This window comes from Kitasatospora sp. SUK 42, assembly GCF_015776785.2.
GTDB lineage: Bacteria > Actinomycetota > Actinomycetes > Streptomycetales > Streptomycetaceae > Kitasatospora.
Genome location: NZ_LFMD02000003.1, coordinates 680,423 through 738,093, shown reverse-complemented (window position 1 = coordinate 738,093; position 57,671 = coordinate 680,423). Strand labels below are relative to the sequence as shown.

The window sequence follows — 57,671 nt, the reverse complement described above, 5'->3', positions numbered from 1 at the left end:
AGGAGGTCGTGGTCGCCGCCGATGCCGTGATCAAGGTGCCGGCCGACCTTCCGTACGAGGCCGCCGCGCTGATCGGCTGCGGGGTGACCACCGGTGTCGGCGCCGCCGTCAACACCGCCCGGGTCGAGCCCGGCTCCTCGGTCGCGGTGATCGGCGCGGGCGGGGTCGGGATCGCCACCGTGCAGGGCGCCCGGGTCTGCGGCGCCGCCCGGATCACCGTCGTCGACCCGGTGGCCTCGCGACGCGAGCGCGCCCTGGCCTTCGGCGCCACCGAGGCGATCGCCCCCGAGGAGCTGAAGGCGGTCGCCAAGGGCCTGCCGGGCGGGGGCTTCGACTACGTCTTCGAGGCGGTCGGCCGCGCGGCCACCGTCCGGGCCGGGTACGACGCGGCCCGGCGCGGCGGAGCGGTGGTGGTCATCGGCGCGGGCGCCCGGGACGACCTCGCGCAGTTCACCATGGGCGAGCTGTTCTTCAACGAGAAGCGGCTGCTGCCCTCGCTCTACGGCGGGGCGCCGGTGGCGCGCACGATCGGGCTGGTCGTCGACCTGTGGCGGGCCGGGCGGATCGACCTCGACGGGATGGTCACGCACCGGGTCGGGCTGGAGGACGTGAACGAGGCGATCGCGCAGATGCGCAGCGGCGAGGCGCTGCGGACGGTGATCTCGCTGGACCGGTGAGGCCTCGGCGGTCTCCGGCGGTCTCCGACGGTCTCCGACGGGCAAGGGCCCGCCGGGGTGTGCTCCCGGCGGGCCCTCGCGGAGTGTCGGTTGTTGCCGGGGTCAGCCCCGGGCGCCGGCCGCGCGGTGGCGGCCGTGCGCGTCGGTCCCGGAGGTGTCGTCGGCGGCGGACGGGCCGCGGTGGCGGCCGTGCGACGCGGTGGCCTCGGCCGTCTTCTCGTCGGCGTCGGTCCCGTTGGCGGCGGGTCCGGTGGTGTCGGTGAGGGTGTCGGACATGAGAATCGTCTTTTCCGTGCGAGGGTGCAGGTCATCATCGGCGCCCGCCCGGCGCCGGGGGCGCACGGTCGGGTCCCCGATCGGGCGCTCGGTATGCGCCCACAGCCGGTGATCGCGGCCCGTGCCCCGGCCACCATAACGGCCGGGACGGACGAGATCCTATCGAGATCATGACGCGAGTCCTGTCGTGCCCGGGGGTGTTGGGCCGTGGGGTTTCGGGCCGTTCGACGTCGTGTTGTTCGGCTTGTTCGGCGGCGCGCTGTTCGGTGCCGGGTTGCGCGGCGTCGAGCCGAGCCAGCGGCCGACGAGCTCGCGGTAGAGCGGGGACAGCACCTGGAGGTCGCCGTGCCGGGCCAGCATGCCCCGGCCGCCGTCCAGCAGCAGCACCCGCTCCGCCCGCAGCGCCGAACTGATCCGGTGCGCGATGACCACCAGCGTCCCCGGCCGGGCGGCGAAGGCCCGCTCGACCCGCTCCTCGGCGGCGGCGTCCAGGTGGCAGGTCGCCTCGTCCAGCACCACCACCGGCGCGGCCGACACGTACGTCCGGACCAGCGCGAGCAACTGGCGCTCACCGGCCGACAGTTCACCCGGATCGCGCAACGCGCCGCCCAGTCCGCCCAGGCGCGCCACCAGTTCGTCGGCGCCCAGGTGTTCGACCGCCTCGGCGAGCCGGCGGTCGGTGGCCTCCGGGGCGAGCCAGGCCAGGTTCTCCCGCACCGGCCCGGGGAACACGTACGCCTCCTGCGGCAGCAGGGCGACATGCGCGCCCCCGCCCACCACCACCGCTCCGGCGGTCGGCGCCGCGACCCCCGCCAACAGCCCGGCCAGGGTCGACTTCCCGGCCCCGCTGACGCCCACGACCGCCACGTGCTCCCCGGCGCGGAACACCGCGTCCAGCCCGTCCAGTACGGGAGTGGCGCCCGCGCCGTGTGCGTACCGGACGCCGGCCAGCCGCACCTCCCCGGCGGGGGCGTCGGACGGCTCGGCCGCCGACGGCCGTCGCGGCTCGGGCGCGGTGACCGCCGCCAGACGGTCCAGCACCACGGCGAGGTTGAGCAGCCAGCCGCCGACCGTACCGGCCAACGTCCTTACCGCTGGGTCGAGTTGCTGGAGGAGGTAGGTGGCGACGCCGAGCAGCTCGCCGGCGGTCAGGGCGTCGTGCGCGAGCAGCCACGGCGCCGCCGCCAGGACGGCAAGCACCGGCAGCCGCCCGCCGAGCGCCACCACCAGCGCGCGCAGCGCCGAGGCCCGGCCCAGCGCCCGGGAGGCGGCGGCGCTCTCCCGCGCGGCCTCGGCCAGCGCCAGGGCGACCTCCTGCCCGGTGCCCGAGGCCTGCACGTCGCGCAGCCCCCGCAACGCCCGCCCGGCCTCGGCGGCGAGCCGCTCCTCGGCCAGCACCACCGCCCGGCGGCGCGCGACCATCGGGCGCAGCAGCCGGACGAAGAGCACCCCGGCCGCCAGCAGCGGCAGCAGCACCAGCGGCAGGACGGCGGGCGCCAGCAGCGCCAGCCCGACCAGCGCGGCGATCAGCGTGACCCCCACCCCGCGCAGGGTGCGGAGCAGCGTCGCGGTCAACTGCCGTGCGGACTCGACCTGTTCGGTGAGCCGGGCGACCTCGGCCGGATCCGCCGACGGGCGCGCGAGGGCGCTGCGCACCACCCGTTCCACCAGCGAGTCCCGCAGCGGCTCCACCACCCCCGCGAGGTGCGGGAACCCGGCCCGCGCCGCGTACGCCCGCAGCGCCATGGCCACCCCGAAGCCGCCCAGCCACGCCAGGCCGACTCCCGGCCGCCCGGCCAGGAACCCCTGGTCCACGGCGGCCGACACGAACAGCCCCGACACCAGCGGCGGCAACGCCTCCACCCCGGACCACGCGAGCAGCCGCACCAGGGACCGGCGGGTGGTCGCCAACTCCTGGAACAGCAGCCCCCAGCCCGGTGCGGTGCGGAACACGGACCGTCGCCGGTGCGCCGCCCGGCGCGGTGGCCGCGGTGGCCGCGGTGGGTTCGGGGGAGTGGGACGCCGGGCGGGCCGGTGCCCTGTGCGGTGCGCTGTGGTCGGAGGCGCGGGTTGCGCGAGAAGTCGACTCCGCCGACTTCCTGTGCGGGCGCGAGCTCTGTTCGACGTGGATGGCATGGGAAGTCGGCTGCGTCGACCTTCTGTGTGGGTGTCAGACCGTGGTGGCCTGGAGCGTGGTGTCGGACAGGGCGGCGCGGTAGTCGGGGTGGGCCAGCAGGGCGGTGTGCGGGGCCAGGGCGCGGAGGCGGCCGGCGTCGAGCCAGGCGACGAGGTCGGCGCGGGCGGCGACGGTGGCGCGGTGCGCGACCACCAGGCGGGTGCGGCCGCGGGTGGCGCCGTCGAGGGCCCTGGTGACCAGGTGCTCGGTGGCGAGGTCCAGCCCCGAGGTGGCGTCGTCGAGGACGACGAGCCGGGTGGGCCGGGCCAACAGCCGGGCGAGGCCGAGGCGTTGCAGTTCACCGCCGGAGAGGCGGAGTTCGTCCAGCGGGGTGTCCCACCCCCGGGGCAGCCGCTGGAGGAAGCCGTCCGCCCGGGCGGACGCCGCCTCCGCCGGCCCCGCGCCGGCCAGCGCCTCGCGGACCGTACGGCCGACCAGCGCGGGCCGGGCGAAGGCGTAGCCGACCGCGTGCCGCAGCTCGGACGGGGCGAGCGCGCCCACCGGGACGCCGTCGATCAGCACGGTGCCCTCGTCGGGGTCGCGCAGCCGCCCGGGCAGTGCGGCCAGCAGCGACTTGCCGGAGCCGGACCGTCCGACGAGCGCGACCGTACGGCCGCCGGGGACGGTGAGGTCCAGCGGTCCGAGCAGCACCCGCTCGCCGTCGCGCACCACCACGCCCCGCAGCTCGACCTCCCCGCGCCCGCCCGCCGGGAGCGCCGCCGTACCGGAGGGCGCGGGGGCGAGCGCCAGCAGTTCGTCCACCCGGGCCCGCCCGGCGCGCGCGTGCGCGACCCCGACCAGCGACTCGACCTGCTCGAACAGTCCCGCGCCGAGCGCCGCCCAGCCCGCCGCCGCGGTGAGCGCGCCGGGGGCGAGGGCGCCGCCCGCGAGCAGCGCCCCGGCGGTGGTCAGCACCGCCACCTCGACCAGCGCGATCAGCAGGGTCGCCTGCCAGGCGGTGCGCCGCTGCGCCGCCCAGAGCGCGTGTCCGGCGGCGGAGAGCTCCGGCAGCGGCGCCAGCACCCGGGCGGCCTCGCGCTGTTCGGCGCGCGCCGCGTGGATGCTGCGCAGCCCGGTGAGGGCGCCGGTGAGCCGGGCGGCGAGCTCGGCCTGGACCTCCTGGTAGCGGGCGAACACCGGCCCGGCCTGGCGCAGGAAGAGCCGGATCAGCAGCACGCCGGGCACCAGGCCGCCGAAGAAGGCGAGCGCCAGCCACGGTGACAGCAGCCCGAGCCCGAGGATCGCGCCCACCGAGGTGAGCAGAGCGGTGGCGGCGCCGAGCACGGCGGGCCGCCGACCGCCCGCGTCGCCGGCCGAGCCCAGCAGCCGGGCGGCGAGGTCGCCGGGCGGCGGTCCGCCGTGCAGCCGGCCGCCCGGGCCGAGGGCGAGCAGATGGCGGACGAGGCGTCCGCGCAGGTCGGCGGTGGCCTCGGCGGAGCAGGCAGGTCCGGCGGCCGCGGCGACGGCGTTGGCGGCGGCCGCCGCGCCCAGGACGAGGGCGAGCGGCAGGAACGCGCCGGGCCCGGAACGGTGGTCGAGGACGGCGTCGACGGCCCCGGCGAGCACGGCGGGCAGCGTGAGGGTGGTGGCGGCGTCGACCGGCAGGGCGATGCCGAGCGCGAGGGTCCAGCCGGTGGGGCGTCGGGGCACGTCTGGTCTCCCGTCGGGGAATGCGGAGATCCGGGGAAAAGGGGGGAAAGAAGGCGGGTGCCGTCCTCGCCTGTCCGGACAGGCGAGGACGGCACCCATGGGCTACCGCCCGATCGGCTGGATCAGGCCGGGCCGATGCCTCAGCTGATGGTGAAGATCAGGCAGGTCAGGATGAGACAGGTGTACTGGCAGCCGCTGCCGTGGCCGGTCAGCTCGACGGACTCGGTCTCCGGCAGGCTCTGCAGCGCCGCGAGGTCGGTCTCGAAGTCCATCATGTTCTCCATGATCGGTTCCTCCCCTTGAGGTTGCGCCCGCCGCGATCTGCCTGCGGGCGTCGGGTGTTGCTCCCCGGGCGGCCTCCATCCGCCGCACCGGGGTGGTGACCCGGGCCGTCGTGGGCCCGGGAGTCTTGAAAGGGCCGGGTGCCCGAGAGGGGCGAGCGCCTCAGGCCCGGGAGTCTGCGCGGCCAGGCTCAGCCCGGCCGGCCGGTCCGCAGGAACCCGGCCAGCAGCTCGTGCAGCACGGCCGCGCCCTCCTCGGCGAGCACCTCGTGCCCGGAGCCGGCCGCCTCGACGTACCGGAAGTCCGCGCCCTCGACCCGGCCGATCCGCAGCAACTCGTGCCGCAGCGCCCGGGATTGGCTGACCGGTACGGCCTCGTCCCGGCTGCCGTGCACGATCAGCAGCGGTGCGCTCAGCCGGTGCGCCACCTGCAGCACGTCGCGCGGGCCGCGGGCGTCCATGACCGGCTCGCCGCCGCCCAGCCGGGTGGTCAACGCCCTGACGGGAGGTGCCGCTTCGGCCAGCAGCCGGGCGCCGGACAGGAACGGCGCGACCACCGCGCAGCGGGCGACCTGCTCGGCGGGCGCGTGCGCGGCCGCCAGCAGTGCCAGGAACGCGCCGTAGCTGACCCCGAACAGCGCGGGCGGCTCCAGGCCGAGTGCCGCGCGCTGGCCCGCGACGCCCTCCAGCAGGTACAGCACGTCGTCCAGATCGGGCCCGCCCCAGGCGCCCCGGATGGCCATCGCGTGCGCCACCCCGTAGCCGGTGGAGCCGCGCTGGTTGGGCGCGACCACCGCCAGGCCGTCGGCGGCCATCCGTTGCAGGGCCGGGTCGAACTCCAGCCGCCAGGCGTCCGCCGGGCCGCCGTGCAGGGCGAGCACCAGGTGCGGACTGCTCAGCCAGGCGTCCCCGCCGTACACCAGGGCCTCCAACGGGCCCGCCGGGCCGGCGAGTTCGAGGCTCTGGGCGGGCTGCCAGCGGCCGCCGTCGCCGGGCCGGGTGCTGCCGTCGAGTCGCCAGCCGTCCGGCTCGGTGCGGGGGGTGACCGGCCGGCCGGGCTGCCAGGGCGGCACGGTCTCCCGCCAGGGGCCGGGCAACCCCGAGCCCAGCGGCGCGAGTTGGAGCGGTAGCGGGATCGCCCCGGTGGTGGCCGGGAGCGGTCCGTTCGCCAGCAGCGCGTCCACGTCCAGGGTGGCCAGCGCCGTCGGATGGTCGGGCGAGGAGTACGGGATCCGCAGCCCCGCCTCGTCCCAGTGCCCGACCGCGCCGAGCCGGCCGGGCGGCACCGGCAGAGGGTCCAGCCGCCCGAAGGCGGGCCGCCACAGGGCGAGCGCCGACCCGGCGCCGTGGTCGATCTGCACCGCCACCCGGGGCCCGTCCGCCGCCCGCCGCAGCGCGATCGGCCGCAGGAACATGCCCGAGGCGTGCAGGCACTCCGGGAAGCGCAGCGGCTCACCGCCGCCGAGGAAGCCCCAGCCGAGCCGGTCGGTGCCCGGCGCGTCGCTGCGCACCATCGCGAAGCGGCTGTCCGGGTCGAACAGCACCAGCCGGTCGTTGCTGCGCTCGCCGATCTCCAGCAGCGGGGTGGTGGTGCCGCTGCGCAGGTCCAGCACCACGCTGCGGACCAGTCCCGCGTTCACCCGGTCCAGCGCGAGCAGCGCGCCCGCGTGGTCCAGCCAGGTGCCGCCGCCGTGCAGGCCGGGGAGCTCGGCGATCCGCTCGGGCTCGCTGCCGTCCGTCCGGATCAGCCATGCGGTGGTCGCCGGACGGGCGTCCGTGCCGAGTGCGAGCGCTACCGGTGTGCGCGGCCCCGCGCCGGGCGGCACCGGGAGCGGCAGCAGCCGCAGCCCGGGCAGCCTCAGCGAGGCCAACTGCTGCTCCACGGCGCCGTTCTCGCCGTACGAGAGGTGGGTCAGGTCGTGCCGGTCGCCGTCGTGCCGGCAGGCCAGCACCGAGCCGTCGGCCAGTGAGACCAGCTGTGAGCGCAGGCTCTCCGAGCGGTTGCCGGAGAGCGGCAGCGGGATCGGATCGGCGGGGGTGCCGTCCGCCGGGAGTCGCCAACTCTCCACGTACCAGCCGCTGTCGGCGGCCGCGGCGAGGCAGGCCGCGTGGCTGCCGTCGGTGGAGAAGGTGAAGCTCAGCCGGCGCAGTGCCCGGGTGGTGGTGCGGGTGGCCACGTTCATCCTTCGCTCACCCCGGTGGTGTGGTGGGGGAGTCGGCCGGTGCCGGGCGGCACCGGGTCGAGCCAGAGCCGGGGGCCGCCGTGGCGCAGGCGCAGCAGGAAGGCCAGCGGGCCCGCGGTGCCGGTGCCGTAGGCGGCGGCGCAGCCGATGCCGGTCTCGTCGGGGAGCACCAGCAGTCCGTCGCGCAGGGCCGCCCGGGAGGCGATCAGCCGGCCCAGCTCCTGGGCGCCGGTACGGAATTCGGGTTCGTCGAGGGCCTCGGCGAGGTCCAGCAGGTACTCGCCGTCGCCGGCCAGTCCGTGGCAGGCGCTCACCCCGCTGTGCCAGCGTCCGGCCAGCACCGCCCGTCCGGCGGCGCGGGCGAGGTCGAGGGCGGCGGCGTCGCCGGTGGCCCGCCAGAGCCGCAGCAGGAAGCCGCCGGTGCCGGAGGAGCCGCTGCACCAGTGTGCGAGCCGGATGTGCTCGGGATCGCCCGCGCTCTGCGGCCACCAGGCGCTCCGCCGGTCGGCGCCGTTCCACCGCACGGTCGCGCCGAGCGTCCGTGCGGCGTCGGCGGCGCCGTCGAGGAGGGTCCGGTCGCCGGTCGCCTCGGCGGTGGCCAGGAGGAAGGCGCCCACGCCGGCCACGCCGTGCGCGAAGCCGAGGTGGGTGATCCCGGCGAGCGCCGAGTCGAAGTCGGCGGGCACCGGCCAGGTCGTCCCGTACGGCTCCCGCCGTGCGGCGGCGAGCAGGGCGCGGGCGCCGTGGGCCGCGCGGTCGAGGAATCCTCCGCCCAGGTCCCCGCCGCCGAGGTTCGTGCCGTCGAAGTCCTTGTTGTCGAGGTTCTCGGCGGCGAAGCGGAGTTGGGTGAATCCGGCGCCGGCCGCGCCGTGGCACACGTCGGGGTTGGGCCACTCGACCGCGATCCGGCGGGCGAGCGCGGCGGCCCGCGCGGCCGCCCCGGCGTCGCCCAGCACCCGGGCGGCGTCGAGCAGTGCCCAGGCCGTCCCCGACCGCCCGAAGTGCAGGCCGGGCAGTATCACCGGCTCGGCGGCGACGCGCCGCTCGATCCAGTCGGCGGCGGTACGGGCCGTGTGCGCGGCCTGCGCCCGGACGTCCTCGGGCAGGCCGTCGGCCGCGACCGCCCGCGCCAGTACGGCGAGCACACCGGCGGCGCCGTGCTGCACGTTGCACGGGTCGGTCCGCTCCCCGGCGGGCACGACGGGCCACAGCCGGTCGGGCCGCCCGGGCGTCGCCGTGGCGGAGAGGTGCCGCAGGCCGTCGTGCAGCAGGCGATCGAGCGCCGGGCCGTCGAGCGCCGGGCCGTCGAGCGCCGGGCCGTCGAGTCGCGGGCCGTCGTGCGGCAGGCCGCCGGGCGCCGGGCGCGCGGCGCGGTTGGCGGCGTGCCACAGCGGAGTGACGACGGCGCGATCCGCCGCGCGCTCCCGCTCCGCGCCGCCCAGCTCCGCCCGGACCCGGGCCACCCCCCACCGCAGCGCCGGCTCCTCCGCCCGCAGCCCCAGGACCACCGGGGCCAGCCGCCGCGCCGTCGCACCCGTCCGGGCCGCGAGGGTCAGCCAGCGGCCGAGGCGCTCGGCGACCGGGCGGGCCCTCGGGAGGTCCTCCGGCAGCAGCGGGTCGTGCCCGGTCGCGAGCAGGAAGAACAGCCCGCCGAGCGCGTACAGGTCGACCGCAGGGTCGGCCACGCTGGAGCCGGCGAGGGAGAGCCGCCCCTGTTCCGGGGCCTGGTAGCCGGGCGTGCCGGCCGATCCGGCCCGGTGGCCGGCCTCGGCGGCGAGTTCGAGGTCGACCAGCCGCAGGCCGCCGTCCGGGCGGACCATCACATTGCCGGGGGAGAGGTCGCGCAGCACCAGTCCCTGGCCGTGCACCCGCTCGACCAGGTCGAGCAGTCCGCGCGCCACCGGCTCGGCCTCGGCCCAGTCCACGTCCGGGCTGCCGTCGCGGCGCAGGCGGGCCGCGACCCAGGCGCCCAGCGGCTGTCCGGCGATTCGTTCCTGCACCAGGAAGACGGAGTCCTCCTGCTCGATCAGTTCGACGGCGCGCGGTGCCAGCCCCTGCCCGTCCAGCCGGGCCAGCAGCTCGGCCTCGTGCCGCAGCGCGTCGCGGGCGTCCGTCCCGGCGCGGTCCACCTCGATGTGGGCGCGGGCCTGCTTGACCACGACCTCCGCGCCACTGGCCGCCTCCCGCCCGAGGAACACGCCCCCCTTCGCGCCGTGCCGTATGGCGGCGGTCACCGCGTACCGCCCGGCCAGCAGCACCCCGCCCGGACGCCTGCCGGGCCTGCCCGGACGGACGGCGGCGGGCGCGAACGGGTCCCGCGCCCACCCCGGCGCCCGGTACGACCCCCCGCGCACGTCCTCGGCCCGCTCCCCGCCGGGCCCGCGCAGCACCGACCGGTACTCCCCGTCGTTGCCCAGCTCCGCCCGCGCCGCGAACGCGCCGTAGCGGTAGTGCACCCGGCTGCCCGGCCGGTACGGCCGGTCGGACAGCACCACCGGCCCCGGCAGCCCGGCCGTCACCCGGTCGAGCTCGGCCGCCAGCCGCTGGAACTGGGCGTCGTCCGCCGGGTAGACGGTGATGAACTTGCCCGCCGAACCACGGTCGCTGTTACGGGAGTTGAGCTCACGCAACCGCTCCTCCCCGGCGGCGAACTTGAAGCCGCACGGATCGGCGGCGAGCACCCGCACCACCGCCGCGAGCACCTCCCCGCCCACCACCGACGCCGCGCTCACATGGAGCTTCCATCCCTGCGCCGGTAAGGGCGACGACCCGGACGGCCTGGCCGTGCACCAGAAGCCACCGACGGTGACGTCCCAGCCACCGCCGCCTCCCCGGCCCCCGGCGCCGGCCAGCACCGCCCGCGTCGCCTCCGGCCACGAACCGGCCGCACCCGGTCCGGGCCCCGCCGATCCCTCGCCCCCGGCCGTACGCAGCGATGTGTCCGCCCTCATCCGCCACCACATCCCTTCGTTTCGGCCGCCGCGTCCCGGGTGCCGCTGCTCGGCACCCGGGCGTGCGGCCCGGCCTGATCGGTTTCCTCGGAATGAACGGGAGCGCCTCCGAGGGCGGGAACGCCGCGTCCCCGTACCCGCCTTCGGCCCGGTGCCGCCGGGACTTGAGTTCGGCGGGGCCCCTCCCCGCCCTCCGGCCTGCCACCGGCCGGGGCGTGCGGGGCAACTCCCGTTCGCAGGACTGAAGTTAGTTTCGAGAAAACCGAAGCCTCAACGCGGATCCGGTCACTTCACTCGTAAGGGTGATCAGTGGGCGGTTTCGAATTCGTACGAGGGCCCCGCTGTGCCCCAAGGGCCCCAGGTGTACGCGCGGGCACCGCTCGTACGGGCCCGCACGGGCGCCCCGCCACAGGTTGACGCGCATCCGTGCGCCCCCGGCACCCGCGTCCGAACACCGGCGGAGGCGGCCGCCGAGCGGCCCCCCGATCGGCCGAGGCCCGACCGGCCCCGCGCGCACGGTAGTCTCGACAGGTGCCGAAACTGTCCGACGTCATCACCGCGCTCGAAGAGGTGTACCCGCCGCAGTGGGCGGAGTCCTGGGACGCCGTCGGCCTGGTCTGCGGGGACCCTCAGGCCGAGGTCAGCCGCGTGCTCTTCGCCGTCGACCCCGTCCAGGCGGTCGTCGACGAGGCCGTGGAGTGGGGCGCCGACCTCGTGGTCACCCACCACCCCCTCTACCTGCGCGGCACCACCAGCGTCGCCGCCACCACCTTCAAGGGCCGGGTGGTGCACACGCTGATCACCAACGGCATCGCGCTGCACGTCGCCCACACCAACGCCGACCACGCCGACCCCGGCGTCTCGGACGCCCTCGCCGAGGCGGTCGGCCTGCGGGTGACCGGCCCGCTGGTGCCGGACCCGACCGACCCGCTGGGCCGCCGCGGCACCGGCCGGATCGGCCTGCTGGAGCCCCCGCTGACCCTGTCCGCCTTCGCCGCGCAGGTCGCCGAGGGCCTCCCCGCCACCGCCGCCGGCGTCCGCGTCTCCGGCGACCCGGACCGGCTGATCAGTCGGGTCGCGGTGTGCGGCGGCTCCGGCGACGGTTTCTTCGCCGAGGTCCGGGCGGCCGGTGTGGACGCCTACCTGACCGCCGACCTGCGTCACCACCCGGCGTCCGAGGCCACCGAGGCGGCCCCGGTCGCACTGGTCGACGCCGCCCACTGGGCCACCGAGTGGCCCTGGCTCACCCTGGCCGAGCGGGCCCTGCGGGCCGTCGCCGACAAGCGCGGCTGGGCCGTGGAGACCAAGGTCTCCCACCGGGTCACCGACCCGTGGACCGCGCACGCCCCCATGTCCTTCACCGCCTGACCCGATTCACAGGAGCATTCCGCTTGAACGCCGCGCCCGCCGACCAGATCCGCCTGCTCGACCTCCAGGCCATCGACTCGAAGCTCGACCAGCTGGCCCACCGGCGCCGGACCCTGCCCGAGCACGCCGAGATCGACAAGGCCACCGCCGACCACACCGCCCTCAAGGACCTCGTCGTCGCCGCCGAGGCCCAGAAGGGCGACACCGCCCGCGAGCTGACCAAGGCCGAGCAGGACGTCGAGCAGGTCCGCACCCGTGCCGCCCGCAACCAGCAGCGCCTGGACTCCGGCGCGATCACCTCGCCGAAGGACCTGGAGAACCTCCAGCACGAGATCGGCTCGCTCGCCAAGCGCCAGGGCGACCTCGAAGACGTCGTGCTGGAGATCATGGAGCGCCAGGAGACCGCCAAGACCCGGGTCGAGGAGCTGAGCGCCCGCCTGGAGCACTCCACCGTCGTCCTCACCGAGGCCGAGGGTCGCCGCGACGCCTCCTTCGCCGAGATCGACGGCGAGGCCGAGAAGGTCAAGCGCGACCGCGAGACCGTCGCCGCCGTCATCCCGGCCGACCTGCTCAAGCTGTACGCCAAGCTGCGCGAGACGCAGGGCGGCGTCGGCGCGGCCCGCCTCTACCAGCGCCGCTGCGAGGGCTGCCGCACCGAGTTCTCGATCACCGAGCTGAACGCCATCAAGGCCGAGCCGGCCGACAAGGTCGTCCGCTGCGAGAACTGCTCGCGGATCCTGGTCCGCACCGCCGACTCGGGCGTCTGAGCCGGTGGCGGCGCGCTTCATCGTCGAGGCGGACGGCGGGTCCCGGGGCAACCCGGGGCCGGCCGGCTACGGCGCGGTGGTCCGTGACGGCGACACCGGGCAGCTCGTCGCGGAGGCCGCCGAATTCATCGGCCACGCCACCAACAACGTGGCCGAGTACCGGGGCCTGATCGCCGGCCTCAGGGCGGCCCGCGAGCTCGACCCGGACGCCTCGGTGGACGTCCGGATGGACTCCAAGCTGGTCGTCGAGCAGATGTCCGGGCGCTGGAGGATCAAGCACCCGGACATGCAGCCGCTCGCTGCCGAGGCGCGCACGCTCTTCCCGCGCGGCCAGGTCAGCTACACCTGGATCCCGCGTGAGCGGAACAAGGACGCCGACCGGCTGGCCAACGAGGCGATGGACGCCGGCCAGGCGGGCCGCCAGTGGGAGCCCCGGCCGAAGGCCGTCGCGGACGAGCCGCCGCTGAAGACCCCCGCCCCCAAGGCCGGCTGGGCCGCCCCCGCCGACCTCGGCTCCCCGACCACCTTCGTCCTGCTGCGCCACGGCGAGACCCCGCTCACCCCGGAGAAGCGCTTCTCCGGCAGCGGCGGCACCGACCCCGAGCTGTCCGACAGGGGCCGCTGGCAGGCCGAACGGGCCGCCGAGGCGCTGGCCGCGCGCGGCAGCGTCCAGGCGGTCGTGGCCTCCCCGATGGCCCGCACCCGGCAGACCGCCGAGACCGTCGCCGCCCGGCTCGGCCTGGAGGTCCGGTACGAGGACGGGCTGCGCGAGGTCGACTTCGGCGACTGGGAGGGCCTGACCTTCGCCGAGGTGCAGCAGCGCTACCCGGACGACCTGTCGGCCTGGCTGGGCTCCGCCAAGGCCAGGCCGACCGGCAGCGGCGAGAGCTTCACCACCCTCACCCACCGGGTCGGCGCGGCCCGGGACCGGATCACCGCCCGGTACCCGGGGCAGACCGTGCTGGTGGTCTCGCACGTCAGCCCGATCAAGACGCTGGTCCGCCTCGCGCTCGGCGCCCCGCCGGACTCGATGTACCGGATGGAGCTGTCCGCCGCCTCGATCTGCGCCGTCCAGTACTACGCGGACGGCAACGCCTCGCTGCGGCTGCTCAACGACACCTCGCACCTGCGGTAGGACGCGTCCGTCACCGGGGTGCTCAGCGCGCCTCGGTGCACCTCAGTGCACCTCGGTGACCACCACGTCCAGCTGCCACGGCTTGCGCGCCGTGCCCTCCGCCGCCAGCTCGACCCGGTGGCCCAGCTCCAGCAGCGCGTCCATCAGCTCGCCCGGCGTCTTCGGCTCGGCGCCCGTGACCAGCAGGTCCCGGACGATCCGGCCCTTGGTCGCCTTGTTGAAGTGGCTGACCACCGTGCGCTTGCCGTTCCGCTCCTGGAGCACCCGGACGGTCGCGGTACGGGAGGCCACCTCACCAGCCGGCTTCCAGGCCGCCGCGTACGCGGAGCTGCGCAGGTCCAGCACCAGCCCGTCCGCCACCTCGGGAAGCACTCCGGCCATCGCGCTCCGCCAGTACGCTCCGAGCGCCCCCGGGCCGGGGAGTTTCACACCCATCGAGCAGCGGTAGGACGGGATCCGGTCGGAGACCCGCACCGCGCCCCACAGGCCGGAGAACACCAGCAGCGAGCGCTCGGCCCGGCCGTACGCGGCGGCGTCCAGGGTGGCCAGGCCCAGGTTGTCGAACAGGACCCCGGTGTACACCTCGGCCGCCGGGCGGGCCCCGGCGGTGAGCAGGCCGGCGTTCTTGGCGATCTCGCCCCGCAGACCGGGAGTCAGCCCGAGCACCTCGGCGGCGGAGTCCTCGTCGCCCCGGCAGAGCCCGACCAGCGCCTCCAGCACCGCCCCGCGGGCCGCCGTCAGCCCGGGCAGCGACAGCCGCTCCAGCGCGACCGGCGCGCCGTCCCCGGACGCGGCCTTGCCCTCCGACGGCGGCAACAGCACCAGCACAGCGGACTCCTTCAACACTTCGTGGCGGACGAACCCCGCAACCCTACTGCGGCCGCCGCCCGGCCCCCGCCCCCGCGACCACGGCCGCCCCGGCGCCCAGGGCCGTACAGAGCGGCGAGTAGTACCGCACGTTCAGCCGCCGGAACCGGTCCGAGCGCTCGCTCACCCGTCCGAACAGCACCGGTCCGCCGAGCCCGCGCGCCAGCATCACCGCGGCCACCGTCCGCACCCCGGCCCGCCGCAACACCCGCGGGCCCACCCCCGGCAGCACCCCGGCCTCCGCCCCCACCAGGTACGCGGCCGTCCCCAGCAGCCCCGCCACCGCGACGCAGGCCGACGCCCGGGGCACCCCCTCGCCGGCCCCCACCACGGTGTCCGCGAACTCCTCCGGTGTCCGCAGCGGCCACAGCGTCACCGCCCACACCGCGTGCAGCGCCCCCACCGCCGCCAGCGTCGCCGACACCGCCGCCCCGGTCGTCCTGATCCCGCCCATCGCCCGAACCCCCTTCGTCAACGATCACTCGCTCCCCACCGTACGAGTGCTTACACCGCGCCCCGGAGGCCGCGGCAATCCGGTGGGCCGTTGCGGCGTTCACCACTACCGTTCCGGTGTTCACCACTACGGTGAGCGGCGAGGCCCGGGGCGCCGGCGTGCCGCCGTCTGAGTACCGGGGGCACCCGGACGGGCGGCGCCGCCCGTCCGCGCCCCTTCCCGGAATGGGAGGATCTGTCCGTGCCCGATGCCACCCCCACCCTCACCCCCGGGCGGCGCCGCCGCCTGCTCGTCCTCGCGATCTGCTGTCTGAGCCTGTTCATCGTCGGCCTGGACAACACCGTGGTGAACATCGCCCTGCCGGTGATCCAGCGCGACCTGGACGCCCCGGCCTCCGGCCTCCAGTGGATCATCGACGCCTACACCCTGGTGCTGGCCTCGCTGCTGATGCTGTTCGGCTCGGTGGCCGACCGCTTCGGCCGCCGCCGGGTGTTCCAGATCGGACTGACCTGCTTCGCGCTCGGCTCGCTGCTGTGCAGCCTGGCGCCGAACCTGGAGTGGCTGGTGGTGTTCCGGGCACTGCAGGCGGTGGGCGGTTCGATGCTCAACCCGGTGGCGATGTCGATCATCACCAACACCTTCACCGACCCGAAGGAACGGGCCCAGGCGATCGGCGTCTGGGGCGGCGTGGTGGGCATCTCGATGGCACTCGGCCCGCTGCTCGGCGGCTTCCTGGTGGACGGCGCCGGCTGGCCGTCGATCTTCCTGATCAACGTTCCGATCGCCCTGCTGGCGATACTGCTGACCGCCCGTTACGTCCCGGAGTCGCGCGCGCCGCGCCCGCGCCGACTGGACCCGGTGGGGCAGCTGCTGATGGTCGTGCTGCTCGGCTGCGGCACCGCCGCGATCATCGAGGGCCCGGGCAACGGCTGGACCTCCCCGCTGATCCTCACCCTCGCCTCGACCGCCGTGGCCGCGCTGATCGCCTTCCCGATCTGGGAGCGCCGGGTGGCCGAGCCGCTGGTGGACCCGCGGTTCTTCGCCAGCGCCCCGTTCACCGGTGCCACCGTCACCGCGGTCTGCGCCTTCGCCGCGCTCGGCGGCTTCCTCTTCCTCAACACCCTCTACCTGCAGGACGTCCGGCACTACAGCCCCATCGAGGCGGGCCTGTGGACGTTGCCGATGGCCGGGCTGATGCTGGTCTGCGCGCCGCTGTCCGGACGGATCGTCGGCAGTACGGGCCCGCGCCTGCCGCTGGTCGCCGCCGGGCTGAGCCTGGCCGCGAGCGGCCTGCTGCTGACCCGGCTCACCGCGGACTCCCCGGCGGCGCTGCTGCTGGCCGCGTACGCGCTGTTCGGCTTCGGCTTCGGCATGGTCAACGCGCCGATCACCAACGCGGCCGTCTCCGGCATGCCGCGCACCCAGGCGGGCGTGGCGGCCGCCGTCGCCTCGACCAGCCGCCAGGTCGGCCAGTCGCTGGGCGTGGCGGTGATCGGTACGGTCGTCACTTCGGCCGTGGTCGGCCCGGTCGCCACCGGATTCGCCCCGGCCAGCCACGCCGGCTGGTGGATCCTGGTCGGCCTCGGCGGCGCCGTCCTCTCCCTCGGCCTGCTCACCACCACCGCCTGGGCCACCTCGACCGCCGCCCGGGTGGCCGCCCGGCTCGGCTCCGAGCCGCCCACCGCCCGGTCCGGTGTACGGGAGGCCCCGCCCGAGCGGCTACCATGACCATTACGGCGGAAGAGCCGGCCGGGCGGTCGCGACGGGTCCCAGACCCGCCGAGGAACGTCCGGGCTCCACAGAGCAGGGTGGTGGGTAACGCCCACCCGGGGTGACCCGCGGGACAGTGCCACAGAAAACAGACCGCCCACCGCTTCGGCGCGTGGGTAAGGGTGAAACGGTGGTGTAAGAGACCACCAGCGACCGGGGTGACCCGGCCGGCTAGGTAAACCCCACCTGGAGCAAGGTCAAGATCGGTGCCCTCGGGCACCGTGCGCGGACGTTTGAAGGCTGCTCGCCCGAGTCCGCGGGTGGACCGCACGAGGCTGTCGGCAACGGCAGCCCTAGATGGATGGCCGCCTCCCCGGGCCGCGCAAGCAACCCGGGAGACAGAACCCGGCGTACAGGCCGACTCTTCCGCCCCCTTCACTTCCCCGGCCGGTCAGGCCGGGTGGGCGCCCACGGCGTCGCGGATCTGGTCGCCGAGGCCGCCGTTGACGCGGGCGCAGTTGGCGCAGCAGAAGAACATGCCGGCGACTTCGACGCCGTGGCCGACGATGCGGACGTTGCAGTGTTCGCAGCGGGGGGCGAGCTTCTCCATCGCGCATTCGAAGCTGTCGAAGGTGTAGGTGTCGCCGGTGACCGTCTTGATCTCGAAGGCGAGCCAGTAGTCGTTTCCGCAGGTGACGCAGGTGGCCATGGCGGTCGTCCCCTTCAGGTGGGGCCGCCCCGGACGGGGCGGCTGTCTCCAGTGTCGAAGGGGCGGCCGGGGGCGGCCACCGGGCGGGACCGTCAGGCGGAGCGGGCGGAGAGTTCCTCCAGGGCCCGGACGGCGCGGTCGGCGTCGTCGGCGGCGACGAACAGGTGGTCGTGGTGGAAGCCGGCCACGACGTTGCAGCTGATGCCCTCCTCGGCGAGCCGCCCGGCGACGGCCGCGGTCAGTCCCACGGCCTCCAGCGCCGAGTGGATCTGCAGGGTGATCCAGGCCGCCACGTACTCGTAGCGCAGCCCGAGCGCGTCCGCCTCCTCCTGGGCGACCACCACCGTCACCCCCTCGGGTTCGGCGACGGTCACCACCGGCCGCATGCCGGCGGGCACCTTCGCGGGGAGGGTGCAGTACACGTACCGCCCCGGGTTGAGCTGCGGGCGCATCCCGTGCAGCAGGGTCGCAAGGTCTCGTTCACCGGCCATGCCCGCCACCGTATCGGCTGGGCGGCGGCCGCGCCGGGCGCGGTGGCGGGTCGTGTCGGGAGGGGGCTGTCGCGGGTGTCGCCATCCGTTGACGGGCGACAGTCGCCGATATATCGTCGAACTATCGAGACAGTGACTCGACTGTCTCGTCGAACCATTCGGAACCTCAGAGGAGGTGGGCGCGATGCGCCCAGGAACGCGATTCCGCGGGGAGGGCCCGCGCGGCGGTGGGTGGCGCCGCGGGCCGGGCCCGGAGTTCCGGGGGATGCCCGGGGAGGACTTCGAGGGGCGGGAGGCCTTCGGCGGCTTCGGTCCGCCGCCGTTCGGCGGGGGAGGCCCCGGCCGGCCGATGGGCGGCCCGTTCGGGCACGGCTTCGGCGGGCACGGCGGCCGGCGCGGTGGCCCGCACGGGCGGCGCGGCGGCCGGGCCCGGCGCGGGGACGTCCGGGCCTCGCTGCTGGCGCTGCTCAAGGAGCGGCCGATGCACGGCTACGAGATGATCGCCGAGATCGCCGAGCGGACCGGCGGGGCCTGGCGGCCCAGTCCCGGTTCGATCTACCCCAACCTCCAGCTGCTGGAGGAGGAGGGCCTGGTCACGGCGGAGGAGGTCGGCGGCAAGCGGCTGGTCTCGCTCACCGAGGCGGGCCGCGCCGAGGCCGAGGCCGGACCGGCGGAGCCGTGGGCGGAGGCCGGCCGGGAGGTCGACTGGGAGGCCGTCCAGGAGGTCGGCCAGGCGCTCGCGGCGGTCGAACAGGCCGTCCAGCAGGTCATGCGGACGGGCACCGAGGCCCAGCGCACCAAGGGCCTGGCGGTGCTGACCGAGGCCCGCAAGAAGCTGTACCTGATCCTCGCCGAGGATGACTGACCGCTACGGGGGCGGGGGCCGAAGCGGGGGGACGGGGGGTCCGGAGACGGGCCCCGACACGGCGGGCGGTGCCGCCGCTCACGGGCGGACCACGAACAGGGCCACGCAGACGAGCAGCAGCACCGCCCAGCCGACCCAGAGCCACTCGTTGGGGCCGATCACCACGGTGTAGAGGACCACCGCGAGCAGCAGCACCTCGGTCACCCCGGCGATCTGCCGGTTGTGACGCGCCGCCGCCTGCGCGAGGCCCCGGTGGTGCCGGGCGGGGTGACGTACCGTCCTGGCCATGCCGACCTCCCGGGGAGGCGATGGGGGAGCGGGCGGTCCGTCAGCCGGAGGCCGCCTCGTCGTACTCGTAGCGCCAGAACCAGCTGAGCCCCCGCACCTGCTTGGCCCGGACGTACACCAGTGTGCGCGCGGGAGTGTCGCCGTGCGCGGGGACCGGGACCTTGTACTTCTTGGGCACGCCGAGCATCGGCCCCAGCGGGATGGGGAGGACCTTCCCGTCCAGGGGGCCGCCGACGAATTCGGTGTCCGCGCTCTTCACCCCTCCAGGGTCTCACCTCCACGGGGCGGCCCTCCGGGCGGGCGGCCGGGTGGGCGGCAGGGTGGGGGCGGAGCGCCCGGAGCGTGACCGGCGAGCCCGGAGTGTGACCGGAGAGGCACCGCCCCCGGTCATTCAGGGGCCCCGCGCACCCTTATCCTTCCTGTTACGCCCTCGGGGTTCACCCGGGTCAGCGGGCCCCGTACGGGCCGGGCGAGGCGCGCATCGGCGCGCCCTCCGGCCTGACCGGCGCGGACAGCGTGCTGCCGCGACCGGGCGTACCGAGACCCGGGCGTCGGCCGTCCGGTGATCCCGGGCCGCGGCCGGCAGGGCGCGGACAGCAGGGCCGAGCACCGCCCCGGGAAGCAGCGGGGGGCGCTGTGCGTTGCGTCGGAGTGGTACGTCGAACGCTGTGTCGCACCAGGCACAGCAGTGCGCGGAAGGGGCCCGATGGAAGCCGGCAGCAGGTGGACGACCTGGTGGCAGAAGCGTGACCGAGAGCGGGCCCGCCCGGGGGACGCGGACCCGGCCGCCAGACTGGATCAGCTGCTCGGCGCGCTGCGCGCCGGATTCCCGCTCGCGCCCGCCGCCCATCCGGCCGGCTACCGATGTTCCTGCGACCGGGTGGCCTGTCCGGCCCCGGCGCAGCACCCGGTCTCCTTCGCCTGGCAGACCCAGGCCACCACCGACCCCGAGCAGCTCTCCCGCTGGCTCTCCCGCGATCCGCAGGCCAACTTCGTCACCGCCACCGGCCGGGTGCACGACGTGCTGGACGTCCCGGCCGAGGCCGGACGGCTGGCGCTGGAGCGGTTGACCGCACTGGGCGTCGAGGGCCCGGTCGCCGCCGTCGGCGAGGACCGCTACCTGTTCTTCACCGCCACCCGCGGAACCCCGCAGGACGAGGACGAGTGGTGGCCGAGCGCGCTCGACTCCACCCCGGACACCATGTCCGAGCACCCCGGCCTGCGCTGGCACTGCCGCGGCTCGTACACCCTGCTCCCGCCGGCCGCCCTCCCGGACGGCTCCGAGGTGCGGTGGCTGCGCGGGCCCGAGCAGCCGCTGCCGGACCCGCTGCGCGTCCTGGACGTGCTCACCGACGCCTGCACCGAGGTGGGCGCCGTCGCCGAGGAGCAGTGGCTGATCGGCTAGGCCCATCGGTGGGGCGCCCACAGGTGGAGCGCCCCCCGACGCGGGGTCACGGCAGGGTGAGGATCTCCGCGCCGTCCGCCGTGACCACCAGGGTGTGCTCGAACTGGGCGGTGCGCTTGCGGTCCTTGGTGACGACCGTCCAGCCGTCCGGCCAGATCTCGTAGTCGTAGGTGCCCAGGGTCAGCATCGGCTCGATGGTGAAGGTCATGCCCGGCTTGATCACCTCGGTGGCCCGCTCGCTGTCGTAGTGCGGGATGATCAGGCCGGAGTGGAACGACGTGTTGATGCCGTGTCCGGTGAAGTCCCGTACCACGCCGTAGCCGAAGCGCTTGGCGTAGGACTCGATGACCCGCCCGATCACGTTGATCTGACGGCCCGGCTTGACCGCCTTGATCGCCCGGTCGAGGGATTCCCGGGTGCGCTCGACCAGCAGCCGGGACTCCTCGTCCACCTCGCCGACCAGGTAGGTGGCGTTCAGGTCGCCGTGCACCCCGTGGATGTAGGCGGTGGCGTCGATGTTGACGATGTCGCCGTCCTGCAGCACGGTCGAGTCCGGGATGCCGTGGCAGATCACCTCGTTGATCGAGGTGCAGATGGACTTGGGGAAGCCCCGGTAGCCGAGGTCGGACGGGTAGGCGCCGTGGTCGCACATGTACTCGTGGGCGACGGCGTCCAGGGCGTCGGTGGTGACGCCGGGGGCGATCAGCTCGGCCGCGGCCTCCATCGCCCGGGCGGCGATGCCGCTCGCGATCCGCATCTTCTCGATGGTCTCGGCGGTCTGCACCTCGGGCCCGGTGTACGGCGTCGGGGCGGGGCGCCCGACGTACTCGGGGCGCGCGATGTGCGCCGGGACCTTGCGAGTGGGGGACTGGATGCCGGGTACGAGTGCCATGGCGGCGAGTCTATCCGCCGGGCCCGGCCCGCCCGGGCGGTGTGCGGAGCGGCCCGGGCCGGGGAATGATCGGTATCGACCCATCCGTCTGAACGGGAGAGCGCCATGCCCCTCGGATTCAACCGCAAGCCGACCGGCAAGCCCGGAGAGTGGTTCTACTGCATCAAGCACGGCAAGGTCGAGGAGGGCCCGGAGTGCCCGGCGAAGGACCGCCTCGGGCCGTACGCCAGCCGGGAGGAGGCCTCGCACGCGCTGGAGATCGCGGACGAGCGCAACCGCGAGTGGCGCAACGACCCGCGCTGGAGCGACAAGCCGAAGGGCGAGGCCGAGTAGACGCGCACGCCGTGGACGCCGTGGACGCCACTCACGCCGCCCACGCCGTGTACGCCGCTCAAGCCGGTCACGCCGCCGCGGCCGCCTCCCGCTCCGCCCGTTCGTGCTCGGCCCGGACGGCGGCGGTGTGCGGGTCGGTGCGGTCGTCGTAGCCGAGCAGCTTCGGCAGCATGGCGGCGACCATGAGCACGGCGCCGACGCAGGCGAGGCCGCCGGTCCAGACCGCGGCCCGCACCCCGAGCAGCCCGGCCATGGTGCCGGCCCGGACCTGCCCGAGCTGGGGGCCGACGGAGTAGCTGAGCAGTTCGACGCCGGCCATCCGGCCGCGGACCTCGTCCGGGATGGACTGGTTCCACATGGTCGAGCGGGCGATCCCACTGATCTCGTCGGCGCCGCCGGCCAGCGCCAGCCCGAGCAGCACCACCCAGATGTTCGCGGACAGTCCGGCGAGCGCCATGGCCGCACCCCAGCAGACGGCGGCGACCACCAGCAGCCGCCCGTGCCGGTGGATCCGGGACGTCCAGCCGCTGGTCGCGCCGACCAGCAGGGCGCCGACGGAGGCGGCCGCGTACATCGGGCCGAGCGCCCAGTCCGTTCCCAAGTCCGAGGCCAGGAAGGGGAACACGGCCACCGGGAAGGCGAACAGCATGGCGCAGGTGTCGATCGCGTAGGTGCCGAGCAGGTCCTTGCGGCTCCACGCGTACCGCACGCCGGTGAGCACCGCCCGTACGGACGGGCGTTCGGCGCCGGTGGGCGGTGGCACCGCCTTGATCCGGACGAGCAGCAGCAGCGAGACGGCGAAGGTGATCACGTCCAGCGCGTACGCGGTCTGCACCCCGGAGAAGGCCACCACCAGGCCGGCCAGCGCCGGACCGGCCACCGAAGCGACGTTGTGGTAAAGGGACTTGAGGGCGAAGGCGGCGGACAGGTGCTGGTGCGCGACGAGTCGTGGCAGCAGCGAGTCCAGCGCCGGGCGCTGCAACCCGTCGGCGGCCGCCACCAGTGCGGCGACCAGGTAGAGCGGCCACAGCAGAGGGGTCGGCAGCAGGGCGTTGAGCAACAGCACCCCGGCCAGCAGGCCGAGCGCGGCCTCGGAGCGCAGCACCAGCTTGCGGCGGTCCAGGGCGTCGGCGAGGGCGCCGCCCCACAGGCCGAAGACGATCAGCGGGACGAGTTCGACGGCGCCGATCAGGCCGACCGCGAACGAGGAGTCGGTGAGCTCCTTGATCTGCATCGGCACGGCGACGTACGTCAGGAAGCTGCCGAAGCTGGTGACGCAGCCGCTGATCCAGAGGTAGCGGAAGTCGCGGGAGGCGCGCCACGGCGAGAGGTCGGGGGTCAGCGAGCGCAGCAGCGTACGGGCCCGCCCGGGCGTCGCGGTATGTGGAGGTTCGTCGTCGTTCACGAACTGTCATCCTCGGGCGGTGGATGCCGGTGCGCAAAGGGTTTTTGACGAGGGGAGGGATGAGGGGAGGGACGAGTGGCCGGACGGCCCCGTGGACGGAGCGCCGCTACCAGCGGCTGAGCGGGGGCGCCGAGGTCAGCCGTCCGGCGAGCTCGGCCAGCCGGTCCAGGGCGGAGCGGCGGCCGGCCGGCCGTCCGGCGGCGGCGCTGACCAGGTGCTGGGTGAGGTCGAACGGCTCCTCTGCGGCGGTGCCGACGGCCAGCCGCTCGTGCGCGAGCCTGCCGAGGTCACCAGGGTTGCCGCCTCCGCCGGGCGCGGCGGAGGCGGCGCCGTCCAGCGCGAGGACGGTCGCACCGTGCCGGCGGGCGTCCTGCACCCGCTCCAGCAGCGTGGCGCCGGCCGCCGCCGGGGCCACCACCAGGACGGTGGCGCCGCGCCCGGCCTCGGCGAGCCGCCGCAGGCCGTGCGCCAGGTGGGCCGGGGCGTCGGCGGACGGGCGGTGCCGCAGCAGGGTGGGGGCCAGCCGGGGGACGGCCGACCAGGCGGCCTCCTCCTCCAGATGGGCGGCCAGGTGCCAGGGCTCGTACGCCTCGGTGCCGACCAGCAGCAACTCGCCCGCCCCGCGCCGCTCCACCGAACGCCGCAGCGAGCCGGCGAAGCCGCCGACCGCCTCCAGCCAGCCGGTGCCCGCCAGACGGTCCCGGAGTGCCGAAACTCTCATCGCGTCCATGTCGGTCAGGGTGTCGTGTTCGGCCGGGGATTTGGCAGGATCGGCCCATGACTTCCCTCGAATCAGCGACAAACCCGGCCCACGAAGTGCCGGACGTCTCGCAGCTGGTGGTCGGCGTCCTCGGCGGCACCGGCGACCAGGGGCGGGGACTGGCCCTGCGGCTCGCCAAGGCCGGCCAGCAGGTGATCATCGGTTCCCGCGACGCCGCCCGGGCCGAGGCCTCCGCCGCCGAACTCGGCGTCGGCGTGCGCGGCGCGGACAACGCGACCGTCGCCCGGGAGAGCGACGTGGTGATCGTCGCGGTCCCGTGGGACGGGCACGCCGCCATCCTGACCGCGCTGCGCGAGGAACTGAGCGGAAAGATCGTCGTCGACTGCGTCAACCCGCTCGGCTTCGACAAGCAGGGCGCGTACGCGCTGAAGCCGGAGGAGGGCAGCGCCGCGCAGCAGGCCGCCGCGCTGCTGCCGGACTCCCGGGTCACCGCCGCCTTCCACCACCTCTCGGCGGTGCTGCTGCAGGACGAGTCGGTGGAGCGCATCGACACCGACGTCATGGTGCTCGGCGACGACCGGGAGGCCACCGACGTCGTGCGGGCGCTGGCGGGCCTGATCCCCGGCATGCGGGGCATCTACTCGGGCCGGCTGCGCAACGCCCACCAGGTGGAGGCGCTGGTGGCCAACCTGATCTCGGTCAACCGCCGTTACAAGGCCCACGCGGGTCTGCGGATCACCGACGTCTGATGCCGCGGTCGTGTCGTCCTCACCCCTGGGCCCGTCCCGGAGGTGAGGTCGGCGACAATGGGAGGCGGCCGTGACCCGGCCGTCCGTACCCGGCCCTAGGAGCCTCCCGCCATGCCTCGCACGTCCCTCTTCGCCCTGATCGTCGTCGTCCTCGCGCTGGCGGCCGCCGTGGTCTCGATGATCGAGGGCTTCTGGCTGGGCCTGATCTGGCTCCCGATGGCCGGTGTGGCGAGCAACGTGCTGTGGATGAACCGCCGCAAGGCGAAGCTCGCCGAGGCGGCCGCGCAGAACGCCTAGACGGGCCCCTGGCTCCTAGCTCTCCCAGAACCGGAACAGCACCTGGCCGAGCGCGGCGAGGTTGTCGTCGGTCACGCCGAAGAGGTGCATCACGCCGAACACGGCGCCGGAGAAGAGGTGCCGCACCTCGGGCTGCCACAGCAGGGCGAACACCGCCAGCAGGCCGTACGGCGCGAAGGGCTCGACCGAGCGCCGGGCCCCGTACGACAGCCAGGGCTCGATGATCCCGAAGCCGTCCAGGCCGGGCACCGGCAGCAGGTTCAGGAGCGCGGCGCTGATCTGCAGGAAGCCCAGGAAGGCGAAGGCGCAGGCGATCGGGGTGTAGCCCCACGGCCACGCGGAGCCGTTCCACTCCATGGAGAAGCCCGGGTCGTCCAGCCAGCCCGCGCCGACCGGGATCAGCAGCGCCGCCCCGAGCACCAGGTTCACCAGCGGCCCGGCCGCCGAGATCAGGCTGTGCTTGAGCCGCCCCTGGATCCGGCTCCGCTCGATCCAGACCGAGCCGCCGGGCAGGCCGATGCCGCCGAGGATCACGAAGACGACCGGCAGCACGAAGCTGAGCAGCACGTTGGTGTACTTGAGCGGGTTGAGCGTGAGGTAGCCCTTGGCGCCGACGGTGATGTCGCCGCCGTGTAGCGCGGTGCGCGCGTGGGCGTACTCGTGCAGGCAGAGCGAGACCACCCAGCCGGCCACCACGAACAGGAACACCCCGAACGAGCTGTTGCCGAAGCCGGAGTACACGGCCCAGCCGGAGGTGCCGAAGACGGCCAGGAGCACCCAGAACACCGGGCTGATCCGGCGGTCCTCGCTGCGGGAGCGCGGCGTGGCGGCGAAGGTCATGGTGTGGATGCTCCGTGGGCAGAGGGAACGGGGGACCGGCAGACACCGATCATGCCGGGCGGGCCGGTGGCCGGACAAGCCGCTCCGGGTGAACGGCCGAGGGGGCGTGCCCGGTTCCACCGGGCTCCCGGGGGGCCAGCACAATTGTGCGCCCCCACCGCCGCCCATCGACCAGAATGGACCGGTGCACTACGGCATCCTCGGGACCACCACGGCCCACCACGACGACGGCACACCCGTCCCACTGGGCGGCGCCCGGCTGCGGGCACTGCTCACCGCGCTGGCCCTGCGGCAGGGCCGGCCGGTCCCGGCCGACCTGCTGGTGGACGAGGTGTGGGACGCCGAGCCGCCACAGGACTCCTCCGCCGCGTTGCAGACCCTGGTCGGCCGGCTGCGCCGCACCATCGGCCGGGAGCGGGTCGGCTCCGGCCCGGCCGGGTACTGGCTGACCGACCCGGCCACCGACCTCGCCGACTTCCAGCGGCTGAGCACCGAGGGCCGCCGCGCCCTCGACGCCGGTGACCACGCGCTGGCCGCCGAGCGGCTGCGCGCCGCCCTGGCGCTGTGGCGCGGCCCGGCCCTGGCCGACCTGCCCGACCGGGCCGGCCCGGCCGCCCGGTTGGAGGCCCAGCGCGAGGAGGCCCGCCGCCACCGGATCACCGCGGACCTCGGGCTCGGCCGGGCCGCCGAGCTGGTCGCCGAGCTCACCGAGCTGTGCGACCGGCAGCCGCTGGACGAACCGCTGCAACTGCTGATGCTCCGGGCGCTGCACGGGAGCGGCCGTACCGCCGAGGCGCTGCGCCACTACGAGCGGACCAGGCGCGCCCTGGCCGAGGAGCTCGGCGTCGACCCGGGGCGGCAACTCCAGTACCTGTACGCGGAGTTGCTGGCCCCCTCGGAGTCCGCGCCGACCGACGGGATACCCGTACCCGACGCCGCTCCCACGCCTGCGGCCCAACTCCCGCGCCCCGGCGGCAATCTGCGCGGCCGGCTGACCAGCTTCGTCGGCCGGGAGTCCGATCTCACCGCCCTGCGTGGAAGGTTGACGGACGGTCGGCTGGTGACGCTGACCGGCCCGGGCGGCTCCGGCAAGACCCGGCTGTCGATCGAGGCCGGCCGCGCCGAGCAGTCCGCCGGGCGCTGGCCGGACGGCGTCTGGGTCGCCGAACTCGCCCCGCTGGAGAGCCCGGAGGCCGTCCCCGCCGCCGTGGTCTCCGCGCTCGGCCTGCGCGAGATCGTGCTGCACAGCAGTAGCAGCATGGTCGCCGAGGTGCTGGACAAGCGCGTCGAGGACCCGGTGCGCCGCCTGGTCGAGCACTGCGGCCACCGCCGGATGCTGCTGGTCCTGGACAACTGTGAACACCTGATCCAGGCCGCCGCCGAGCTCACCGACGTGCTGCTCGCCGAGTGCCCCGGGCTGACCGTGCTCGCCACCAGCCGTGAGCCGCTCGGCGTGCCCGGCGAGACGGTGCTGCCGGTCGAGCCGCTGCCCGATCCGGTCGCCCTGCGGCTGCTCGCCGAGCGCGCCGCCGCCGCCCGTCCCGGCTTCGATCCGCAGAGCGACCCGGAGGCCTGCGCCGAGATCTGCCGCCGCCTGGACGGACTGCCGCTCGCCATCGAACTGGCCGCCGCCCGGCTGCGGGTGATGACGGCCCGCCAGATCGCCGACCGCCTGGACGGCCGCTTCGCGCTGCTCACCGCCGGCAGCCGCACGCTGCTGCCGCGCCAGCAGACCCTGCGCGCGGTGGTCGACTGGAGCTGGGACCTTCTCGGCAAGCGGGAGCGGGCGGTGCTGCGCCGGCTCTCGGTGTTCGCCGGCGGCTGGCAGCTGGAGGACGCCGAGGCGATCTGCGCCGACGGCGCCGAGGTGGCCCGGGAGGAGGTCGCCGACCTGCTGCTGTCCCTGGTCGACAAGTCCCTGCTGGTGGCCGACCTGGACGACGGCAGCCCGCCGCGCTACCGGATGCTGGAGACCATCCACGAGTACGCGACCGAGCGGCTGGCCGGGTCCGCCGCCGAGCGCGCGGCCACCGAGGCCCGCCACCTGGCGCACTTCCGGGCCTCGGTCGCCACCGCCGGCCTGGACGTCCACGGCCCCCGGCAGTTGCACTGGCTGTCGGTGCTGGACCGCGAGCAGGACAACATCAGGGCCGCGCTGCGCCGGGCGATCGACCTCGCGGACGAGCAGCAGGCACTGGTGCTGGCCCTCGGCATGAGCTGGTACTGGTCGCTGCGCGGCTACGGCCTGGAGGCCCGCGGCTGGTACAACGCGGTCAGGGCGCTGGGCCGGGACCCGTTCGCGCCGGACGGCCCGCCGCCGGTGCCGCTGGATCGCGACGTGCTGGCGTACGGCGTACCGATGCCCGAGGGCGTGGTCGAGGAGGCCCGCCGGCTGCTCGCGATGTACCGGTTGATAGGGCTGTTCGAGGGGAACCTGGAGGTCCTCGGCGACCCGAAGGCGGTCGAGGTCGCCCAGCGGCTGATGGACGTCTACGGCCCGGACCTGCCGCAGTCCTACCGCTTCCCGGCGATGATGCGGGTCTTCGGGGCCTTCCTGACCGGCCACATGGAGCTGATGATCGAGCTGATGGAGGACGCGGTCCGCGGCTGCGAGATGTACGGCAGCCCGAACGACCTGGCCTTCATCCTGCAGATCCGGGCCAAGATGATGAACGACTGGCCGGGCGGCGGGGAGCAGGGCATCCGGGACGGCGAGCGCTCCCTGGAGCTGTACGAGCAGGCCGGCAACCTCTGGGGCGTCTCCCAGGCGCTGTCGGCCCGCGGCGAGTCGCTGGCCATCCGGGGCGAGGCCGAGGCCGCGGTCGCCGCCTACACGCGGGCGATCGAGCTGGCCGAGGAGCTGGGGGCGCTCCAGGAGGTGCCGGTCCTGCGGGTGAACCTCGGCAGCGCCCTGATGGAACTGGACCTGGAGGGCGGGGAGCGGCTCATCCGCGAGACGGTGGGGGGCCTCGGACCCCTGGTCGCCGACCAGGCCACCAGCGGTGCGCTGCTGTTCGGCCGGCTGACGCTCGCCGGCATCCACGCCCAGCGCGGCGAGTACGCGCAGGCCCTGGCCGAGCTGGACCTGCTGGAGGGGGCCAGGGCGGGGGGCTTCTCGGAGAGCATCGTGTCCGGGATGCTCACCGCCTCCCGGGGCTGGATCATCGCCCGGTCCGGTGATCCGGAGCGGGGGCTCGCCATGCTCCGCGAGGGGCGGCGGATGGTGCTCTCGGTGACGGCGGCGTCCGGCTTCGCCGAGCAGATGACGGTCATGGTGGTGCCCGCCGCGGCCGGGGTGCTGCGCTCCTTCGCCGAGCGGGACGGCGACCTGGAGCGGGCCCGCCTGGCGGCGGTGCTGCTCGGCGCGCACAACGGGCTGAACGGCCCGAAGGGCGGCTACCTGGACCGCGCCGAACGCGAACGGGCGGCCGTCGTCCTGCGGGGGCTGCTGGGCGACGCAGGGTACGAGGCGGCGTACGCCACCGGCGACGGGATGACGCAGCAGCAGACCCAGGAGCTGCTGGAGGAGTTGATCGACTGAGCGGCCGGCCGGCCGGGTGCCCGTCCCCTGGTCACCCGGCCGACCGGCCCGTTCGCCGGCCGGCGCCTCGTCCACGGCTCGCTCAGACCCGCTTGCGGAAGCGGGCCACCGCGAGCGGGGCGAAGATCGCGGTCGCGGCCGCCGACCAGATCAGCACGACCATCACCGGGTGGGCCACCGGCCCCTGGCCGTTGAGCAGGGCGCGGGAGGCGTCGGCCAGCGCGGAGAGCGGGTTGACCTCGGTGAAGGACTGCAGCCAGCCCGGCATGGTGCTGGTCGGGGCGAAGATCGAGCTGCCGAACTGCAGCGGCATCAGGACCAGCATGGAGACGCCCTGCACCGCCTGGGCGCTGCGCAGCGACATGCCCAGCAGCATCGAGATCCAGACGATCGACATGCCGAACACCATCGACAGGCCGACCGCGGCCAGCAGCTCCAGCGGTCCGGTCTTCAGCTCGAAGCCGAGCAGGAAGGCGAAGGTCAGCAGGATCGCGGAGGAGAGCAGCGCCCGCAGCGACTCCGCGACGATCTTGGACAGCAGTACCGAGGCCCGACCGATCGGCAGGGTGCGGAAGCGGTCCATCACGCCGGTCTGGAAGTCGCTGTTCAGACCGGTGCCCACGGCCAGCGCCAGGGTCATGCCGGTCTGCCCGAGCAGGCCGGGGATCATGTACTGCTTGTAGGCGTCCTGGTCCCCGGCGAACATGGCGCCGCCGAAGACGTAGACGAACAGCACCGTGAAGATGATCGGCATCAGCACGGCGTCGAACATCGACTCCGGATCCGCCTTGATCCGCATCAGGTTGCGCCTGGTCAGCGCGCCGACGTGGCGCAGGGTGCCGACCAGGCCGATCCGGGAGTCCTCCGCCGGGGCGGGGGCGAGCGTGGCGGTGGTCATGCGACGGGCTCCTTGGCGGCGGGGCTGGCGGCGGGGGCGGTGTCCGCCACGGTGGCGGGCTTGCCGGTGATGGCGAGGAAGACCTCGTCCAGGCTGGGCACCTTGGTGTCGATGCCGGCGATCGCGAAGCCGCGGCCGCCGAGCACGCCGATGACGGCGGTCAGCTGCTCCTCGCCGGTGATCGGCACCGCGAGCAGCCCGGTGTCGGGGGAGACGGTGGCGTTGGTGATGCCGCTCTCGTGCAGGCAGCGGGCCATCTCCGGCAGTTCGGCCGGGTGGGCCGGGCGGACCTGGAGGGTCTGGCCGCCGACCCTGGCCTTCAGCTCGGCGACGGCGCCGTTGGCGATCACCCTGCCGCGGTCGATGACGGTGAGCTCGTTCGCGAGCTGCTCCGCCTCCTCCATGTACTGGGTGGTCAGCAGCACGGTGCTGCCCTCGGCGACCATCCGCTGCACCTCGTCCCACACCTCGTTGCGGGTGCGCGGGTCCAGGCCGGTGGTGGGCTCGTCCAGGTAGAGCACCCGGGGGCGGCCGATCATGGAGGCGGCCAGGTCGAGGCGCCGGCGCATGCCGCCGGAGTAGGTCTTGGCGGTCCGCTTGGCGGCCTCGGTGAGCGAGAAGCGCTCCAGCAGCTCGGTGGCCCGGGCCTTGGCGTCGCGCCGGGAGAGGTCGAGCAGCCGGCCGATCAGGTAGAGGTTCTCGTAGCCGGAGAGCAGCTCGTCCACCGAGGCGTACTGGCCGGTCAGGCCGATGGTGCGGCGCAGCTGCTTGGGCTGGCGCAGGACGTCGTAGCCGCCGACGAACGCGGTGCCGGCGTCCGGCTTGATCAGGGTGGAGAGGATCCGGACCAGGGTGGTCTTGCCCGCGCCGTTGGGGCCGAGCACCCCGAGCACGGTGCCCTCCCGGACGGTGAGGTCGACGCCGTCGAGGGCCTTGGTGGTGCCGAAGTGCTTGACGATGCCGTGGACCTCGACGGCGTTGCCGGCTGTTCCCCGCGTGTTCGGGGCGGTGGCGATTCCTGTCATGCCCCCAGGCTGTCCGCCCCGGCTGTCAGCCTCCTGTCACCGGCGCGGGCGCGCTGTCACCCCGCTGTCACCGCCGTCCCGGCATGACAGCGGCCCCGCTCCGAGCGCTCGGAGCGGGGCCGCTGGGCGGTCTCTCAGCTGTTCTCAGCCGGGCGGCCGCTCAGTGGAAGCGGTCGCTCAGTGGAAGCTGTGCTCCGCCGCCGGGAAGGCGCCGGTGCGCACGTCCTCCGCGTACGCGCGGGCGGCGCCGCCGAGGACGGCCCGCAGGTCGGCGTACTGCTTGACGAACTTCGGCACCCGGCCCGCCGTCATGCCGGCCATGTCGGTCCAGACCAGCACCTGCGCGTCGGTGTCCGGCCCGCCGCCGATGCCGACGGTCGGGATCGCCAGCTGCTCGGTGACCTGCGCGGCCAGCTCGGCCGGGACGGCCTCCAGCACCACCGAGAAGGCGCCGGCCTGCTGGACGGCCTTGGCGTCGCGCAGCAGCTGGTGCGCCGCCTCGTCGCCGCGGCCCTGGACGGGGTAGCCGCCGAGGGCGTGCACGGACTGCGGGGTGAGGCCGATGTGCGCCATCACCGGGACGCCGGCCTCGACCAGCAGCTCGATCGAGCGGGCGCTGCGCTCCCCGCCCTCCAGCTTGACCGCGCCGACCCCGGCCTCCTTCATCAGCCGGGCGGCGTTGTGCATGGCCTGGGCGGGCGACTCCTGGTACGAGCCGAACGGCAGGTCGGCGACGATCATGGCGCGCTTGGTGCCTCGGACGACGGCGGCGGAGAGCATCACCATCTGATCCATGGTCACCGGCACGGTGGTCTCGTAGCCGAGGTGGCAGTTGCCGGCGGAGTCGCCGACCAGCAGGACGGGGATCCCGGCCTCGTCGAACACCCCTGCGGTGAGGGCGTCGTAGGCGGTGAGCATCGCCCACCTCTCGCCGCGCTGCTTGGCGGTGGCGAGGTCGCGGACGGTGACGCGGCGGTTGGTGACCCCGCCGTAGAGCGTGGTGGTCGTCGCCTGGTTCTGGGCAGGCGAAGGCGAAGAAGCGTTCATCGAACGGGCTCCTGAAGGGTTGTCGTCTCGTGGCGCCGTGCGGCGTCCCCGGATCACCTCCATGCTTGCACGCCCCGGCGTGAGCGCAAAGAGGGGTGCGGCGGGCCGGGTGCGATCCACGCCACACCGGCCGGTGCGGAGGGCGGGCTTTGCCGCGTTTTTACGAAACGGACTCGTCTCGTATCGTATTGCCAGCTAATCTGATGCGGGGGGTTACGAGACGTCCACGACTCGCAAATGCCCGCCAGTGACACACCACCACGGACGGGAAGACCAATGACCACCGCAGCCGCGCCACCTCGCGTGCCGGAAGCCATCCACCGCCGGCGCTGGGCGATCCTGTGCACCCTGGTGCTCGCCCTGCTCGTCGTCGTGCTCGACAACTCGATCCTCAACGTCGCGATGAAGACCATCGCGACCCCCGCCCCGGTCGGACTGGGCGCCACCCAGAGCGACCTGGAGTGGGCGATCAACTCCTACACCCTGGTCTTCGCCGGGCTGCTCTTCACCTCGGGCCTGCTCGGCGACCGCTTCGGCCGCAAGCGGGCGCTGCTGGGCGGCATGGTGGTCTTCGGCATCGCCTCGCTGCTCTCCGCGATGGCCTCCTCGCCCGGTGAACTCATCGGCTACCGCGCCGTGATGGGCATCGGCGGCGCGCTCGCGATGCCCGCCACGCTGGCGATCATCATGAACGTCTTCGAGCGCTCCGAGCAGCCCAAGGCGATCGGCATCTGGGCCGGCGCGGTCGGCCTGGCCATCGCCATCGGCCCGATCACCGGCGGCCTGCTGATCGAGCACTTCTGGTGGGGCTCGGTCTTCCTGGTCAACGTCCCGATCGTGATCGTCGCGCTGGTCCTGATGGTGGTGCTGGTCCCCGAGTCCAGGGACCCCAACCCGGGGAAGATGGACCCGGTCGGCGTACTGCTGTCGATCATCGGCCTGGTCGCACTGATCTACGGCATCATCAAGGGCGGCGAGCTGGCCGACTTCACCGCGTTCGAGGCCTGGGGGCCGACCCTGCTGGGCGTCCTGGCGCTGGTCGCCTTCGTCTGGTTCGAGCGCCGTACGCCCTCTCCCGCGCTGGACGTCACCTGGTTCCGCAACCGGGTGTTCAGCGCCTCCGTGGTGGTGGTCGGCGTGATCTTCTTCGCGCTGATGGGCGTCTCCTTCTTCGGCGTCTTCTACACCCAGAGCGTGCGCGGCTACAGCGCGCTCCAGGCCGGTGTGCTGATGCTGCCGCTGGCCGCCGCCCAGCTGCTGTTCGCGCCGCGGGCCCGGCTGGTGGTCGACCGCCTGGGCGTCGCCGCCACCGCCGCGGGCGGCATGGTGCTGGTCGCGATCGGCTTCGTCGGCTACATCGTGCTCGACGCCACCACGCCGATCTGGGTGCTGGTGGTGCTCGGCCTGGTGATGGGCAGCGGCATGGCCCACGTCATGCCGCCGGTCACCGTCGCGATCATGGGCTCGCTGCCCCGCGAGAAGGCCGGCGCCGGCTCGGCCGTCAACAACACCTTCCGCCAGGTCGGCGGCTCGCTCGGGGTCGCGGTGCTCGGCGCGGTGCTCTCCACCGTGTACCGCGACGGCATGTCCGACACCCTCGACCACCTGCCCGAGGGGCTGCGCGGCAAGGCCGGCGAGTCCCTGGAGGCCACCCTGGCCATCGCCGGCCGGATCCCCGGCGGCCAGGCGCTGGTCGCCCCCGCGAACGACTCCTTCCTCCACGCCATGCACGTGGTGGCCGGGATCTCGGTGGGCGTCTCGCTGATCGGCGCCCTCGTCGCCTGGTTCCTGCTGCCGCGCCGCGCCGCGGCCCCGGGCGGCCCGGCCGGGCAGGCCCCCGAGCCGCAGGACCGGACCCGGGAGACGGCGGTCGCCGAGGCCTGAGCGTCGTCGAGGCCCGAGCCGCGGCCGAACCACGGCCGAGTCGCGGCCGGGCCGTACCGCGGCTGAGTGACAATGGCCCTGTCACCCGGGTGGGCCCGGGTGGCAGGGCCTCGGTCCGAAGCGGGGCCCCACCCCCGCCGCGGACTCACCGACGGACACGCCCCGGCGCTCACGCCGGGGGCAGCGAGGGAGAGACAGCGGGGATGAAGACGGACACGCCGACCGCCGAGACCGGGCAGCACGGCACGGCGGTACGCCGGGGCCGACCCCGCAGCGAGGCCGCCGAGCAGGCCATCTTCACCGCCGTCGAGGACCTGATGGCCGACGGCAACACGCTGTCCGAGCTCACCATCGAGGGCATCGCCACCGCCGCCGGCGTCGGCAAGGCCACCATCTACCGGCGCTGGCCCAACAAGGAGGCCCTGCTCGTCGACGTGGTCGGCCGGCTGGAGGAGCCGGTGCCGGAGCCCACCGGCGGCGGCGCCCGCGAGGACCTGATCGCGATGGTCGACTACATCCGCCGGCGTGGCCTGGCCAAGCGCACCCGCTGGGTCCTCAAGGCCGCCCTCGGCCAGATGCACGGTCTGCCCGAGCTGCACGCCGCCTACCTGGAGAGGGTGGTCAAACCGCGCCGGGAGGTCGGGCTCCACCTGGTCCGCCAGGCCATCGCCGAGGGCGTGATCCGCGACGACCTCGACGTGGAGCTGCTCGGTGACCTGCTGATGGGCCCGATCCTCTACCGCAGCATCCTGTCGGACGACACCGACCTGGAGGATCCGGACCTCTCCCGCCGACTGGTCGACACCGTGCTCGACGGCGTCGCACCGCGCTGAGGCCCCTCCCACGGCCGGACGCTCCCGGACGCTCCCGGACGGGAGCGGGTCGATCGTGTCCGGACGTGTCCTGGCTCACCAAACCGGGCCACGCCGGAACCCGTTCCGGGGGCCGCACGTCTGTCCCGGCATAGGCTGAGCCGGATATCCGAGCAAACCGGCACCAGTCCGGCGCGGCGCCCGTACCCCAACGGGCCGGACACCGGACCGGCGGACGGCACGAGCGGCGGGAGCCACGGCATGGCACAGGCGGACAGGACCGAGTGGACCACCGACCGGTCCCGGGACACCTCGTCCGACCGCCGCCCCGTTCGCTTCCTCGGCCTGCGGCACTGGGGCCGCGACGCCCGTGGCAGCGGCCCCTGGCGGCGCGGCCTGCTGATCGCCCTGCTGGCCCTGCTCACCGCCGTGCTGCTGGCCTTCCACGCCGACCTGCCCAACGGCGTCGGCAACCTCGGCAGCCTGCTGGAGACCTTCCTGCCCTGGCTGGGCCTGGCCGTCCCGGTGCTGCTGGTGCCCGCGCTGCTGCGCCGCTCCGCCACCGCGCTGCTCGCCCTGCTGCTGCCCGCCGTGCTGTGGGCCAACCTGTTCGGCGGGCTGCTCACCGACAAGAGCGGCGGCAAGGGCGACTGGACGGTGGTCAGCCACAACGTCGCCGCCGCCAACACCGACGTGCAGGCCACCATCCGCGGCCTGATCGCCTCCGACGCCCAGATCGTCGCCCTCCAGGAGCTGGCCGGCAAGCAGCTGCGCTCGTACGAGAACGGCCTCGCCGGGGCGTACCCGTACCACACGGTGGAGGGGACGGTCGGCCTCTGGTCGAAGTACCCGATCGGCGAGGTCTCCCCGGTGGACCTGAAGATCGGCTGGACCAGGGCGTTCCGGGCCCAGGTCACCACCCCGCAGGGCCCGGTCGCGGTGTACGTCGCGCACCTGCCCTCCGTGCGGCTCAAGGCCGAGGGCGGCTTCACCGTCAACCAGCGGGACGTCAGCGCGCAGGCGCTCGGCGACGCGATCCAGGGCGAGCCGCTGAAGAAGGTCCTGCTGCTCGGCGACCTCAACGGCACCATGAACGACCGCAGCCTGGCGCCCGTCACCTCGCAGATGCGCTCGGCCCAGGGCGCCGCCGGGGACGGCTTCGGGTTCAGCTGGCCGGCGGCGTTCCCGATGGCGCGGATCGACCAGATCATGAGCAAGGGCGGGCTCGAACCGGTGGACTCCCGCACCCTGCCCCGGGACGGCAGCGACCACCTCGCGGTGGCCGCCGCCTACCGGTACTCGTCGTAGGGGTCCGTCTCCGGGACCGGCCGCCCCACCCCGGGGTCGGCCCGCCTCGGGATCAGCCCCGCCGCCACCGGTTGGTGATCGGCAGACGGCGGTCCCGGCCGAAGTTCTTGACCGAGATCTTCGGGCCCGGCGGGTACTGGCGCCGCTTGTACTCGGCGGTGTCGACCAGCCGGACCACCCGGTCCACCACGGCCGGGTCGAAGCCGGCCGCGACGATCGCGTCCCGGCCCTCGTCGCCCTCGATGTAGCGGGCCAGCACGCTGTCCAGCAGGTCGTAGTCGGGCAGCGAGTCGGTGTCCTTCTGGTCCGGCCGCAGCTCGGCGGACGGCGGCTTGGAGATGGTGTTCTCCGGGATCGGCGGCACCTCGCCGCGCCGCTCGGCCTCCTCGTTGCGCCAGCGGGCGAGGGGGAAGACCAGCGACTTGTAGACGTCCTTGATCGGGCCGTACGCGCCCACCGAGTCGCCGTACAGGGTCGAGTAGCCGACCGCCAGCTCGCTCTTGTTGCCGGGCGCGAGCACGATGTGCCCCTCCTGGTTGGAGATCGCCATCAGCAGGGTGCCGCGCAGCCGGGACTGGAGGTTCTCCTCGGCCAGGCCGGTCAGCTCGGTGGCGCCCATGTAGGCGTCGAACATCGGGGCGATGGAGACGGTCCGGAAGTGCAGGCCGGTGCGGCGGGCCAGCTCGGCCGCGTCGTCCCTGGAGTGCTGCGAGGAGTAGCGGCTGGGCATCGAGACGCAGTGCACGTTCTCCGCGCCGACCGCGTCCACCGCGATCGCGGCCACCAGCGCCGAGTCGATGCCGCCGGACAGGCCGATCAGCACCGAGCGGAAGCCGTTCTTGGCCACGTACGCCCGGGTGCCGGAGACCAGCGCGGCCCAGATCTCGGCCTCGTCGGACAGCCGCGGCGCGATCCCGGGGGCCGGCTCCCCGGCGGGCACGGCCCGCGGTTCGGTGCTCAGCACGGTGCGCACCAGGTGCAGGCCGTCGCTCAGCAGCAGGCCGTCGGTGTGGTCGTCACCGGCGGCCGGCAGGTCGAGGTCCATCACCAGCAGGTGCTCCTCGAACTGCGGGGAGCGGGCGAGGACCTCGCCGTCTGCGCCGACCACGATCGAGTCGCCGTCGAAGACCAGCTCGTCCTGGCCGCCGACCATGTTGACGTACGCCAGGGCGCAGCCCGCCTCGGCGGCGCGGCGCCGGACCAGCTCCAGCCGCTGGTCGTCCTTGTTCCGCTCGTACGGGGAGCCGTTGATCACCAGCAGCAGCCCGGCCTCGGCCTCGCGCGCGGCGGTGACCCGGCCGCCGTCCTGCCAGATGTCCTCGCAGATGGCCAGCGCGACGTCCACCCCGTGCAGCCGCAGCACCGGCAGCTGGTCGCCGGGGACGAACCAGCGGAACTCGTCGAAGACCCCGTAGTTGGGCAGGTGGTGCTTGGCGAAGCGGGTGACCACCTCGCCCCGGTGCAGCACGGCGGCGCAGTTCTGCGGCGACCCGGCCGGGCGGCCGAAGCGCGGCGAGGCCTGCTCGGAGCGCCCGAGGTAGCCCACCACCACCGGAACCTCGCCCAGCCCCTCGTCGGCCAGTCGGCCCGCCAGCTCGACCAGCGCCCCGCGGGAGGCCTCGACGAAGGAGCGCCGCAGGGCGAGGTCCTCGACCGGGTACCCGGTCAGGGCCATCTCGGGGAAGGCGACCAACTGGGCACCGGCTCCCACGGCCCGCGCGGTCCAGCGCACCACCTCATCGCTGTTGCGGGCGATGTCACCGACCCAGGGGTCGATCTGGCTCAGGGCGAGACGGAGATTGGGCATGGCTCACAGTGTAATCGTCGATCTGACGCGATGTCCCGTACGGGGGCCGGGAGCGGGGTCGGCACTGACGCGCCGCGCGGTGATCGGCCATGATGGGGTCAATCGCTTTACGGGGTCTTTCCGCGAGCCTCCAGGGCGTAACACGAGCGTAAAGAGCAGAGGTGAGACTGTCCCCATGGGCAAGCAGCAGCAGTTCGTGCTTCGGACGCTCGAAGAGCGTGACATCCGGTTCGTCCGGCTGTGGTTCACCGACGTGCTGGGGTTCCTGAAGTCGGTCGCGGTGGCGCCGGCCGAGCTGGAGCAGGCGTTCGAGGAGGGCATCGGCTTCGACGGGTCGGCGATCGAGGGCTTCGCCCGGGTCTACGAGTCCGACATGATCGCCAAGCCGGACCCGACCACCTTCCAGATCCTGCCGTGGCGCTCGGAGATCCCCGGCACCGCCCGGATGTTCTGCGACATCCTGATGCCGGACGGCTCGCCCTCGTACGCCGACCCCCGGTTCGTGCTCAAGCGCACCCTGGAGAAGGCCTCGGAGCAGGGTTTCACCTTCTACACCCACCCCGAGATCGAGTTCTTCCTGCTGAAGAACCTGCCCGGCGACGGCACCCCGCCGATCCCCGCCGACCAGTCCGGCTACTTCGACCACACCCCGCGCGGGGTGGGCCACGACTTCCGCCGGCAGGCGATCACCATGCTGGAGTCGATGGGCATCTCGGTCGAGTTCTCGCACCACGAGGGCGCCCCCGGCCAGCAGGAGATCGACCTGCGCTACGCCGACGCGCTGTCCACCGCCGACAACATCATGACCTTCCGGCTGGTCATGAAGGAGGTCGCGCTGGAGCAGGGCGTGCACGCGAGCTTCATGCCCAAGCCCTTCTCCGAGCACCCCGGCAGCGGCATGCACACCCACGTCTCGCTGTTCGAGGGCGACCGCAACGCCTTCCACGAGTCCGGCGCCGAGTACCAGCTGTCCAAGGTCGGCCGCTCCTTCATCGCCGGCCTGCTGCGGCACGCCGCCGAGACCGCGGCCGTCACCAACCAGTGGGTGAACTCCTACAAGCGGATCTGGGGCGGCTCCCAGCGCACCGCCGGGGCCGGCGGTGAGGCCCCCTCGTACATCTGCTGGGGCCACAACAACCGCTCGGCGCTGATCCGGGTGCCGATGTACAAGCCGGGCAAGCAGGGCTCCACCCGGATCGAGGTCCGCTCCCTCGACACCGGCTGCAACCCCTACCTCGCCTACGCCGTCACCCTCGCGGCCGGCCTCAAGGGCATCGAGGAGGGCTACGAGCTCCCGCCCGGCGCCGACGACGACGTGTGGGCGCTGTCCGACTCCGAGCGCCGCGCCCTCGGCATCCAGCCGATGCCGCAGAACCTCGGCGAGGCCATCGACCTGATGCAGCGCAGCGAACTCGTCGCGGAGACGCTCGGGGAGCACGTGTTCGACTTCTTCCTCCGCAACAAGCGCCAGGAGTGGGAGAAGTACCGCTCCGAGGTCACCCCGTTCGAGCTGCGCGAGAACCTCCAGGTGCTCTGAGCTGCGGTTCGAACCCCCGGCCCCGCCGTCGCCCGATCGGGCGACGGCGGGGTCTCCGTTCGGGGGATCCCGCTGGGCCGCCCCCTGACGGCGGAATGTGAAGGATCCGCGACGAAGCGGTGCGCTTCGAGGGCGGTGGCCTCCCGCCGCGATCCGACCGGTCCATCCGCCGGTCACGCCCGGCACGGCGCCGCACGGGCGCGTAACCTGCTGGGGCGGACGGATGGAGGGGCCGATGGCGGTCGAGGAGCAGCGGGCCGGGGGCCGGATCAGCCGGCCGGAGATGCGGCTGGTCCGGCGCGGGTTCACCGACCCCGCGCAGGCGGTGCGGCTGCTGGAGGGCCCGGAGCTGGAGGGCCTGGCCGACGACCCGGTGCTGCTGGACGCGCTCGGCGCCACCGCCGACCCCGACCTCGCGCTGCTGGGCCTGGCCCGCCTGCTGGAGGCCGCCGACGAGGCCGACCGGCACACCCTGCGCGACACCCTCACCACCTCCAAGCCGCTGCGCGACCGGCTGCTCGGCGTGCTCGGCGTCTCCACCGCGCTCGGCGAGCACCTGGCCCGGCACCCGCACGACTGGCACGTGCTGGTCACCTTCGAACTGCGCGACATGCACCCCGGTCCGGAGGACTTCCGCCGCGCCCTCGCCGAGGGCGTCCGGGGCGGCGACCGGAACCCGGCGAACGCGCTGCGCGTCGCCTACCGCCGCTGCCTGCTGGCCATCGCCGCCCGCGACCTCACCGGCACCACCGACCTCGCCCAGACCGCCGCCGAACTCGCCGACCTGGCCGGCGCCACCCTCCAGACCGCCCTGGACCTCGCCGCCGAGCAGGACCAGGAGGCCGCCGCGGCCTGCCGGCTCGCGGTGATCGGCATGGGCAAGTGCGGCGGCCGCGAGCTCAACTACGTCTCGGACGTGGACGTCGTTTTCGTCGCCGAGCCGCGCGAGGGCGTGGGCGAGCAGGAGGCGCTCGCGGCCGCCACCCGACTGGCCGCCGCGCTCACCCGGCTCTGCGCGGACACCACCGGCGAGGGCACCATCTGGCCGGTGGACGCCAACCTGCGCCCCGAGGGCCGCAACGGCCCGCTGGTGCGCACCCTGGCCAGCCACCTCGCCTACTACCAGCGCTGGGCCAAGACCTGGGAGTTCCAGGCGCTGCTCAAGGCCCGCCCGGTGGCCGGGGACGCCGAACTCGGCGCCGCGTACCTGGAGGCGCTCGCCCCGATGGTCTGGCAGGCCGCGGCCCGGGAGAACTTCGTCGCCGACGTGCAGCAGATGCGCCGCCGGGTGATCGACTCCATCCCGGCCACCGAGCTGGACCGCCAGCTCAAGCTCGGCCCGGGCGGGCTGCGCGACGTCGAGTTCTCCGTCCAGCTGCTCCAGCTGGTGCACGGCCGCACCGACCCGGCGCTGCGCAGCGGCAACACCCTGGAGGCGCTGGCCGCGCTCTCCCGCGGCGGGTACGTCGGCCGGGCGGACGCCGCCTCGCTGGACGCCGCGTACCGCTTCCTGCGCTCGCTGGAGCACCGCATCCAGCTGCACCGGCTGCGCCGCACCCATCTGATGCCCACCGCCGAGGAGGACCTGCGCCGCCTCGCCCGCTCGCTCGCCTCGCTGATCAACGACGACACCCGCTCCGACCCGGTGGCCGCGCTGCAGCGCGAGTGGAAGCGGCACGCGGTGGAGGTCAGGCGGCTGCACGAGAAGTTGTTCTACCGCCCGCTGCTCGACGCCGTCGCCGAACTGCCGCCCGGTGCCGCCGGGCTGACCCCGGAGGCGGCCCGGGCCCGGCTGGAGGCGCTCGGCTACGCGGACCCGGCCGCGGCGCTGCGGCACATCAGCGCGCTCGCCTCCGGGGTGAGCCGCAAGGCGGCGATCCAGCGCACCCTGCTGCCGGTGCTGCTCGGCTGGTTCGCCGACTCGGCCGACCCGGACGCCGGGCTGCTCAACTTCCGCCTGGTCTCCGACGCGCTCGGCCGTACCCCCTGGTACCTGCGGCTGCTGCGGGACGAGAGCGCCGCCGCCGAGCAACTCGCCCGGGTGCTGTCGGCCGGCCGCCTCGCCCCCGACCTGCTGCTGCGCGCCCCCGAGGCGGTGGCGATGCTGGGCGACCCGCAGGGCCTGGTGCCGCGCGGCCGGGCGGCCCTCCAGTCGGAGATCCTGGCCGCCGTCCGCCGGGCCGGGTCCACTGCCGCCGCCGTGGCCTCCGCCCGCTCGGTGCGCCGCCGGGAGCTGTTCCGTACGGCCGCCGCGGACGTGCTGGGCCGGCTCGGGGAGACCCCGGGGGAGGCGCTGGACGTCGCGGGGGAGGCGTTGACCGCGCTCAACGCCGCCACCCTGCAGGGCGCGCTGAACGCCTGCGTCGCCGGCTGGGAGGCCGAGAACGGGGACCTGCCGACCCGGATCGCGGTGATCGCGATGGGCCGCTTCGGCGGCCACGAGCTGGGCTACGGCTCGGACGCGGACGTGCTCTTCGTCCACGAGCCGCTGCTCGGCTCGCTGGAGCAGGAGGCGGCCCGGGCCGCCCAGGCGGTCTGCCACCAGCTGCGGACCCTGCTGGGCGCGCCGTCCACCGAGCCGCCGCTGCTGGTCGACGCCGACCTGCGGCCGGAGGGGCGCAGCGGTCCGCTGGTGCGCAGCCTCGCCTCGTACGCGGCGTACTACCGGCGCTGGTCGCACGCCTGGGAGAGCCAGGCGCTGCTGCGGGCCGAGCCGGTGGCGGGGGACGAGGAACTGGGGGTGCGGTTCCGGGGGTTGATCGACCCGCTGCGCTACCCGGGCACCGGGGTGCCGGAGCGGGACCTGGTGGAGATCCGCCGGATCAAGGCGCGGATCGAGGCCGAGCGGCTGCCGCGCGGCGCCGACCCGACCACCCACACCAAGATCGGTCGGGGCGGGCTGGCGGACGTGGAGTGGACGGTGCAGCTGCTCCAGCTCCAGCACGGGCACGAGTTGCCGGCCCTGCGCACCACCCGGACCAGGCTCGCGCTGGCGGCCGCCGTCGAGGCCGGGCTGGTGGAGGCGGCGGACGCGGAGGTGCTGGATGCGGCCTGGGTGCTGGCCTCCCGGGTGCGGGCGGCGGTGATGCTGGTGCGCGGCCGGCCGGGGGACAGCTTCCCGGGGGAGGCCCGGGAGCTGGCGGGGGTGGCCCGCTACCTCGGGTACGGCGCCGGGCACAGCGGGGAGCTGGTGGACGACTACCGGCGCACCACCCGGCGGGCCCGGGTGGTGGTGGACCGGCTGTTCTACGGCGGCGGCTGACCGGCGTGCGAAGCCGACCGGTGCGCGAAGCCGATCGGTGCGCGAGGCCGACCGGCGTACGAAGAAGGGGCCCCGCAGGGGCCCCTCCCGTTTCCGCGTCAGCGCCGCCCGGCGGTGACCGCCGGTTCGCTCCACTGCTCGGGAACGGTGATCGGCTCGTCGCTCTTCTCCCGGTCGGGCACCCGGGGCAGCCGGTAGACCCACTCGTGGTAGAGCCAGCGGGCGGAGAGGAAGCCCACGGCGAGGCAGATCTCGCCGCCGATGGCGTCCATCCAGAAGTGGTTGGCGGTCGAGATGATGACCAGCAGGGTGGTCGCCGGGTACAGCAGGCCGAGCACCCGCACCCACGTCCGGCGGGCCAGGAAGAAGATCGCCAGTCCGCACCACATCGACCAGCCGATGTGCATCGAGGGCATCGCCGCGTACTGGTTGGAGACGTGCGCGGCGGGGCCGGAGGCCATCGAGCCCCAGGTGCCGTGGACCTTCACGGTGTCGATGAAGCCGCCGTCGGTCATCAGCCGCGGCGGGGCCAGCGGGAAGAAGTAGAAGCCGACGAGGGCGATCCCGGTGGTGACGAACAGCACGGTGCGGGCGGCGACGTAGCGGCCGGGGTGCCAGCGGTAGAGCCAGATCAGCACGCCGATGGTGATGACGAAGTGCAGCGTCGCGTAGTAGTAGTTCATCCCGGTGATGAGCCACCCGACGCCGTCCACGGCGTGGTTGATCGAACGCTCGACGGCGATGCCGAGGTGCTGCTCCAGGTCCCAGATCCAGCTCGCGTGCTTCTGGGCTATCGACGCCTGCTCCGGGACGGCGTTGCGCACGATCGAGTAGATCCAGTAGCTGATCCCGATGAGGGCGAGCTCGAACCAGATCCGCGGCCGGGCCGGTGAGCGGCGCTGGCCCCGGATGCGGTCGCGCAGGGCGGCGGTACGGGACTGGGCGGCACGGGTGGTTCCTTCGTGCAGGTGGACCGTGGGGGCCTTCGCTGCTTCGGAACCGCCACCGTGGGCCACGTCGGCGCGCCCGGCGACGCCTCGGTTGATCTCGGTCGGTTCCCCCATGGACGAGAAGTCTGCCAGACCGCTCGTAGCCGTCTGCTCATCCTCCGGAAGTGGATTCTTCACCGGCTGTCCCCCTTGAGGGGTAGGGGGCAGATCCCACCGGGGTAGGGGGTGCGATCGATTCTGGTGCTTACCGGTGGGACGGACATGCGTCCCATTGTCACGCTCGTCGTTCGAAGGGCGTAATCGGGGTGGCGGCAGCGGCCGGTGACCTGGATCTCCTTGCTACGAAAAGGTTTCTGCATCTTGCTGAAACATATTGCAGGCCGCTAGCTTCCTGGGAAATCGATCGCCCCTTCCCCCTAAGGGAGCCCTCAGTGGCCGATGCCCCGCTCCGCCTCCGACGGAGCAGCCTCCGACCCAGACCCGGCCGGACGGCCGTCCTGCTGGCCGCCGCGCTGACCGCCGCCACCCTCGGCGGCGCCCCCGCGGCCCTCGCCGCGGCCCCGCCCGCCCCGCCCTCGGACTCCGCGCTGGCGGCCACCGCCGGGCGGCACGACCTCACCCGCGAGCAGTTCTACTTCGTCCTGCCCGACCGCTTCGCCAACGGCGACACCTCCAACGACACCGGAGGCATCACCGGGGGGCGGCTGGAGAACGGCTTCGACCCGACCGACAAGGGCTTCTACCACGGCGGCGACCTGGCCGGGCTGATCCAGAAGCTCGACTACATCCAGAACCTCGGCACCACCGCGATCTGGATGGCTCCGATCTTCAGGAACAAGCCGGTGCAGGGCAGTGGTGCCGACGCCTCGGCGGGCTACCACGGGTACTGGATCACCGACTTCACCCAGGTCGACCCGCACTTCGGCACCAACGCGCAGCTCAAGGAGCTGATAGCCAAGGCGCACGCGCGCGGCATCAAGGTCTTCTTCGACGTCATCACCAACCACACCGCCGACGTCATCGACTACGCCGAGCAGCAGCACGGCTACCGCTCGACCGGTGCCTACCCGACGCTGGACGCCGACGGCAACCCCGTCGACGAGACCGCGATCGCCGACTCCGGGGCGCCCTGGCCGAAGATCACCAAGGACTCCTTCCCCTACACCCCGGTCTTCCGCACCCCCGCCGACGCCAAGGCCAAGAGCCCGTCCTGGCTCAACGACCCGGCGCTCTACCACAACCGGGGCGACTCGACCTTCGTCGGCGAGTCCGCCACCGAGGGCGACTTCAACGGGCTGGACGACCTCGACACCCAGAACCCGCGCGTGGTGAAGGGCTTCGAGCAGGTCTACCAGCAGTGGGTCAAGGACGCCGGCGTGGACGGCTTCCGGATCGACACCGTCAAGCACGTCAACATGGCGTTCTGGCAGCAGTGGGCGCCCGCGCTCAAGGACTTCGCGGCCAAGCAGGGCAACAAGCGGTTCTTCATGTTCGGCGAGGTCTACTCCGGCGACCCGGCCGTCACCTCGCCGTACGTCACGAAGGGCAGGCTCCAGGCCACGCTGGACTTCCCGTTCCAGGGCGCGGCCCGCTCCTACGTCTCCCAGGGCGGCTCGGCGAGGAACCTGGCCGACGTCTACGGCCAGGACTACCGCTACACCAGCGCCGACACCGACGCGTACGAGCTGCCGACCTTCCTCGGCAACCACGACATGGGCCGGTTCGGCTCCTTCCTGCTGGCCGACGACCCGGGCGCCGACGAGGCGACCCTGCTGAAGAAGGACCGGCTCGCCACCGAGCTCCAGTTCCTCACCCGCGGCCAGCCCGTCGTCTACTACGGCGACGAGCAGGGCTTCACCGGCGCGGGCGGCGACAAGGACGCCCGGCAGGACATGTTCGCCTCCAGGACGGCCTCGTACAACACCGACCGGGTGCTCGGCGGCCCCTCCGGCCCGGCCGACCGGTACGGGCAGGACGGCGGGCTCTACCGGGGCATCGCCGGGCTGGCCGGGCTGCGGCGGGACAACCCGGCACTGGCCGACGGCGCGCAGATCGAGCGGTACGCCGCCGACGGCGCGGGCGTCTACGCGTTCTCCCGGATCGACGCGGGGCAGCAGGTCGAGTACCTGGTGGCGGTCAACAACGCCGCCGAGGCGAAGACCGTCACGCTGGACACCTTCTCGGCCGGGATGGGCTTCGACCGGATCTACCCGACCGCGGGCGAGCGCGTCACCAGCGGCGCCGACCGCAGGGTGACCGTCACCGTGCCGGCGCTCTCCTCCGTCGTGCTCAGGGCGGACGGCAGGCTCGCGGCCGCCGGCGCGGCGCCGCAGCTCTCGGTGCAGCCGCCCGCGGACGGCTCCACCGGGCTGGTCACCATCGGCGCCAAGGTCGACGGCGGCGGCTTCGACCGGGTGAGCTTCGCCGCCCAGATCGGCAACGGGCCCTGGCAGACGCTGGGCACCGCCGACACCGGGAAGTACCTCGTCACCCAGGACCTCGGCGCCGTCGCCCCCGGCACGGTGGTGCGCTACAAGGCCGTCGTCCAGGACTCCGCCGGCCACCTGCGCTCCGCCACCGCGAGCTTCACCACCGGCACCCCGGCGCCCAAGCCGGTGCCCACCGCCGGCGCCCGCCCGTACGCCGTCGTCCACTACAACCGGCCGGACGGCGACTACGACGGCTGGAACCTCTACGCCTGGGGCGACCTCGCCGACGGCGAGGCCACCCAGTGGCCGGCCGGGCACGCCTTCACCGGGCGCGACGCGTACGGCGCCTTCGCGTACGTGAGGCTCAAGCCGGGCGCCTCCGACGTGGGCTTCATCGTGGAGAAGAACGGCGTCAAGGACGTGGACGCCGACCGGCACCTCGACGTCGGCGCCACCGGTGAGGTCTGGCTGAAGCAGGGCGACCCGGCCGTGCGCACGGCCGACCCGGGCCCGGCGAACACCCAGCCCGCGAACACCGCCGTCATCCACTACAACCGGGCCGACGGCGACTACGACGGCTGGGGCCTGCACGACTGGACCGGCGCCGCCGCCCCCACCGACTGGGGCAAGCCGCTGACACCGGTGCGCCGCGACGCCTTCGGCGCCGTCTTCGAGGTACCGCTCGCCCCCGGCGCGACCAGCCTCAGCTACATCCTGCACAAGGGCAACGACAAGGACCTGCCCACCGACCAGTCGCTGGACCTCTCCGTCAACGGCAGGGAGGTGTGGATCCTCGGCGGCCGCGAGGGCTACCTGCTGCCGCAGAACCCGGCCGCCTCCTCGCAGTTGGACCTCTCCGGCGCCAAGGCCCAGTGGATCGACGCGAGGACCGTCGTCGTCCCGGCGAACTACGGGGCCACCGACCAGGCCCTGGCCGGCGGCACCAGCGCCCAGCTGGTGTACGACCCCGAGGGCGGCATCCGCGCCGACAAGGGCGCGCTGACCAAGCCCGGCCGGTGGATCCGGCTCACCCCTGCCGGCGGGCTGACCGACGCGCAGAAGGCCAAGTACCCGCACCTGGCGGGCTACCGGGCCTTCACCGTGGACGCCCGGGACACCGCCCGCGTCCCGGCCGCGCTGCGCGGCCAACTGCTGTTCACCGAACACCTGCCCAGCGGTGCGGTGTCGGCCGCCACCGGCGTCCAGATCCCCGGCGTGCTGGACGACCTGTACGCCGGCCGGACCGGCAGGGTGGACTTCGGCCCGGCCTACTACGACGGCAAGGTCGCGCTCTCGCTGTGGGCGCCGACCGCACAGGACGTCTCCGTCCAGGTCTTCGACAGTGCCGCCGGGGGCACCCCGAGGACGCTGCCGCTGAAGCGGGACGACGAGACCGGGGTGTGGGAGGTCGTCCGCGACAAGCGGGAGCTGGACGGCAAGTACTACGTGTACCAGGTCAGGGTCTGGGCGCCCTCGGTGCAGCAACTGGTGGTCAACACCGTCACCGACCCGTACTCGGTGGCGCTGTCCGCCGACTCCCGGCGCAGCCTGGTCGCCGACCTGGACGCCAAGGAGCTCAAGCCCCAGGGCTGGGACGACCAGCCCCGTCCGAAGGCCGTCCCGCTCGCGCAGCAGCAGATCCAGGAACTGCACGTCCGGGACTTCTCGGTGGAGGACTCCACCGTCCCGGCCGCCGAGCGCGGCACCTACCTGGCGTTCACCGAGTCGAACTCGGCCGGGATGCAGCACCTCCGGGACCTCGCCAAGGCCGGGGTGACCACCGTCCACCTGCTGCCGACCTTCGACATCGCGTCCATCCCGAAGAACAGGGCCGACCAGAAGCTGCCGCCCTGCGACCTCAAGTCCCTTCCGGCGGACAGCCCCAAGCAGCAGGAGTGCGTGGCGGCCGTCGCCGCCGACGACGCCTACAACTGGGGCTACGACCCTCTGCACTACAACGTGCCCGAGGGCACGTACGCCACGGACTCCACCGGCACCGCGCGCACCGTGCAGTTCCGGCGGATGGTCCAGGCGATGCACGCGGCCGGGCTGCGGGTGGTGCTGGACGTGGTCTACAACCACACCGCCGCCAGCGGCCAGGCCGAGCACTCGGTGCTGGACCGGGTGGTACCCGGCTACTACCAGCGGCTGGACGCCAACGGCAAGGTGACGACGGACAGTTGCTGCGCCGACACGGCGCCCGAGCACGCCATGATGAACCGGCTGGTGGTCGACTCGGTGACGCTGTGGGCCCGGGAGTACCAGGTCGACGGCTTCCGCTTCGACCTGATGGGCCTGGACCCGAAGTCCACCATGCTGGACGTGCAGGCCGCGCTGCGGAAGATGACGCCCGCGTCGGACGGCGTGGACGGCAGGAACGTCCTCCTGTACGGCGAGGGCTGGAACTTCGGCGTCGTCGCGAACGACGCCCGGTTCGTGCAGGCCACCCAGCGGAACATGGCCGGCACCGGCATCGCCACCTTCGACGACCGGATCCGCGACGCCGCGCGCGGCGGCAACTTCATGCTGAACTCCGCGCCGCAGCAGGGCTTCGCCTCGGGCCTGTACACCGATCCCAACGGCTCGCCCGCGAACGGCGACCCGCAGGAGCAGAAGGCCCGACTGCTGCACCAGATGGACCAGATCAAGGTCGGGCTGACCGGCAACCTGGCCGGCTACTCCTTCACCGACAGCGCGGGGAAGGCCGTCACCGGGGAGCAGGTCGACTACAACGGCGCCCCGACCGGCTACGCGGCCAGGCCGGGCGAGGCGGTGGAGTACGTGGACGCCCACGACAACACCGACCTGTTCGACGCGCTCGCGTACAAGCTGCCGACCAGCACCGCGCCCGCCGACCGGGCCCGGATGCAGGCGCTCGGGCTGTCGCTGACCGCGCTCACCCAGGGCGCGGGCTTCGCCCAGGCCGGCAGCGACCTGCTGCGCTCCAAGTCGCTGGACTCCAACTCCTACGACTCGGGGGACTGGTTCAACGCCATCCACTGGGACGCCGCCCAGGGCAACGGCTGGGGCCGGGGCCTGCCGATGGCGAAGGACAACCAGGAGATGTGGCCGACCGCCCAGTCCCTGCTGGCCAACCCGAAGTTGACCGTGGGTGCGGCCGACATCCGGGCGACCACGGCGCAGTTCCAGGAGTTCCTGCGGATCAAGCGCTCCTCGCCGCTGTTCTCGCTGCCCACCCTGGCCGACGTCCAGCAGCGGCTCTCGTACCCGCTCTCCGGCACGCCCGGTGAGACGCCCGGGGTGATCACCCTGCACCTGGACGGCACCGGGCTCAAGGGGGCGGAGAAGGGCGTCACCGTGGTCTTCAACGCCACGCCCACCGCGCAGACGCAGACCGTGGCGGCCCTGCGGGGGACGAACCAGGCGCTGCACCCCGTCCAGGCGGGCGGGGTGGACCAGGTGGTGAAGCGGTCCGGCTTCGACGCCGCGACCGGGACGTTCACCGTGCCGGGCCGCACCGTGGCGGTGTTCGTCCAGGGCTGATTCCACGGCCTCGGCAACTCCCCGGCCCCGTACCGCCGTTGTGGCGGTGCGGGGCCCGGTTCCGCTTCGGCGGCGAATTGGCCGGAATCCGGTGGTGGCACGGCCGGAAGTGTGACGTGCCGTGCGGGCCGGGCGCTGCCCGCTACCCGGCGGTACGGGCGGCGGTCCTGAGCGCTGGTCAGTCACCTCCGGTAGTGATCGAACTTTGTCAGGACCATGAAAACCGTGTTCAAGACTTCGTCATGACGTAACACAACTGTCGAACCGTCCTGCATACGGTTTCGGTAATTAATCGGCCAATCGGTGGCATGCATCTGTCATTAACGGCGCGTTTGCTGCCACGATTCCTCCTGCTGCAGACGAGGGGACCCCACCCCCCGGTGCAGCCGGCTCAGCTCAGGTGCAGCGCGTCTCGACCCTGCAACGAACCCTGCAACGGCTTGTGAGCACCGCAAACCGCACCCCCGTCGCACCCGGCGGGGGCCCCCACTGCGCCGCGACCCCGCGGCCCAGGTTTCTCTCCACCGAGCGTGAACCCGCGCCGGTCGGAAAAGGAGTCCGCATGTCTCGTTACGCTCACGCCCGGAAGGCGGCGGTTGTCATGGCCGCCACCACCGCGCTGCTGGTCACCGGCATACCGGTGATCGCACAGGCGGCCTCCCCGGACGCGCCGGCCGCCGTCGCCACCCAGCAGGCCACCCGGGCCGCGCTGATCACCTCGGCCAACCAGCAGACCGCCTCCCTCGCCCAGGCGCTCAACCTGAGCGGCCAGGAGAAGCTGGTCACCAAGGACGTCGTCCAGGACGCCAACGGCGCCCGCCACCTGCGCTACGAGCGCACCTACGCCGGTCTCCCGGTGCTCGGCGGCGACCTGATCGTCCACCAGGACGCCAACGGCGCCACCAAGAGCGTGACCAAGGCCAGCGAGGCCGACCTCACGGGCGTCGAGACCGCCCCGGCCCTGGCCGCCCCGAAGGCGCAGGCCGCCGCGCTCGCCGCCGAGCAGGGCGCCGCCGTCGACACCGCCCCGCGCCTCGTCGTCTGGGCCGCCGCCGGCACCCCGAAGCTCGCCTGGGAGACGGTCGTCTCCGGCCGCGAGTCCGACGGCACCCCGAGCAAGCTGCACGTGGTCACCGACGCCAGGACCGGCGAGGTGCTCAGCAAGGCCGACGGCATCAAGCGCGGCACCGGCACCGGCGTCTTCGTCGGCACCGTCCCGCTGACCACCACCCAGAGCGGTTCGCAGTACCAGCTCAAGGACGCCACCCGCGGCGGCCAGTACACCACCGACATGGGCAACGGCACCTCCGGCAACGGGACCCTGTTCGCCAAGAGCTCCGACACCTGGGGCAACGGCCAGGTCAGCAACCGCGAGTCGGCCGCCGTCGACGCCCAGTACGGCGCGGCCGTCACCTGGGACTTCTACAAGAACACCTTCGGCCGCACCGGCATCAAGAACGACGGCGTCGGCGCGATGAGCCGGGTGCACTACGACACCGGCTACGTCAACGCGTTCTGGGACGACAGCTGCTTCTGCATGACCTACGGCGACGGGCAGAGCGACACCCACCCGCTCACCGAACTCGACGTCTCCGGCCACGAGATGAGCCACGGCGTCACCTCGGCCACCGCCAACCTGAACTACTCGGGCGAGTCCGGCGGCCTCAACGAGGCGACCTCCGACATCATGGGCACCGGCGTCGAGTTCTACGCCAACCTGCCCGCCAACCCGCCGAACTACCTGATCGGCGAGCTGATCAACATCAACGGCAACGGCACGCCGCTGCGCTACATGGACAAGCCCTCCAAGGACGGCACCTCGGCCGACTCCTGGTACTCGGGCGTCGGCAACCTGGACGTGCACTACTCGTCCGGTGTCGCCAACCACTTCTTCTACCTGCTGTCCGAGGGCAGCGGCGCGAAGACCATCAACGGCTTCAACTACAACAGCCCGACGGTCAACAGCATCACCGTCAGCGGCATCGGCCGGGACAAGGCGCTGCAGGTCTGGTACAAGGCGCTGACCACGTACATGACCTCCACCACCAACTACGCCGCCGCCCGCACCGCGACCCTGAACGCGGCGACCGACCTGTACGGCGCGAACAGCGCCGAGTACAACCAGGTCGCCACCGCCTGGGCCGCCGTCAACGTCGGCTCGCTGCCCAACCCGGGCGGCGTCACCGTCACCAGCCCGGGCAACCAGTCCACCGCGGTGGGCGGCGTGGTGAACCTGCAGATCAAGGCCTCGGGCGGCACCGCCCCGCTGACCTACTCGGCCACCGGCCTGCCGGCCGGCCTGGTCATCAACGCCAACACCGGCGCGATCACCGGCACCGCGACCACCGCGGGCACCTCCAACGTCACGGTCACGGTGAAGGACTCGGCCGGCAAGACCGGTTCGACCAGCTTCACCTGGGCGGTGAACGGCGGTGGCGGCGGCACCTGCACGCCGGCGCAGCTGCTGGGCAACCCGGGCTTCGAGACGGGTTCGGCGGCGCCGTGGACGACGAGCTCGGGCGTGATCGACAACAGCGCCTCGCAGGCGGCGCACGGCGGTTCGTGGAAGGCGTGGCTGAACGGCTACGGCACCACCCACACCGACACGCTGGCGCAGACGGTGACGATCCCGGCCGGGTGCAAGGCGACGCTGAGCTTCTGGCTGCACATCGACACCGCCGAGTCGGGCTCCACGGCGTACGACAAGCTGACCGTGTCGGTGAACGGCACCACGCTGAAGACCTACTCCAACGTGGACGCCGCGGCCGGCTACCAGCAGCGCACCTTCGACCTCTCGTCCTACGCGGGCCAGAGCGTCACCCTGAAGTTCACCGGGACCGAGGACGCCTCGCTCCAGACGAGCTTCGTGATCGACGACACCTCCATCCAGACCAGCTGAGGTCGTACCGGCCCTGAACGGCCGGTGAACCAGAACGACAGGTGAGGGGCCCGGCGGCTTCGGCTGCCGGGCCCTTGTCGTGTGCCGGCTCTCCGTGGGTGCTGGTCACGGTGGTGCTGAAGAAACGTGTCTCCGGGGCTCTTGACGACCCCTCCGGGCGGCCCTAGGTTCAGCGCTGCAAGTTTCCGGCAAGTTTCAGAAACTTCCTGCAGGCTTCACCTCCGGCTGCCCCACCCCAGCCACCCCCAGGAGACGACGTGGTCACCACCGCCCCCACCCGCCGACCCGCCCGCGCGGCCGGAGCGCTCGCCGCCTCGGCCGCGCTCGCGCTCTCGCTCGGCACCGCCCTCGGCACCCCCGCGGCCCAGGCCGCCCCGCCCGCGAACAACGGCAAGGACGTCACCGCCACCCTCTTCGAGTGGCGCTTCGACTCGGTCGCCCAGGCCTGCACCTCGACCCTCGGCCCGAAGGGCTACGGCTTCGTCGAGGTCTCGCCGCCCCAGGAGCACATCCAGGGCCCGCAGTGGTGGACCTCCTACCAGCCGGTGAGCTACCAGATCGCCGGGAGGCTCGGCGACCGCACCGCCTTCCGGAACATGGTCAACGCCTGCCACGCGGCCGGGGTCAAGGTGATCGCCGACACCGTGGTCAACCACATGACGGCGGGCTCCGGCACCGGCACCGGCGGCACCGCCTACACCAAGTACGCCTACCCCGGCACGTACCAGAACCAGGACTTCCACAACTGCCGCCAGCCGATCAGCAACTACCAGGACCGCGGCAACGTGCAGAACTGCGAACTGGAGGGCCTGGCCGACCTGGACACCGGCAGCGCGTACGTCCAGACCACCATCGCGCACTACCTGGACGACCTCGCCTCGCTCGGCGTCGACGGCTACCGGATCGACGCCGCCAAGCACATCGCCGCCACCGAACTCGCCGCGATCAAGGCGAAGACGGCCAACCCCAACGCCTACTGGGTGCAGGAGGTCATCTACGGCGCCGGCGAGCCGATCCAGCCCTCCGAGTACACCGGCAACGGCGACGTCGACGAATTCCGGGTCGGCACCGACCTCAAGCGGATCTTCACCAGCGACAAGCTCGCCAGCCTCAGCGGCTGGGGCGCCTCCTGGGGCTACCTGCCGAGCGGCCAGGCACGCAGCTTCGTCGACAACTGGGACACCGAGCGCAACGGCTCCACCCTCAACTACACCTACGGCAACACCTACACGCTGGCCAACGTCTTCCTGCTGGCCTCGACGTACGGCTCGCCCAACGTCTACTCCGGCTACACCTTCACCAACCGGGACGACGGCCCGCCCAACGGCGGCACCGTCAACGCCTGCTACCAGGACGGGTGGAACTGCACCCACGCCTGGCGGCAGATCGCCAACATGGTCGGCTTCCGCAACGCCGTCGCCGGCACCGGTGTCACCGACTGGTGGTCCAACGGCAACAACGCGATCGCCTTCGGCCGCGGCAACAAGGGGTACGTCGCGATCAACCACGAGAGCGGCGCGCTGACCGGGACCTTCCAGACCGGGCTGCCGGCCGGCACCTACTGCGACGTCCAGCACGGCGACCCGCAGCCGGGCGGCGGCTGCACCGGCCCGACGTACCAGGTCGGCGCCAACGGGCAGTTCACCGCGACGGTCGGCGCGGGCGACGCCGTCGCGCTGTACGTCCAGCCCGGGACGAACGTCTCCGGCGCCTCCTTCAACGTCAACGCGACCACCGCGTACGGGCAGAACCTCTACGTGGTCGGAGACGTCCCGGCACTCGGCGGCTGGGACCCGGCCAAGGCGCTGCCGCTCTCCTCGGCCGGCTACCCGGTCTGGTCGCTCGCGCTCTCGCTGCCGGGCGGCACCGCCTTCCAGTACAAGTACCTGCGCAAGGACGCGAGCGGGGCGGTGACCTGGGAGTCCGGGGCCAACCGGACGGCGACCGCGCCCGCCTCGGGGAGCGTCACACTGAACGACACCTGGCGGCCGTAGCCGTTCCCCGCCGCTTCCCGTGGTTCCGCACCGCGCCCCCGTCGGCCCGAGCCGGCGGGGGCGCGGTGGGGAGCGGGAGTGCTGAGCCGATCGTTCCGGATGTGCGGGCCGCCGCCACCGGTCAAAGCGAGCGAAAACCGGACGACCCGGCAGGTCGGCGGCCGTGGTCCCCGCCGTCCGGCCCCCGCCGACCGGAGGGAGGAGTGAAGGGTTTTACCTGATCGCGAACAAACATTGGATTTCCGGTGGCCGCCGCGCAACCGGGGCGCCCCGGACCACGTCATAAGATCGCAGTAAGGTGCCTTTCCGCGAGGGGCGGAGCACCTCCACACCCGGGACCGCACAGCGCCGCGTCCCCGGGCCTGTCCGGCCCCACCGGGGGGTCGCCGCCCTGTCCCAGACGGACCGGGTGTGACATCGGTCGGAGTGTCCTCACCGTGCTTAGGCAGTCGTCCCGTTCCCGTGCCGTCCTGACCGGCGCAGCCGTGCTCACCCTGGCCGCCTCGCTCGCGGCCTGCGGCAGTTCCGGCGGCGGGAAGGGGGACGGCGCCTCGGCGAGCGGGAGCCCGGCCGCGACCGGCGCCGCGGGTGGCCAGACGGCCCCCGGCACGACGGCCCCCGGCACGCCCTCCGCCGAGGAGCAGCCCACCCCGGCCAACGGCAAGGTGCTGATGCCGACCGGCCCGGCCGCCAGCCTGGCCAAGGCCCGGGACACCGCCGCCGGGCCGATCATGATGACCACGGTGGCCGGCCCGAAGTCCGGGGTCTCCGGCAAGGTCTGGATCTGGCTGCCGCCCGAGTACAACGACCCCAAGTTCGCCAAGACCGGCTTCCCGGTGCTCACCCTCTACGCGGGCGGCCAGAGCAACGGCTACAACACCTGGACCGACAACCAGCTGCCGATCCAGGAGGAGGACCAGCGGCTGGTCAAGGAGGGCAAGGCCCACCCGTTCATCATGATCATGCCGGTGCAGAACTTCAACAGCGACGAGAAGAACGCGCTGGACTGCTCCGACATCCCGGGCCAGCCCAAGATGGGCACCTGGATGGCCGAGGACATCCCGGACTTCGTCCGCGCCAACTTCCGCACCCTGAAGGGCCGCGACGGCTGGGGCGTGATGGGCGCCTCCACCGGCGGCTTCTGCAGCGCCAAGCTCGCGCTGCAGCACCCGGAGGTCTACAAGGCCGCGGTGCCGATCGACGGCTACTTCATCCCGGACTCGGGGCTGTGGAAGGGTCACGACGCCGAGAAGGCGGCCAACAATCCCAACCTGCTGGTCACCCAGGGCAAGGCCGACGTGAAGATGTACGTCACCGCGGGCGGCGCCAACGGCTACGAGAAGGACGTGGTCAAGAGCTGGGTGGCCAAGGCCGTCGCGCCGGTGTCCATCCAGTACTACGAGCAGCCCGGCGGCAAGCACCTGACCTCGGACTTCAAGAAGATGATCCCGGACACGCTGCAGTGGCTCACCGCGAACCTGGCGGGCCCCGCCTCCGACTGAGCCGACGGGGGCGCGGGGGTGGGCCCCACCGCCCCCGCGCAGGCCCGTGACCTGCGCGTCAATCGGACATTGATTCGCTTCTGATCGACTGCGAGCACCTTGGATGGGGCGGTCCTCCACCGGCCGCCGCCACCCGCGCCGCCACGTCGTGAAGAGAGTGCCATGCCGATCCACCTGCTGCCCCAGCCCGCCCCCACCGTGCCCGCGCCGGCGGAGTCCGGGGCCGACTCCCGGCGGACGGACGCGTACGGGCGGGCCGCCGACGAGGAGCCGGTCACCGTACGGTTCGCCGGACTGCGGCTGGTGCACGCCGCCCTGCGGCGGGACCTCACCCGGCTGCCCAACGCCCTGCGGCTGCTCCAGCCCGACGAGGACGACAAGGGCGAGGCGCTGCTGCGGCACTGGACCTTCCTGACCGCGATGCTGACCTTCCACCACGAGCAGCAGGACACCCGGATCTGGCCGATCGTGCGGCGCTTCGCCCCCGAGCTGCGGCTGCTGCTCAACTGGCTGGAGGCCGACCACCACAACCTGGACCACTCGTTCACCCGGGTCACCACGCTGGTCCGGATCGCCAGCCGGGACACCGGCAGCGCCTGGCCGGTCGCGTACGCGATGGAGGACCTGGCGGCCCGGCTGGAGACCCATCTGCGGATCGAGGAGCGGCAGTTGCTGCCCCGGATGGAGCGGGTGGTGACGGGCAACTCGCGGCTCGGTGGCCTGGGCGAACTGCTGGACCTGCTGCGCTCGGCGGAGGGCCCGGGCACGGCGGACGCGCTGGCCTGGCTGCTGGACGGCGTGGAGCCGGCGCTGGTCGAGCGGCTGCTGGCCGAGTGCGACGACGACGTGGCCCGCAACTGGCCGCACTGGCAGGCCACCTACCAGCGCTGCACCGCGCCGCTGTGGGGGACGGCCGCCGACGGCCTGGGGCGCGTCGCCGAGTGACCGGGGCCCTTTTCGTGGTCGTCGATCTACGCGCGTGGCATGGGACTGTGGCATATGCCGGGCACCCGGCCGGTCCTTCCGGATCCGCCAACTCCGTTCGACCCCTAGGGGATCGGACCCAGCCGTCTGGGGGGCCGGGCCGCGTGGACCCCGGGGACGGGGCCAGGGGAGGCGTACCGCCGACGGTCGACGGCGGGGCGCGCCCCACCCCCTAGCATCGGGGCCATGACCACAGCCGGCACCACAGCCACCCCACGCCGCACCCGGAACCGCCCGCTCCCCGCCGTCCGCCGACCGGCCCTGCTCGCCGCGGCCGCCGTCCTGGCCCTCGGGGCCGGACTGACCGCCTGCGAGGGCGACGTGACGGTCTGCCTGGACGACAACAGCTGCACCCTGTCCGTCCGGACCGACGGCCCCGACGCCGCCAAGTCCGTCAAGGTGTTCGGCGGCGACCACCAGTTGGACATGACCGTCGGCCACATCACCGACACCACGGCCGAGGTGACCATCGGCACCGACCGGAAGACCGTCGACAAGGACATCGAGGCGGCCGTCGGCGGGATCAAGGTCACCCTGCGCAAGGCGGACAAGGGCACCCACTTCGCCGAACTGCGCGTCACCCGCTGAGGCCCACCGCCCGCTTTCCCGGCCTGCTTCCCCGGCGGGCTACTCCGGCAGGCGGTTGAGCCACTCCAACGGCGCGACCCGGATCGCCGTGTGCGGCGAGCCGTCCCACTCCACCGGAAGGCCGACCATCTCCAGCGCGGCCACCACGGCCCGGCCGATCTCCACCGTCCGCCGCTCCGACACCTCGTCCGACTCCTCCCCGGTGCGGAA

The 57,671-nt window shown here is 73.6% G+C and carries 44 protein-coding genes and 1 other RNA gene (2 of these 45 running past the window's edge); 23 read left to right on the top strand and 22 right to left on the bottom strand.

The genetic code is table 11. From position 1 onward, the window contains the following. Positions 1 to 677: the 3' portion of an alcohol dehydrogenase catalytic domain-containing protein gene (locus RZ50_RS12970; protein WP_196950424.1), read on the top strand. 433 nt of this gene lie to the left of the window's left edge; 677 of the gene's 1,110 nt are visible here — the last part of the coding sequence; its start codon lies off the left edge, out of view; its stop codon occupies positions 675 to 677. Positions 678 to 779: 102 nt separating this feature from the next. On the opposite strand, the gene RZ50_RS12965 is transcribed toward RZ50_RS12970, so the two are convergent. The 6 genes from RZ50_RS12965 to lanL form a co-directional block, all read right to left on the bottom strand. Beyond that, positions 780 to 953 carry a hypothetical protein gene (locus tag RZ50_RS12965; RefSeq protein WP_196950423.1) on the bottom strand — a complete coding sequence of 58 codons (174 nt, stop codon included), beginning with the start codon at positions 951 to 953 and terminating at the stop codon, positions 780 to 782. A gap of 168 nt (positions 954 to 1,121) precedes the next feature. Beyond that, a complete protein-coding gene (locus RZ50_RS12960) occupies positions 1,122 to 2,906 on the bottom strand; it encodes an ABC transporter ATP-binding protein (protein WP_217680524.1) in 1,785 nt (594 codons plus the stop codon). Between the two features lie 217 nt (positions 2,907 to 3,123). Then, entirely contained in the window at positions 3,124 to 4,779 is a 1,656-nt protein-coding gene (locus RZ50_RS12955; RefSeq protein WP_308271613.1) for an ABC transporter ATP-binding protein, read from the bottom strand. Between the two features lie 140 nt (positions 4,780 to 4,919). Next, on the bottom strand, positions 4,920 to 5,063 hold the full coding sequence (locus RZ50_RS12950; RefSeq protein ID WP_196949838.1) for a VenA family class IV lanthipeptide: 144 nt from the start codon (positions 5,061 to 5,063) through the stop codon (positions 4,920 to 4,922). A 188-nt stretch (positions 5,064 to 5,251) separates the two neighbouring features. Continuing rightward, on the bottom strand, positions 5,252 to 7,243 hold the full coding sequence (locus tag RZ50_RS12945; RefSeq protein WP_196949839.1) for a S9 family peptidase: 1,992 nt from the start codon (positions 7,241 to 7,243) through the stop codon (positions 5,252 to 5,254). Then, positions 7,240 to 10,194: a class IV lanthionine synthetase LanL gene (gene lanL / locus RZ50_RS12940; RefSeq protein WP_217680522.1), complete on the bottom strand. Its 2,955-nt coding sequence runs from the start codon at positions 10,192 to 10,194 to the stop codon at positions 7,240 to 7,242. The genes RZ50_RS12945 and lanL overlap by 4 nt, the downstream gene beginning before the upstream one ends. A 531-nt stretch (positions 10,195 to 10,725) precedes the next feature. On the opposite strand from lanL, the gene RZ50_RS12935 reads away from it, so the two are divergent. Genes RZ50_RS12935 through RZ50_RS12925 form a run of 3 tightly spaced genes read left to right on the top strand, consistent with a single transcriptional unit; the run spans position 10,726 to position 13,464 of the window. Beyond that, positions 10,726 to 11,562, top strand: coding sequence for a Nif3-like dinuclear metal center hexameric protein (locus RZ50_RS12935; protein WP_196948186.1), 837 nt, complete (start codon positions 10,726 to 10,728; stop codon positions 11,560 to 11,562). Positions 11,563 to 11,585: 23 nt separating this feature from the next. Then, positions 11,586 to 12,329 carry a zinc ribbon domain-containing protein gene (locus tag RZ50_RS12930; protein ID WP_196948187.1) on the top strand — a complete coding sequence of 248 codons (744 nt, stop codon included), beginning with the start codon at positions 11,586 to 11,588 and terminating at the stop codon, positions 12,327 to 12,329. Positions 12,330 to 12,333: 4 nt separating this feature from the next. After that, positions 12,334 to 13,464, top strand: a complete 1,131-nt coding sequence (locus tag RZ50_RS12925) for a bifunctional RNase H/acid phosphatase (RefSeq protein ID WP_196948188.1) — start codon at positions 12,334 to 12,336, stop codon at positions 13,462 to 13,464. 42 nt (positions 13,465 to 13,506) lie between these two features. Here RZ50_RS12925 and yaaA read toward each other — a convergent pair whose 3' ends face one another. Continuing rightward, on the bottom strand, positions 13,507 to 14,292 hold the full coding sequence (yaaA, locus tag RZ50_RS12920; RefSeq protein WP_196948189.1) for a peroxide stress protein YaaA: 786 nt from the start codon (positions 14,290 to 14,292) through the stop codon (positions 13,507 to 13,509). 43 nt (positions 14,293 to 14,335) lie between these two features. After that, positions 14,336 to 14,806: a DUF3995 domain-containing protein gene (locus RZ50_RS12915; protein WP_196948190.1), complete on the bottom strand. Its 471-nt coding sequence runs from the start codon at positions 14,804 to 14,806 to the stop codon at positions 14,336 to 14,338. Between the two features lie 219 nt (positions 14,807 to 15,025). Between RZ50_RS12915 and RZ50_RS12910 the strand changes: the two genes are divergently transcribed. After that, entirely contained in the window at positions 15,026 to 16,513 is a 1,488-nt protein-coding gene (locus RZ50_RS12910; protein WP_196948191.1) for a DHA2 family efflux MFS transporter permease subunit, read from the top strand. A gap of 13 nt (positions 16,514 to 16,526) precedes the next feature. Further along, an RNA gene (rnpB, locus tag RZ50_RS12905) (RNase P RNA component class A) lies at positions 16,527 to 16,924 on the top strand. A 22-nt stretch (positions 16,925 to 16,946) separates the two neighbouring features. On the opposite strand, the gene RZ50_RS12900 is transcribed toward rnpB, so the two are convergent. Continuing rightward, positions 16,947 to 17,204, bottom strand: coding sequence for a Prokaryotic metallothionein (locus RZ50_RS12900; protein ID WP_196948192.1), 258 nt, complete (start codon positions 17,202 to 17,204; stop codon positions 16,947 to 16,949). Between the two features lie 92 nt (positions 17,205 to 17,296). After that, a complete protein-coding gene (locus tag RZ50_RS12895; RefSeq protein ID WP_196948193.1) occupies positions 17,297 to 17,695 on the bottom strand; it encodes an ACT domain-containing protein in 399 nt (132 codons plus the stop codon). Positions 17,696 to 17,879: 184 nt separating this feature from the next. On the opposite strand from RZ50_RS12895, the gene RZ50_RS12890 reads away from it, so the two are divergent. Beyond that, positions 17,880 to 18,560: a PadR family transcriptional regulator gene (locus RZ50_RS12890; protein WP_196948194.1), complete on the top strand. Its 681-nt coding sequence runs from the start codon at positions 17,880 to 17,882 to the stop codon at positions 18,558 to 18,560. Between the two features lie 78 nt (positions 18,561 to 18,638). Here RZ50_RS12890 and RZ50_RS12885 read toward each other — a convergent pair whose 3' ends face one another. Together RZ50_RS12885 and RZ50_RS12880 are read right to left on the bottom strand one after the other, a co-directional pair. Beyond that, complete coding sequence (locus tag RZ50_RS12885) at positions 18,639 to 18,848, bottom strand: hypothetical protein (RefSeq protein ID WP_196948199.1); 210 nt, start codon at positions 18,846 to 18,848, stop codon at positions 18,639 to 18,641. A gap of 40 nt (positions 18,849 to 18,888) precedes the next feature. Beyond that, positions 18,889 to 19,107 carry a hypothetical protein gene (locus RZ50_RS12880; RefSeq protein WP_196948200.1) on the bottom strand — a complete coding sequence of 73 codons (219 nt, stop codon included), beginning with the start codon at positions 19,105 to 19,107 and terminating at the stop codon, positions 18,889 to 18,891. A 447-nt stretch (positions 19,108 to 19,554) separates the two neighbouring features. Here RZ50_RS12880 and RZ50_RS12875 point away from each other — a divergent pair, with 447 nt between their 5' ends. Next, complete coding sequence (locus tag RZ50_RS12875; protein WP_196948195.1) at positions 19,555 to 20,253, top strand: bifunctional DNA primase/polymerase; 699 nt, start codon at positions 19,555 to 19,557, stop codon at positions 20,251 to 20,253. Positions 20,254 to 20,299: 46 nt separating this feature from the next. Here RZ50_RS12875 and map read toward each other — a convergent pair whose 3' ends face one another. Then, on the bottom strand, positions 20,300 to 21,145 hold the full coding sequence (gene map / locus RZ50_RS12870; protein ID WP_196948196.1) for a type I methionyl aminopeptidase: 846 nt from the start codon (positions 21,143 to 21,145) through the stop codon (positions 20,300 to 20,302). 105 nt (positions 21,146 to 21,250) lie between these two features. On the opposite strand from map, the gene RZ50_RS12865 reads away from it, so the two are divergent. Next, positions 21,251 to 21,478: a hypothetical protein gene (locus RZ50_RS12865; RefSeq protein ID WP_196948197.1), complete on the top strand. Its 228-nt coding sequence runs from the start codon at positions 21,251 to 21,253 to the stop codon at positions 21,476 to 21,478. A gap of 67 nt (positions 21,479 to 21,545) precedes the next feature. On the opposite strand, the gene RZ50_RS12860 is transcribed toward RZ50_RS12865, so the two are convergent. Both RZ50_RS12860 and RZ50_RS12855 read right to left on the bottom strand, forming a co-directional pair. Next, positions 21,546 to 22,883 carry an MFS transporter gene (locus RZ50_RS12860; RefSeq protein WP_308271612.1) on the bottom strand — a complete coding sequence of 446 codons (1,338 nt, stop codon included), beginning with the start codon at positions 22,881 to 22,883 and terminating at the stop codon, positions 21,546 to 21,548. Between the two features lie 106 nt (positions 22,884 to 22,989). Beyond that, on the bottom strand, positions 22,990 to 23,613 hold the full coding sequence (locus tag RZ50_RS12855) for a hypothetical protein (protein ID WP_217680519.1): 624 nt from the start codon (positions 23,611 to 23,613) through the stop codon (positions 22,990 to 22,992). Between the two features lie 47 nt (positions 23,614 to 23,660). On the opposite strand from RZ50_RS12855, the gene npdG reads away from it, so the two are divergent. Both npdG and RZ50_RS12845 read left to right on the top strand, forming a co-directional pair. After that, on the top strand, positions 23,661 to 24,353 hold the full coding sequence (gene npdG / locus RZ50_RS12850; RefSeq protein WP_196951936.1) for an NADPH-dependent F420 reductase: 693 nt from the start codon (positions 23,661 to 23,663) through the stop codon (positions 24,351 to 24,353). A gap of 111 nt (positions 24,354 to 24,464) precedes the next feature. Then, positions 24,465 to 24,650, top strand: a complete 186-nt coding sequence (locus RZ50_RS12845; protein WP_196951937.1) for a hypothetical protein — start codon at positions 24,465 to 24,467, stop codon at positions 24,648 to 24,650. Between the two features lie 15 nt (positions 24,651 to 24,665). Here the strand turns inward: RZ50_RS12845 and RZ50_RS12840 are convergent, their stop codons facing one another. Then, complete coding sequence (locus tag RZ50_RS12840) at positions 24,666 to 25,490, bottom strand: site-2 protease family protein (protein ID WP_196951938.1); 825 nt, start codon at positions 25,488 to 25,490, stop codon at positions 24,666 to 24,668. A 184-nt stretch (positions 25,491 to 25,674) separates the two neighbouring features. Between RZ50_RS12840 and RZ50_RS12835 the strand changes: the two genes are divergently transcribed. After that, a complete protein-coding gene (locus tag RZ50_RS12835; RefSeq protein WP_308271611.1) occupies positions 25,675 to 29,031 on the top strand; it encodes a BTAD domain-containing putative transcriptional regulator in 3,357 nt (1,118 codons plus the stop codon). Between the two features lie 82 nt (positions 29,032 to 29,113). Here RZ50_RS12835 and RZ50_RS12830 read toward each other — a convergent pair whose 3' ends face one another. The 3 genes from RZ50_RS12830 to panB form a co-directional block, all read right to left on the bottom strand. Then, positions 29,114 to 29,929 carry an ABC transporter permease gene (locus tag RZ50_RS12830; RefSeq protein WP_196951939.1) on the bottom strand — a complete coding sequence of 272 codons (816 nt, stop codon included), beginning with the start codon at positions 29,927 to 29,929 and terminating at the stop codon, positions 29,114 to 29,116. Then, positions 29,926 to 30,954, bottom strand: a complete 1,029-nt coding sequence (locus RZ50_RS12825) for an ATP-binding cassette domain-containing protein (RefSeq protein WP_196951940.1) — start codon at positions 30,952 to 30,954, stop codon at positions 29,926 to 29,928. The genes RZ50_RS12830 and RZ50_RS12825 overlap by 4 nt, the downstream gene beginning before the upstream one ends. A gap of 177 nt (positions 30,955 to 31,131) precedes the next feature. Then, complete coding sequence (gene panB, locus RZ50_RS12820) at positions 31,132 to 32,001, bottom strand: 3-methyl-2-oxobutanoate hydroxymethyltransferase (protein WP_196951941.1); 870 nt, start codon at positions 31,999 to 32,001, stop codon at positions 31,132 to 31,134. A 276-nt stretch (positions 32,002 to 32,277) separates the two neighbouring features. Between panB and RZ50_RS12815 the strand changes: the two genes are divergently transcribed. The 3 genes from RZ50_RS12815 (at position 32,278) to RZ50_RS12805 (ending at position 36,005) form a co-directional block, all read left to right on the top strand. Further along, positions 32,278 to 33,885, top strand: a complete 1,608-nt coding sequence (locus RZ50_RS12815) for an MFS transporter (RefSeq protein ID WP_196951942.1) — start codon at positions 32,278 to 32,280, stop codon at positions 33,883 to 33,885. 203 nt (positions 33,886 to 34,088) lie between these two features. Beyond that, positions 34,089 to 34,718: a TetR/AcrR family transcriptional regulator gene (locus tag RZ50_RS12810; protein ID WP_196951943.1), complete on the top strand. Its 630-nt coding sequence runs from the start codon at positions 34,089 to 34,091 to the stop codon at positions 34,716 to 34,718. Positions 34,719 to 34,958: 240 nt separating this feature from the next. Further along, a complete protein-coding gene (locus tag RZ50_RS12805) occupies positions 34,959 to 36,005 on the top strand; it encodes an endonuclease/exonuclease/phosphatase family protein (RefSeq protein ID WP_196951944.1) in 1,047 nt (348 codons plus the stop codon). Positions 36,006 to 36,057: 52 nt separating this feature from the next. Here RZ50_RS12805 and RZ50_RS12800 read toward each other — a convergent pair whose 3' ends face one another. Next, on the bottom strand, positions 36,058 to 37,812 hold the full coding sequence (locus RZ50_RS12800; RefSeq protein ID WP_196951945.1) for an NAD+ synthase: 1,755 nt from the start codon (positions 37,810 to 37,812) through the stop codon (positions 36,058 to 36,060). 175 nt (positions 37,813 to 37,987) lie between these two features. Here RZ50_RS12800 and RZ50_RS12795 point away from each other — a divergent pair, with 175 nt between their 5' ends. After that, complete coding sequence (locus tag RZ50_RS12795) at positions 37,988 to 39,349, top strand: glutamine synthetase family protein (protein ID WP_196951946.1); 1,362 nt, start codon at positions 37,988 to 37,990, stop codon at positions 39,347 to 39,349. Positions 39,350 to 39,584: 235 nt separating this feature from the next. Then, positions 39,585 to 42,611, top strand: coding sequence for a bifunctional [glutamine synthetase] adenylyltransferase/[glutamine synthetase]-adenylyl-L-tyrosine phosphorylase (locus tag RZ50_RS12790; RefSeq protein ID WP_196951947.1), 3,027 nt, complete (start codon positions 39,585 to 39,587; stop codon positions 42,609 to 42,611). Positions 42,612 to 42,709: 98 nt separating this feature from the next. Here the strand turns inward: RZ50_RS12790 and RZ50_RS12785 are convergent, their stop codons facing one another. Beyond that, positions 42,710 to 43,675, bottom strand: a complete 966-nt coding sequence (locus tag RZ50_RS12785) for a phosphatase PAP2 family protein (protein WP_196951948.1) — start codon at positions 43,673 to 43,675, stop codon at positions 42,710 to 42,712. 317 nt (positions 43,676 to 43,992) lie between these two features. On the opposite strand from RZ50_RS12785, the gene pulA reads away from it, so the two are divergent. The 6 genes from pulA to RZ50_RS12755 all read left to right on the top strand — a co-directional run bounded on the left by pulA (position 43,993) and on the right by RZ50_RS12755 (position 57,461). Beyond that, the gene (gene pulA, locus RZ50_RS12780) at positions 43,993 to 49,494 is read left to right on the top strand and encodes a pullulanase-type alpha-1,6-glucosidase (RefSeq protein ID WP_196951949.1); all 5,502 of its coding nucleotides are present in this window, start codon (positions 43,993 to 43,995) and stop codon (positions 49,492 to 49,494) included. Positions 49,495 to 50,056: 562 nt separating this feature from the next. Beyond that, the gene (locus tag RZ50_RS12775; protein WP_217680517.1) at positions 50,057 to 52,393 is read left to right on the top strand and encodes a M4 family metallopeptidase; all 2,337 of its coding nucleotides are present in this window, start codon (positions 50,057 to 50,059) and stop codon (positions 52,391 to 52,393) included. 257 nt (positions 52,394 to 52,650) lie between these two features. Beyond that, positions 52,651 to 54,387 (top strand): carbohydrate-binding module family 20 domain-containing protein, encoded by a 1,737-nt coding sequence (locus RZ50_RS12770; RefSeq protein WP_196949953.1) that lies wholly within the window; start codon positions 52,651 to 52,653, stop codon positions 54,385 to 54,387. 437 nt (positions 54,388 to 54,824) lie between these two features. Continuing rightward, positions 54,825 to 55,889 carry an alpha/beta hydrolase-fold protein gene (locus RZ50_RS12765; RefSeq protein WP_308271610.1) on the top strand — a complete coding sequence of 355 codons (1,065 nt, stop codon included), beginning with the start codon at positions 54,825 to 54,827 and terminating at the stop codon, positions 55,887 to 55,889. Between the two features lie 162 nt (positions 55,890 to 56,051). Next, positions 56,052 to 56,834 carry a hemerythrin domain-containing protein gene (locus tag RZ50_RS29880; RefSeq protein ID WP_196949954.1) on the top strand — a complete coding sequence of 261 codons (783 nt, stop codon included), beginning with the start codon at positions 56,052 to 56,054 and terminating at the stop codon, positions 56,832 to 56,834. Between the two features lie 225 nt (positions 56,835 to 57,059). After that, positions 57,060 to 57,461: a hypothetical protein gene (locus tag RZ50_RS12755; RefSeq protein WP_196949955.1), complete on the top strand. Its 402-nt coding sequence runs from the start codon at positions 57,060 to 57,062 to the stop codon at positions 57,459 to 57,461. Between the two features lie 39 nt (positions 57,462 to 57,500). Here the strand turns inward: RZ50_RS12755 and RZ50_RS12750 are convergent, their stop codons facing one another. Then, on the bottom strand, positions 57,501 to 57,671 hold the 3' portion of the coding sequence (locus RZ50_RS12750; protein WP_196949956.1) for a hypothetical protein. It continues 423 nt past the right edge of the window; the window shows 171 of its 594 coding nt (coding positions 424-594); its start codon lies beyond the right edge, outside the window; its stop codon occupies positions 57,501 to 57,503.

Excerpts from the sequence above, each read along its gene's own strand:
- RZ50_RS12830 (WP_196951939.1), bottom strand. The coding sequence starts at position 29,929 with ATGACCACCGCCACGCTCGCCCCCGCCCCGGCGGAGGACTCCCGGATC.
- lanL (WP_217680522.1), bottom strand. The coding sequence starts at position 10,194 with ATGAGGGCGGACACATCGCTGCGTACGGCCGGGGGCGAGGGATCGGCG.
- map (WP_196948196.1), bottom strand. The coding sequence starts at position 21,145 with ATGGCACTCGTACCCGGCATCCAGTCCCCCACTCGCAAGGTCCCGGCG.
- RZ50_RS12900 (WP_196948192.1), bottom strand. The coding sequence starts at position 17,204 with ATGGCCACCTGCGTCACCTGCGGAAACGACTACTGGCTCGCCTTCGAG.
- RZ50_RS12895 (WP_196948193.1), bottom strand. The coding sequence starts at position 17,695 with ATGGCCGGTGAACGAGACCTTGCGACCCTGCTGCACGGGATGCGCCCG.
- npdG (WP_196951936.1), top strand. The coding sequence starts at position 23,661 with ATGACTTCCCTCGAATCAGCGACAAACCCGGCCCACGAAGTGCCGGAC.
- RZ50_RS12800 (WP_196951945.1), bottom strand. The coding sequence starts at position 37,812 with ATGCCCAATCTCCGTCTCGCCCTGAGCCAGATCGACCCCTGGGTCGGT.
- RZ50_RS12785 (WP_196951948.1), bottom strand. The coding sequence starts at position 43,675 with ATGGGGGAACCGACCGAGATCAACCGAGGCGTCGCCGGGCGCGCCGAC.
- RZ50_RS12790 (WP_196951947.1), top strand. The coding sequence starts at position 39,585 with ATGGCGGTCGAGGAGCAGCGGGCCGGGGGCCGGATCAGCCGGCCGGAG.
- RZ50_RS12825 (WP_196951940.1), bottom strand. The coding sequence starts at position 30,954 with ATGACAGGAATCGCCACCGCCCCGAACACGCGGGGAACAGCCGGCAAC.
- RZ50_RS12845 (WP_196951937.1), top strand. The coding sequence starts at position 24,465 with ATGCCTCGCACGTCCCTCTTCGCCCTGATCGTCGTCGTCCTCGCGCTG.
- panB (WP_196951941.1), bottom strand. The coding sequence starts at position 32,001 with ATGAACGCTTCTTCGCCTTCGCCTGCCCAGAACCAGGCGACGACCACC.
- RZ50_RS12875 (WP_196948195.1), top strand. The coding sequence starts at position 19,555 with ATGGAAGCCGGCAGCAGGTGGACGACCTGGTGGCAGAAGCGTGACCGA.
- RZ50_RS12755 (WP_196949955.1), top strand. The coding sequence starts at position 57,060 with ATGACCACAGCCGGCACCACAGCCACCCCACGCCGCACCCGGAACCGC.
- RZ50_RS12815 (WP_196951942.1), top strand. The coding sequence starts at position 32,278 with ATGACCACCGCAGCCGCGCCACCTCGCGTGCCGGAAGCCATCCACCGC.
- RZ50_RS12775 (WP_217680517.1), top strand. The coding sequence starts at position 50,057 with ATGTCTCGTTACGCTCACGCCCGGAAGGCGGCGGTTGTCATGGCCGCC.
- RZ50_RS12805 (WP_196951944.1), top strand. The coding sequence starts at position 34,959 with ATGGCACAGGCGGACAGGACCGAGTGGACCACCGACCGGTCCCGGGAC.
- RZ50_RS12810 (WP_196951943.1), top strand. The coding sequence starts at position 34,089 with ATGAAGACGGACACGCCGACCGCCGAGACCGGGCAGCACGGCACGGCG.
- RZ50_RS12890 (WP_196948194.1), top strand. The coding sequence starts at position 17,880 with ATGCGCCCAGGAACGCGATTCCGCGGGGAGGGCCCGCGCGGCGGTGGG.
- RZ50_RS29880 (WP_196949954.1), top strand. The coding sequence starts at position 56,052 with ATGCCGATCCACCTGCTGCCCCAGCCCGCCCCCACCGTGCCCGCGCCG.
- RZ50_RS12840 (WP_196951938.1), bottom strand. The coding sequence starts at position 25,490 with ATGACCTTCGCCGCCACGCCGCGCTCCCGCAGCGAGGACCGCCGGATC.
- RZ50_RS12865 (WP_196948197.1), top strand. The coding sequence starts at position 21,251 with ATGCCCCTCGGATTCAACCGCAAGCCGACCGGCAAGCCCGGAGAGTGG.
- RZ50_RS12950 (WP_196949838.1), bottom strand. The coding sequence starts at position 5,063 with ATGGAGAACATGATGGACTTCGAGACCGACCTCGCGGCGCTGCAGAGC.
- RZ50_RS12855 (WP_217680519.1), bottom strand. The coding sequence starts at position 23,613 with ATGGACGCGATGAGAGTTTCGGCACTCCGGGACCGTCTGGCGGGCACC.
- RZ50_RS12795 (WP_196951946.1), top strand. The coding sequence starts at position 37,988 with ATGGGCAAGCAGCAGCAGTTCGTGCTTCGGACGCTCGAAGAGCGTGAC.
- RZ50_RS12945 (WP_196949839.1), bottom strand. The coding sequence starts at position 7,243 with ATGAACGTGGCCACCCGCACCACCACCCGGGCACTGCGCCGGCTGAGC.
- RZ50_RS12885 (WP_196948199.1), bottom strand. The coding sequence starts at position 18,848 with ATGGCCAGGACGGTACGTCACCCCGCCCGGCACCACCGGGGCCTCGCG.
- RZ50_RS12965 (WP_196950423.1), bottom strand. The coding sequence starts at position 953 with ATGTCCGACACCCTCACCGACACCACCGGACCCGCCGCCAACGGGACC.